We start from the raw sequence: 57,671 nt of genomic DNA on the forward strand, positions 1-57,671 counted from the left end.
ATGTCTATGAGCACTATGGCTGTGGCATTTCTTCCAACAAGTGAACAAATTGGCCTATTTGCTCCTTTACTATTGGTTATGATTAGATTGTTACAAGGACTTTCAGCTGGAGGGCAGTTTGGTAATTTGCTAACTATTACTGCTGAAGATAAGGCTCTAAAGTATAGGGGATTAGGTCTGGGAATAGCCTATTCTACTTCTGTGGTTGGCTATCTTATAGCTGCTGGCGTTAGTTATGGATTGTTTAGTCTATTAGCAAAAGAGGATCAAACCTGGGCTTGGAGAATTCCTTTTGCGTTAAGCTTTATTTTACTGATAATTCACTTATTTTTACGAGAGAATGATAAAGGAGAAGTAAATAATGCTCCAAGAGAGAGAACGCCAGTACAGATCTTATTAAAACATTATAGTAAGAGATTAATTCTTATAGTCGTTTTATCTACTTGTACAGGAGGATTATATTTCTTAGTTGTCACCTATATGGTTTCTTATATGGAAACTGAACTTGGATTATCTATAAGTACTGCTTTAGGAGTTAGTACATTGGGTTTAATCGGTATTTGTATCTCAACCCCTTTGTTTGGTTTCTTGTCAGACATTATAGGGAGAAAAAAATTTCATATAGTTGCTTATCTAACTGTAAGCTTAATTATGATTCCTTTAGTTCTAGCTATGCATATACAAAATATTTATATAATAGCAATAAGTGTATTTTTGCTTGCTGTTACAACAGCATTAACGCAAGGAGCTTCAAACCCATATTTTACAGAAGTCTTTCCTCCTCAAGTAAGAGCAATAGGATGTTCTATCGGATTAGGCTTTGGGAATGCTATTTCTGGGTTTATGCCAATGATAGCTACATATGTGATGGGAATAACATCATCAACTAAAGGTTTAAGTATCTTATTATTATTGATTAGTGCTATTGGTTTATTTATAGCCTTAATTATTCCTAATCAGCAGGCGGAAGTTAGAAGGTTAAATAGTATACACAATGATTAGATTAGGAATAATTTTTTAAAGAGGCTAAGTTATAAGAGTTTTCTCTTTGTTCATCATTTTCTCCTCATTTCTTATTAAATTTCTCAAATCTCGAAGGCAATATTATTTGCTTTATCATCTTATGTCAAGGGGTTTTTGACAATTCTGACACATTTTTTTGCCAACATTGTCAATATTTTAAAATTGACATAAAAGTTGACAAAATATTTTGTAATAAATATTATTAAATTACCAGCCTAAATTTTTAGCCGGAGATATTATGCCTTTGATAAAAGGAAGAAATAGAGAAGAAAAGATTCCATTAAGAATAAGATTAAGTGAAAGCGTTCTTAATGAGATGATTGAATATATGAAGTGGGCTGAAATAAAGTATAAAGACCATTTTATAGAAGAAGCGTGTAGGCACGTTTTGAAATCAGATAAAAAATGGCTGTCTTTTAAATCAGAAGAGTTGGCTTTCGTTAACAATGATTTAAAGGATAAAAAAGAAACTAAAAAAGATTTAGTCAATAAAATGATGGCTGAAGATGAGGGAATGTCATTTGGGTCAGAAGATTTGGCTAAAAAAATAGATACTAATAATAAGAGTTAGTAATTCTTTTAAAGATTTTAAGTTTATTTTTTAATCTTTCTCTTTGCCATTCTGGATAGCCAATAAGATTGTGATAATCATTTTTTATTTTTATAAATTCGCTTTCTGGTAATTCATTAAATTTCTTTTTTATTTTTGCTCTAAGGTAATTCCATTTATTCTTTATGATATTTTTTCTCATGTGGTTATTGTTTTTTTATGCATAAGCAGTACTTTATAATCTTTCTTTAGTTAAGTCAAATTATTTTGCCATTTTATAATAAAATATTGTGTCAAAAATTGACAAATAAATATACAGGAATTAACATATAATAAAGATTAGAATATTAGAAGGAGAAAAAGATGCCTCTGATAACTGGTAAAAATAAAGAGGAAAAGATTCCTCTAAGAATAAGATTAAGAGAAAGTGTTTTTGATGAAGTGACTGCATATATGAAGTGGGCGAAGATTAAATATAAAGATCACTTCATAGAAGAAGCTTGCAGATATGTTTTAAGTTTAGATAAAAACTGGCAGAAGTATAAGAAAGAAAATTATGAAGAAAATCTTTCTAACAAAGTAGAAACTGTAACTGATTTGGAGCATAAAATGATAGCTGATGATGAGGGTATGATAAATCTTTCAAAAGATGAGAATATCGGTAATAAACTCCAAAAAAAATAAAGATTAAGAATTGTTTTTATTTGAGTCCTTTTCTAAATGCTTCTGTATTTTCGTGGAGCTTGCTGGGGTGTTTCTTAAATTTTTATCTTTTGATTCAATATGATTGAGCATAACTTTTGTAGCAATATTACCAGCAATTTCAGAAATATCTAAAGAAGCATATATTTCATCTTCAATATATCTTTCATCGACACTAATACCCGTTTGTTCAAAAATAGTTTCATGGATTTGGTTTAATATATTTTTTTTCATATATAATCTTCTCCAGACTAATAAACTATACTTAAATGTTTACATATAAACACCTATGGGTCAAAGTCGATTTTTAGCAAAAGTAGCTTGCTATAACAAAAATTGCTTAACCGGGTTTAAAGGAGTATCTTAGCTGGTCGTTAGTCATGGGGCATATAAAACCAAGGTAAAAGGATATAAAAGATGTGGTCAATTATTTTTGGTAATCCAATATCTAAAACAAAATTAGAACAATATACTCTTTCTAAAAAACATGGATTAGCTACTTTCTCTTCAGATGCCTTATCATCCGTTGCTTATGCTACAGGGGAAATTTTAACTACTCTGGCAATGGCTGGGACTTTCGCCTTAACAATGTCTCTTAATATTTCTTTCTTTATTGCGGCTTTAATTATTATTGTAGGGATTTCATATATCCAAACTATTAATGCTTATCCAAATGGTGGTGGAGCTTATGTAGTAGCAAAAGAAAATTTGGGTATATTTATGGGGCTGATAGCTGGAGCAGCTTTACTTGTAGACTATATATTAACTGTTTCTGTAAGTACCTCTGCTGGAGTACTTGCTATTACTTCAGCCTTTCCCTCGCTCTATAATCATTCTGTACAGATAGCAGTTTTTTCAATAGTTATTATAGCCTGGCTCAATCTGCGAGGAATCAGAGACTCAGCTTCTATTCTCATTTGGCCAACTTATGGTTTTATTATCGTAATTCTATTGATGATATTAATTGGTTCATATAATTTATTTACCGGAAATCTTCATCCTATAGATTATAGAAGAACGACTCAAACATTAGAGACTGTAAATCAGGCTCTTACAGTAACTTTGTTATTAAGAGCTTTCTCCTCAGGATGTTCAGCAATGACAGGAATAGAGGCTATAGCAAATGGTGTTGCTTCTTTTAGACCTGATAAAAGAAAAAATGCGAATATTACGCTTATTTGGTTGATAGTTTTACTAATTCTGATGTTTTTAGGGATAGCTTATTTATCGTTTAAATTAGGCATCCGTCCGGTTGAGGAGCAGAGCTCACTTTCTCAGTTAGCACATGTTATATTTGGTAATGGTTTTTGGTATTACATTTTACAATTAGCGACTTGTCTAATATTACTGGTTGCCGCAAACACCTCTTTTGCAGCCTTTCCTGTTTTAGCTTCTATACTTAGTCAAGACGGCTTTTTACCAGCGCAGTTAAAGAATAAAGATGAGAGGTTGGCTTTTAGAAATGGGATTATAATATTAGCAATATTAGCAATTTGTTTAATAGTGGTATTCCATGCTGACACAAGCGCTTTAATACCTTTATATTCTATAGGGGTATTCTTAGCTTTTACTTTATGTCAAGCAGGCTTGATAGTCTTTTGGTACAAGAGAAGAAAGAAAGTCCAAAGCTGGGTATTCAGATCTCTTATAAATTTAGTTGGATGTATTGCTACTTTCGTAACTGTTTTAGTTATTACTGAATCCAAGTTCACTGAAGGTGCATGGATTGTCATAGTCGCACTTCCAGCACTAATTACTATTTTTTATATGATAAGAAAACATTACCTAAAGGTTGAGAAGAGCTTAAAATTACGAGTCGAGGATATTTATACAGAAAAAGAGATTTTCACAGAGCAGCCTAAGATTATAATACCAATATCAAAATTACATAGAGGAACTTTGAAAGCTATAGAGTTTGCTAAAACGATAGCTTCTAATATAGAAGTGGTTACTATTAATATTGATAAAGAAGAAACTCAAAAATTAGAAGCGGCATGGAAAGAGTTTAATATTAAACAAAAGCTTACCGTTATAGAGACAGATTTTCAGTCATTCCTTTATTATTTCGTTAAGTATGTACAAGAAGCTGACGCTCAGAATAAAGATGGAAGCCTATGTACAGTAATTATACCAAGGGTTGAAGATAGTAAGTTTTGGCATAATATTTTGCATAATCAGAGAGTTTTCTTATTAAAGTGGGCATTAAGAGGCGCTAGAAAAGAAACGAAAGGAAAAACAAGAGTTATTATAGAAATTCCTTATCAAATATAGATTAATTCTTCATTAATCCAATATAAGGAAGTTCACGATACTTCTCGTCAAAGTCTAGTCCATATCCAACGATAAATTTATCCTCTATCTCAAAGCAAATATAGTCTAAATCAACTTCTCTCTCTAGCCTTGCAGGTTTAAAAAGAAGAGTTGCGAACTTTAGAGATTTTGGTTCATATTTTTTTAAACCCTCCATGATTCTATGAAAGGTATGACCAGTATCTACAATGTCCTCGATGACTAATATATTCTTATTTTTAATATATTCTTCTTTTAGAGCATCAACAGTTGAGGCTACTTTACCTGAGCTTTTTGAACCAGATCCATAAGATGATGCCGTTATAAATTGTGTTCTTACATCTAGATCTAGTTTTCTTACAAGGTCTGCAAAGAACATGAAAGAACCTTTCAGAACACAAACAAGAGTGAGTTCTTGACCTTTGTAATCATTGTTTAACGTTTCAGCTAATTTAGAAACTTCTTTTTCAATAGCTTCAGCTGTAATATATACATCTGCTTTTGTAGAAGCACCCATTTTAAATTCTCCGTATTTTGTAAATTTTAGTGAAATAAATTTATTTAAAATAATCTTCTAAAAATAATATTTGCTCTCTAGAAGGACCGTATGCAACTGCTGATACAGGTATTTCTATGAAGTTTTCAATTATTCTCACAAACTTTCTAAAAGCATTAGGGGCATTTTCTTTTGTAACAGTTTCATCTAGAGTGAATGGGTCTAAATCTACATATATAGGTTCAACTTTATATAGATCTATTCCTGGATAGGCACAATATATTTCTTTGCCTTCATATTTATATCCGATACAAACTTTTAATTCATCCATGCCTGATAAAACATCTACTTTTGTTAAGGCAATAGAAGTTAAATTAGAACATTTTGCAGAATACTTAAGCAAAGGTAAGTCAAGCCAACCGCATCTACGAGTTCTTCCTGTAGTTACGCCAACTTCCCCGCCTTTTTTTTGCAGGAAGTCACCTGTATCATTAAAAAGCTCTGTTGGAAAAGGGCCTTCACCAACTCTAGTTGTATAAGCCTTAGCAATGCCTATAACATGCTTTATCTCTTTACCAGCTGTCGTAGCACCAGAGTAAACACCAGCAACTGATGTATTAGATGATGTTACAAAAGGATATGTACCGTAATCGACATCTAATAGTACACCTTGAGCACCTTCATAAACAATGCTTTTACCTTTTTGAGTCGCTAAGTCTATTAGAGAAAATGTATCAGCAGCAAAATCTTTTAACTCTTGTCCTAACTCATAAAGTCTTTCTACTTCTTCATCTAAAGAAGGGTAGTTTACTTTATAGAGGTCTTTGAATAATATTTCTTTTTCTTGAAGACTATTTGCTAGACGCGTTCTTAATAATTCTTTATCAAACAGGTGTTTGAATTTCAGTCCTTTTCTTGCAACTTTATCTTCGTATGCAGGACCTATTCCTTTACCTGTCGTACCTATCTTTTCTTTTCCATTACTTTCTCTTAAAGCATCTAAAATTTTATGATAAGAAGTTATTATTGAGCATGATTCAGAAACGAATAGATTTTCTTTAGTTATTTTAATACCACTATTTCTAATTCTGTTAATTTCTTCTTTAAGAGCTAGAGGATCAACCACTACACCATGTCCGATAACGCATTTGGTGTGTGGATGTAAAACTCCTGAAGGAATTAAGTGAAGAAAGGTTTTCTTTCCATTAACTACTAGAGTGTGTCCAGCATTATTACCACCTTGGTAACGTACAATGAAATCAGCTTTTTCTGCTAAAGTATCGGCTATTTTGCCTTTACCTTCATCACCCCATTGGGCGCCAACAATTACTATATTTGTCATATTTTAGCTTTTAGAGAAATATATGATTTAATGATATCTATATTAATATATTGATTAAGAAATCAAAAGTAATAAATCTTAGGTTATAGGTTTTTTGAGATTAAAATTGTTATAATTTAGCAGTAAATAATTTTTCTAATTAATTGTGTGATAGGAGTTTTCTAAAAAATGTCTAAAATTCAAAGAGTTTTGATATCTGTTTCAGATAAAACTGGTATTGTTGAGTTTGCTAAAGGTTTAACTATGTATGGAGTAGAAATTCTATCTACTGGAGGTACTTCAAAATCTTTAAAAGATGCGGGTATAAATGTTAAAGATGTTTCTGAACATACTAACTTTCCTGAAATAATGAATGGAAGAGTTAAAACCTTACACCCTCTGGTTCATGGTGGAATTTTAGCTGATAGAGATAATCCAGAGCATATCAAAGCTATGAGAGAAAATGGCATTAATGGAATAGATATGGTCGTAGTTAATTTATATCCATTTGTTAATACTGTTAAGTCAGGTGCAAGTTTTGCAGACTGTGTAGAAAATATTGATATTGGTGGACCATCAATGGTTCGTTCTTGTGCAAAAAATCATAAGCACACAACAATTGTTACAAACCCTAGACAATATGAAGAAGTGCTAAGGGAAATGGCAACGAATGAAGGTGCAACAACTCAGTATTTGCGTAAAAAGTTCGCATTAGAGGCATTTGCGCATACTGCAGAATATGACGCACATATTGCAGAATGGTTTAGTACACAAGTATGTGAAGAATATCCAGAGAAGCTTTTCTCAGTTGGAACTTTAAAACATATCCTAAGATATGGAGAAAACCCTCATCAAAAAGCTGCTATATATACTATTAACACATCAGAAGTTTGTGTGACTAATGCTAAGCAATTACAAGGTAAAGAGCTATCTTACAATAATATTAATGATGCAGATGGTGCATTTGAGATGGTTTGTGAATTCACAGAGCCATCTTGTGCGATTATCAAGCATGCGAATCCTTGTGGTATAGCCTCTGGTGAAAATGCTTTGGATGCTTGGGAAAAAGCTTTATCTAGTGATCCTGTATCAGCATTTGGTGGTATTGTGGCATTTAACTGTGAAGTAGATGAAGCATTTGCAGAATCATTAGGGAAAATGTTTTTAGAAGTGATAGTTGCTCCATCTTATACACAAAAAGCATTAGAAGTTTTAGCATCTAAGAAAAATTTAAGAGTGCTTGAAACAGGAGCTGTGTTTGATACAAAATCTAGTCGTATGATTAGTAAGAATGTTAATGGTGGCATATTATCTCAATCCTACGATAATGGCTCAGTGAAGAAAGAAGAGTGTAAAGTAGTTACAGATAGACAGCCAACAGCTGAGGAATGGGCTGATTTAATGTTTGCATGGAAAGCAGTTAAATACGTTAAATCTAATGCTATCGTATATGCTAGAGATACTCAGACAGTTGGAATTGGCGCTGGGCAAATGAGTCGAGTTGATTCTGCTAGAATTGGTGCAGAAAAAGCAAATGCTTTTGAAGGAGCAAAAGGTTCTGTAGTTGCATCAGATGCATTCTTTCCTTTTGCAGATGGTTTAGAAGAGTGTATAAAAGTTGGGGCTACTGCAGTTATCCAGCCAGGCGGATCTAAAAATGATCAGGAAGTTATCGATGCAGCAAATAAGGCTGGTATAACTATGGTCTTTACTGGAATGAGACATTTTAGACATTAATTTTTTATCTTATTTAATTTTATGATTTTTTTATAAAAAAAAGTTTCAATTCTAATCAATTTTCCAGAAGAATTCTTTATAATTAATGCCATTGATATATATAAAGATACTATCTCTAGGTGTATTATATTTATGACTATGAGATTAATTATTATTTGAAAAATAATAGAGAGTGAGAAATGATAATAACAAAAGAAATTGAATACCGTGGAGACGGAATAGCTTTAAGAGGATTTTACGCTTACCCAGAAAAACGAACTAATTTGCCAGCTATTTTGATAGCGCCATCGTGGGCAGGGAGAGATAAATTTGCTTGTGAGAAAGCTATATATATGGCTAAAAAAGGTTATGTAGGATTTGCTTTAGATTTCTATGGAGATGCAAAAGTTGGTGCTTCTAAAGAAGAGAATGCATCTTTATTGAATAGCTTATTAGCAGAGAAATATGCGCTAATGACAAGACTTAAAACTGCCTATACAACTGTTAGTAGAATGCATATGGTTGATAAGTCAAGTATAGCAGCCATTGGTTTTTGTTTTGGCGGTAGATGTGTATTAGATATGGCAAGATCTAATATGTTCCTAAAGGCTGTTGTAAGTTTTCATGGGAAACTAGAATCTAATATCTATAAAACTGAAGATATTGATACTAAAATACTAGTATTGCATGGCTATAATGACCCTATGGTAACACCAGAAGAGGTTAATAAATTCCAAGAAGAAATGAATCGTCGTAATGCTGATTGGCAACTTCATAGTTTTGGTAATACTATGCATGCATTTACTAATCCTGAGGCGAATGATCCTGAGTTTGGTACTGTTTATAACCAGTTGACAAATAAAAGAGCTTGGAAACTAGCAGAAGATTTTCTTAGAGAGTCCTTTATTCCTAGTTATTTTTAATAAGATATATAAAATCTCTGTATGCTATAAAGCATTTTTAGTATGTCTTATAGTGAGTATTTAGATAACGTTTTTAGATAAGATTAAAGAGCTATGGATATTAAAAGAAAAGCTATAATAGCTTTATTTATAGTTGCAATTTTTTGGGGTGTGACTTTTCCATTAGTTAAAATATCGCTTGAATATATTTCTCCAGGACTTTTTGTTACTTTAAGACTTTCTTTATCTTTTTTATTGCTATTGCCTATAGTTATTAAAACCAACTTTCAGCATAAATCATATTTATTAAAAGTTGGATTTATTTTTGGCTCTCTTGAGGGGATAAGTTTTTATTTTCAAACGAGAGGCTTATATACGGTTTCTTCAAGTGAGTCAGCTTTTTTAACTGCATTGAGTGTAGTAATGATACCTTTTATTGCGAGTTTCTTTAAAATAGATCGTTTAACAGTATATGGAGCTATAGCATCCATAATATCTTTAATTGGGATATATGCTTTATCAGGAGCTAATTTTGAAAACTTTACTATAGGATATTTATGGTCTGTGTTATGTGCCTTAGCTTATGCGGTATCTGTAGTTTATCTTAGCTATGAAACAAGAAGATCTGATAAAAGTGAAGTATTTAAAGATATGAAACTTTTAATAATATTCCAAGTAATGTTTGGTATTCCTTTACCTTTCATTTCAGATATTTCTTCTATGTATCTTGATTTGAACTATATATTAATATTAGCAATTCTATTTTGTTCAGTTAGTACTATTGTGTGTTATTACTTACAAAATACTTATCAAAAGTATTTAAGTATGTCTCAAGTTGCAGTTATTTTTTCTTTCGAGCCAATATTTGCAACAATTTTTGGTAGGATTATAAATCATGAGGCTATATATTTATCCACAATTATTGGTGGAGTGCTAATATTGTCCAGTTATTTTATTATAGATATTGGAAATAAAAGAAGAATTAAGGCTTAGATCTTAAATATACTTTTACTATTAGTGAAATAATAGTATTGATACTATAAACTAATTATTGCTAATAATAATTTAGACTTTATATGACTGATTCAAATAAATTAACAATAAAGCAAAAAGTCTTCGCGATCTTCCAGCAAAGTAAAATGTTTATAATGTTTGTGTTGGGATATTCATCAGGATTGCCTTTGATGTTAACAGCATCATCATTGTTCTTATGGTATAAAGATAACGGCATAGAAATAAAAGATATTGGCTTTCTAAGTCTTATAGCTATACCTTATGGCTTTAAGTATTTATGGGCGCCTATTCTAGATAAAGTTACTATCAAGGGATTTACTAGAAGAAAAGGCTGGATACTTTTAACACAGGTATTAATCATATTATCAATCATACTTATGAGCCAGTTTTCACCTGATAAGTCTCCTTTATTAATTGCATTTATAGGTTTTGCGATTTGTTTTTTTTCGGCAACACAAGATATAGCTATAAACGCATACCAAACAGAAGTTTTAAATGAGAAAGAAAGAGCTCTAGGGGCCGCTGTAGCAGTTCTGGGATATAGAATAGGGATGCTTGTTACTGGAGCGCTAGTTTTGATAATAGTGCAGAAGCTAGATAATAATTGGAATCTTGGTTTGCTAACTATAGTCCCATTTTTTATGATAGCTCCTGTAGTTACGCTATTTATTAAAGAAAGTGAAATTGAAGTAAGGCCAAAAACTTTTAATGAAGCTTTTACATTACCCTTTATCGAATTTTTTCAAAGAAAAGGTGCTTTAACTGCAGTAGTGATCTTAGGTATATTAATAGTTTATAAGCTTGCAGATGCTATGGCATTCTCTTTAAATACCGTGTTCTTTGCTGATCTAGGATTTGATAAGATTACTATAGCAGTATCATATAAAACAGTATCTTTAGTTTTTACAATATTGGGTTTACTTTTTGGAGGTCTCGTAGCTAAAAAAATAGGAGTGTTTAGAAGCTTCTTATCTTTTAGTTTTATAATGGCATTTGCTAATTTAAGTTATGTATTGTTGGCATTTGCTGGTAAAAACTATACTTTGATGGTTGTTTCAGTTGCAGTAGAGTATTTTTGTGGTGCAATGGGTACAGCTATATTGGTGGCTATGATTATGAGCTTAGTAAATGTTAGCTTTTCAGCAACTCAGTTTGCTATATTAAGTTCTATAGACTCTTTAGGAAGAGTATTTGTTGGACCAGTAGCTGGAGATGTACAGCAATCCTATGGTTGGGCTAATTTGTTTTTATTTAGCTTTATGGTAGGAATAGTTACATCAATAGTAATCTATCTCTTTAGAAGAAGAATAAAAGAAATGGCAAATCTTGACTAGTTTTTATCTTTTTTAAATAAAGATAAAGACATAAAAAATAAGAAGCTAAGCCAAGGAATTAGTAGTATTCCCATTATTATATTTTTAACAATAGGAGTTAAATGTATGTTTGGGAATATATTTGCAATTAACAATATTACAAATATGAAAAGGACACCTGAAATAAAAGACCAAAGTGTACCTTTTTTAATCTTATCTACGGACACTATTAACTAGCAAGTTGATTTGAAACGAAATCCCAGTTAACAATTCCCCATAAGCTTTCTACATACTTAGGTCTAGCATTACGATAATCTATGTAGTAAGCATGTTCCCAAACATCAAAAGTAAGTAAAGGAGTTTTGTTATCAGTTATTGGGCAGCCAGCATTACTAGTTGTCACAATTTCTAATTTACCTTCAGAGTTTTTAACTAACCAAGCCCATCCAGAACCAAAAGTTGCAACAGCAGCAGCAGCAAACTCTTCTTTAAACTTATCTACAGATCCCCAAACTTCTATTAAAGCAGCTTTTAACTGACTTGATAGTTCAGTTTTCTTTGGAGTTAAACAATTCCAGTAGAAAGTATGATTATAAACTTGTGCAGCATTGTTAAAAAGCCCACCTGAAGAAGATCTGATGATATCTTCTAGTCTTTGACCTTCAAATTCTGAGCCAGCTACTAGTTTGTTCAAGTTTGTAACATATGTTTGATGATGCTTTCCGTAGTGATATTCAATAGTTTCTTTTGATATAACCGGAGCTAATGCATCTTCTGCATAAGGTAGTTTAGGTAATTCAAATGACATATGATTTCTCCTTTTTAATTTTAAACTTTTAGTATGCTTTACTTTAATAATTATACCACTCTAGTATAATATGCTATCATCTTGTCGTAGTAAACCGTTAAATTTGTAAAAAAAGCTGATAAAAGGAAGGAGTTATGTACACACCTGAAGAACAAGCTGTTGTAGATAGAATAGAAAAACAAATAAAAGAAAATAGCATAATTTTATATATGAAGGGTACGCCTAATATGCCTCAGTGCGGGTTTTCGGCACATGCGGCGGCTGCTGTTAGAGCTTGCGGAAAGCCTTTTGCATTTGTAAATATCTTAGAGAACCCTGATATTAGAGCTATCTTACCAAAGTATGCTAATTGGCCAACATTTCCTCAGTTATGGGTTAAAGGCGAGTTAGTAGGTGGTTGTGATATTATCATGGAAATGAAAGAGTCAGGAGAACTGCAAGAATTAATTGATAAAGTTTAATTTTATTTTCTAAAAGCTATCTCAAATACTTTCTTTTGATTTATAAAAGCATTATTTTCAATAATATAATCTCTTTATATGAAAATGTATGTTTAAAGATTTAAAATCAAAGCAAAGTTTTACTATTGCCGCTATAACTTTTTGGAGCCAATTCGCTAGTTATAGTTTTAGTGCAATACTTATCTTATATTTGACAAAATCAACTTTAGATTATGGGCTTGGTTTTTCTGAAGATCAAGCATACTCATTTCAAGGAGTGAGTAAGGCTATGGTTTACGCCATAATTATGATCGGTGGATTTATGGCTGATAAATATTTGGGTCTTAGAAGATCAATTTTAATCGGGAGTATTCTATTAGCTTTTAGTTTTCTTGTTGTATTTATAAGTGGTTTTTTTGTTCAGTATGGCAATAAAGTATTTATATATGCTTATGCAAGTATTCCAGCATGCTCATCTTTACTTATGGGTACCTCTTCCGCAATGGTTTCTAAAATATATAGAGAAGATAGGGTGTTGGCAAAAGGAGCGATGACTCTTTATTATATGTCGATTAATCTGGGGAGTTTATTGGCATTTGTTGTAGCTCCATTATTAATAGATTATAAGTATGGACCACTAGCTGTTTTAGGAATAGTTTTTATTGGAAAGTTATTAGCTTCTCTTAATTTTGCTTGGAGATATAAAATCTATGATAATGTGGTTGATAATATAGATAAGCAATCAATTTCTCAGAAATCTAAGTTGATAGTATTTAGTTATTTGCTTTTTATTTATTTGTTTACAATAGTTTGTTACCAATATCCAGACCAAGCAAATGTAATATTGGGGATGGTAAGTGTATTATGTTTAGTTTTATTTTTATTTAGATCATTATTCTTCTTGGAAGGAGCTGCTCAAATCAAACAAATAATAGGACTTTGCTTGATAGTTGTCGCTGTAGTTTTCTTTGTTATATATAATCAAATGGAATCTACATTAATTATGACAGCTCAAAATAACTCAGATCTGAAGCTCTTAGGATTGAGTGTTAATCCAGCTAATTATCAATTAATAAATCCAGTAATTATAATATTTGGAGGTATGCTGTTAATTAGAATTTATCCGATGCTACCAAGGTTCTATATTCCTTATCAGTTTGCGACAGGTACTGCATTAGCAGCACTAGGTTTATTTATGGTGTATTTTGGATTTTTAAATGCTCACAACGGTATTATTAGTGGAAATTACATAGCATTAACGTATCTATTTATATCTATTTCAGAGCTTTTTGTAAGCGCTATTGGTTTAAGTATGATTGGTATTTATTGTGATCCTAAAATGATGGGTTTTGCGATGGGTGCTTGGTATATTTCAGCATCTCTTTCAAACTCTATTACGGGTTTAGTTAATCAGCTAGTAGCATTACCAGAAAAAGGAGTTTCTATATTAGAAAGCGCTTATATTTATAAGGAATATTTTTATACTGCTGGTTTAGTTACATTAGTTATAAGCATGTTTGTATTTGTTTTAGCCATAGTAATTATTAAATTTATGAAAATAAAAAACATAGAGTTTGTGTAATCTCAAGCTATTGATAAAAATATAGTTATTGTTTAAGATTGATAATCCTGATTTTATGTTCTACTTATAAAGGAGTTTAAATCTTGTGTAGTATTTACGAGTTTATGCATTCGTCAAACTATATAACGATGTCTGCGGGACTTATCTTGCTATTCGCTATAGTGTCACAATATTTATCATGGAGATTAAAGCTTCCTTCAATTTTATTCCTTATTCTAAGTGGTATTTTATTAGGCCCAATATCAGAGGTTATACTATCTGATGGATTTAGATTAGTTGATGGTAATATAATTTTTGGAAAAGCGCTGCCACCTTTTGTTTCTATATGTGTAGCTATCATACTTTTTGAGGGAAGTTTATCTCTGAACTTCCAAAAAATAAAGCATGTTAGTAGAGTTGTATTTCTTTTGATTACTCTAGGGATAGGTTTGACTGTGGTTTTGACAGCACTGTTCTGTTATAAGCTATTAGGGTTATCTATGGAAATGTCTTTATTAGTAGCTAGTATAACGTGTGTTAGTGGACCAACAGTTGTTCCACCGCTTATGAGAACTATTCGCCCAAGAAAGCATGTTGCAAGTATCCTACACTGGGAGTCAATTATAGTAGATCCAATAGGTGCTTTAATAGTTGTATTTATAATGTCATGGCTTTTTGCATCAGCAAATATTATTGGTGATTTCATTGGGTATATTGTTTGGGCTTGTACATTAGGTTTGTTCTCTGGATTAGCATTTGGGTACTTTATTGGAGTGAGCTTTAGAAAGCATTATATTCCAGAATACTTGAAAAGCTTTTTTGTGTTAGCAGTTACTATAGTAAGTTTTATTATAACAGATGCTGTTATACATGGAGCAGGTCTTCTAACTGTTACAGTTGCTGGTTTAGTAATGGCGAATATGAAAGATCTCAAAATGTCGGATATAGTATCTTTCAAAGAAAACTTAAGTGTCGTGCTCATATCAGTTCTGTTTATAGTTTTAGGTGCTGACATTAACTTTAGTATGATAAAAGACTACTGGGCTGATGTATTACTACTGTTTTTATTCTTGCAGTTTATTTTAAGACCAATCGTAGTCTTTATATGTACAATTCGTTCAAATACTACATGGAAAGAAAGAATAGTTTTAGGGATGGTATATCCTAGAGGTATCGTTGCTGCCTCGGTTGCTGCTTTAGTTGCTATGAAAATAATAAAAGTAGCGCCTGAAGAAGTTGATGCGGCAAATACTTTAGTATTTTTCGTTTTCATGATTATTGTTTTAACGGTTGTTTTTGAAAGCTTATTCGTACCATTTCTTTCTCGTGCTTTAAAAGTTTCTGAACCTGAAGGAAAAGGTTTCTTAATAATAGGTGGGAATAAGTTTGCTAGAGAGCTTGCGGAAATATTTTCTAAACTTGATATTGAACTAACTATTACTGATTCATCTTGGGCGAATGTACAGAAATGTCGCCAGTTAGGATTAAATACTTATTATGGAAGTCCAGTGTCTTTACATGCTGACTGGAATATTAATTTGGTTGGTATAGGCTCGATGTTGGGGCTTTCAACAAGTGAATATGTTAATGCAGTTTCGGCTGTGAAATATGTTCATGAATTTGGTGCTAGTAATATTTTCGTATTAAGGACACCTCAAAAAGAAAGCTATAAAGGAATAGGAGCTATTGAGACTAATATAGCAAATTTACTTTTTGAAGAAGGTATTGATTATAACTATCTTCTTGAAAGACTAAATAATGGTGCAAGGATTAAGAGTACAAACATTACTGAGAATTATACGCTTGATAATTTCCTTTCAGATAATCGAAATTCAGTACCGTTATTTATAGTTGATGAAAATGGATATGTCCAACCTTTTGTGAAAAACAGAAAAATAAAACCTGTGAGTTTTAGTTTAATTTCTTTAAGTGATAACTAAAGGAGAAAGCCTTTATGTCAAACATCAGAGAATTTTGTGGTATTGCTCCAGATATTAGTGAAACAGCTTATATTGATCAATCTGCTGTAGTTATTGGTAAAGTAGTTATTGGAGAAGATGCTTCTGTCTGGCCACAAGTGAGTGTGAGAGGAGATCTTTTAAAAATCACTATAGGTAAAGGAACTAATATACAAGATTGTAGTACATTACACACTACAGAATATCCTAGAAATTCAGGTGAAGGTTTTGCATTAAGCATTGGTGAAAATGTGACTATTGGTCACGGAGTGGTTTTGCATGGATGTGAGATAAAAGACAATTCTTTGATTGGAATGGGTGCTATAGTTCTTGATGGAGCTGTTGTTGAAAAAGAAGTTCTCGTTGGAGCAGGTAGTTTAGTACCTCCAGGAAAAGTTTTGGAGTCAGGATATATGTATTTAGGCTCTCCAGTAAAGAAAATAAGATTATTAACACAAGAAGAAAAAGAAGATATATTAGCTAATGCAAAGAATTATGTTTCTACAAAAAATAAATATAAAGCTTAATTTTTTTATAGTTCTAGTAACTTTATTGTTAACCGCATGCGCGACAGTTAAAAGTGATTCAATACCTGTTGAAGAAACATCTCAATCATTTAATAAGGTGACATTAAAAGATCAGCTAGATAATTTGTCAAAATGGCAGGCTAGTGGAGTTATAGGTATTCGATATGATAATAAAGCAGATTCTGCTAATTTCATATGGAATCAAGATGGAAATGATTATCATCTAAAAATATATGGACCTCTTGGTATGGGTGCAATAAGTGTTATAGGAGATGGTAAATCTGTATCATTAGTTGATAGTAAGGGAGATGTAACAAAATCTAAAGATATTAGCTCTCTTTTAGCAGAAAAATTTGGTTGGTATATTCCTATGGAGGGTCTTAAATATTGGATAAAAGGAACATATGTTTCAAGAGAAACTAAAGAGGTAGGTTACTCTAAGTTGGGATTGGTTGACAATTTAAAACAGTCAGGTTGGGAGATAACTTATAAAAACTATATGTTAATTAATAAAAAAGTTCCCCTACCAACAAAAATAGTTTTATCTAGAGATGATTTGACTTTAAAAATAGTGATTAAGTCGTGGCAAGTATGAGAGGTAGGGAATATTTATCATTTGCCAAAATAAATCTCTTTTTACATGTTTTAGATAAAAGAGATGATGGATATCATAATCTTCAAACATGGTTTCAATTTATTGATTTAAAAGATAGGTTGTATTTTGAATTTAATAACTCAAATTTAATAACTATAAAAAGCAATAAGACAATAAGTTCTGAGAAAGATAATTTAGTTTATAAAGCAATAAGGCTATTTCAAGAGACGTATGCTATATCGGCTATAGGTTTAGATGTGTTTATTGAAAAGAATATTCCAATGGGAGCTGGATTGGGTGGCGGTAGCTCAAATGCTGCTGTAACACTTATGGCAATGAGAGATAAATATAGACCAGATATTTCAAATGCGGATATGCTTGATTTAGGTAAAAAGTTAGGTGCAGATGTTCCTATTTTTTTATTTGGGAAGTCAGCATGGGCTGAGGGTATTGGTGAGAAGCTATTTTCAAAAAACTATAAAGAACAATATGCCCTATTAATAAAGCCAGATATTCATATAAGTACAAAAGAGTTTTTTAATAGCCAGTATTTGGTAAAACATGAGAGCCTAATATCTAGGGAGTTAGACTTGGATAGAAGAGTTATGAAAAATGATTTTGAGGTAGTCTTTTTAAAAATGTTTCCAGAATTTAAAAATAGGCTTTCAGTAGCAGAAGCACAATTTTATATGACTGGTACAGGTTCTTGTTTTTATGTGTTATCTGATAATAAATATCAGCTTGAAAAAGTTGCTACAAAAATAGATAAAGACCTTGACAAATGGCTTGTTAAGACATTAAACTATGTCTACTGACTTTTTCACAAGTCATGTTCATTGTTGGGCTATCGCCAAGCGGTAAGGCAACGGGTTTTGATCCCGTCATCCCCAGGTTCGAATCCTGGTAGCCCAGCCATAAAAAATAATCAAAAAATCACTTTTAACTAAAAGTTTTGAATGCTTTTATATATACTGAATTAAAAATAGATTTAAAGATTTTTGCTTTGGTTTCCATAAATAAACAAATTGGCTGCATATTCCTTATATTAGGAACTTCTTTAGGTGGTGGAATTTTAGCCATCCCTATGCTGCTTTCTTATTTTGGGACAATACCAGGTATTATAATAATGTTTCTTGTATGGCTTTTAATGACATACTCAACCTTGGCTATAGCAGAAGCATGTATGCATTTTGAAAGGGGGATCAGTTTTTTAGGATTGGCTCATAAGACTTTTGGGAAGTTTGGAATTGTTTTAGTATATATATGTTCTTTTGGAATATTATATGGGATGTTAACTGCATATATAGCAGCTATAGGACAAACATATTCTAATATTTTTAACTTTAGTGTTTTATTTTCTCAAATACTTTTCATAATACTTTTTGGCTTTTTCATCCTTAAGGGTACAACTCATGCTGAGTGGCTTAATAGAATATTTCTTTCTATAAAGCTAATTATTATCATTTTTGTACTCGCATTACTTATTTCTCAAGCTAAGTTAGATAATTTAGGTGATTATGAATTATCTAATATTAAAGAGCTTTTTATAGTGATTCCAGTGCTTGCTACTACATTTTCCGCACATGTAATAATTCCAACCATTAGAAATTATGTAGGAGACTATCCTAAAGAATTAAGAAGAATAATTTTAATAGCTTCATTTATCATATTGGCGATATATAGTCTTTGGGTTGTTGCCATATTTGGTAATATTTCGATAAATGAAGGTGATAAAAGCTTTAAGTTCTTTTTAGAAAAAGATTCTATGATGAGTGTTTCAGAGTTTCTAAATATATTAAAAGTGAATCTGGGAAATGGTCTAGTGACTAAGGCATTGTTTGCATTTATAGCAATATCAGTGACTACAGCTTTTATTACACTATCTCTTTCATTAAGAGATCTTATCTTAGATAAATCTAATATTGAGAAATTAAAACCAGTTGTGAAGAATATTTTATTAATTGGGTTACTATTTGGTATACCTATAGTGATAGATTACTGTTTTAATAAAATATTTATAATGGCGTTATCCATAGTTGGTTTATTGGCTTTAATAATGCTTGTTGCTTGCCCATTAAATATGGTGAGAATTCTTAGAAAAAGTGGGCTGAAACTAAAATATAAAATAATGGAAAATAAGTTTATAAACGGTCTCGCACTTGCTGTTTCCTTAATAATTATTTTTCTTCAGCTTTTAGATTATTTATTATAACTATTTTGTAGCTTAAGATATTAACCTAATGGCAAAAGCCTGTTAGAATTATCACCTATACGTGAGAATTTAAGATATAAACATGACAAACGGTTTAATAAATGTAGCTATATTCTTAATTAGTACGATTTTTAGTTTATATGCTTTTATTGTACTATTGAGATTCTTTTTACAGTGGGTAAAAGCAGATTTTTATAATCCTGTTTCTCAAATGATTATGAAAGCCACGAATGTTGTTGTTATGCCCTTAAGAAGAGTGGTGCCAGGATTTTTTCACTTAGACTGGTCGTGTATAGTAGTCGTTTATTTTATCTTTTTAATAGAAAACCTATTAGTAGGTTTGTTAAAGGGATATGGTTTAGACCTTTTATTTATTTTTGTTAAACCTCTTTTAGATATGCCATTCGCTATAATAAATATGTTTGTTTATCTAATAGTTATAAGAGCTATAGCTAGTTGGTTCATTCATGGTGGATACAATCCTATCTTTGTGGCAATTTTTCAAATTACAGAGCCACTTTTATCTAGAGTTAGAAGATTTATAAAACCTACTGCAGCAGGATTTGATTTTTCACCGATAGTAGTTTTAATCGTATTATTCTGTGTACAAATATTCTTACAGAGTGTAATTGCAGAGATATTTTAGTGAGCTTCCTTTTGTCAGTTTATATACAGTCAAATTCTTCTAAGAGCGAGATATGTGGCGAGCATGATGGAGCTTTAAAAATTAAAATTGCATCTCCAGCTGTAGATGGTAAGGCAAATAAAGAGTTAATTAACTTTTTAGCAAAGTATTTGAAGCTTAAAAAAAATTTGATAAATATAAAAAGAGGTGAAACTTCTAGGCATAAAATTTTAGAAATATTTTCAGATAAAGAAGATATTGATTCTAAAATAAAACAATATTTAATCTCTTTCTAAGATCATTTTATAAGCACTATCTCCATTTTCATAATAATTGGATATAGTTTTAGAAATAACAAAATTATTCTTTTGATATAGTCTAATAGCTCCAAGGTTATTTGTATTAACTTCTAGGTAAATATTTTTAGTAGTTAGTTTAAACAAATGATTTAACAATGATTGAGCTATTCCTTTGCCTTGATGTGAAGTACTCACAGCAAGCGAGTAAATTCTTATTTGTTTTTTATACTCAAAACAAAGTATATATCCAGCTACACTATCGTTACTGACAGCAGTGAAAAAGAGTTTCTGCTTTTTTATATTATAAGTCATTTGCCTTCTAGATATTTTATCGCTATTAAATAGAGAGTTTTCTATTTCAATTAGATCATCTAGATGGTTCAAATTAGCATTAGATATTAATATATTATTAGCTTGCATAAGGTAGTTTCTTAAAATTCATTCTATTTAAGAATTCAAGCATGATAGTACTATATAAAGCATCACCTATATATGCATCTTCATATCCAGCATCTAAAGAAGGGTTATCATTTATTTCTATAATCATAGGTTTGCCATTTACAACTTTTATATCAACTCCATATAAACCTGTACCTACAAGCTTGGTTGCTTTTAAAGCTGCTTTCATAATAGATTTATCCACTTGATGAGTTGCATAAGCATCAGCACCACCAGCCGTGACAGTATTTTTCTTATAGTTTACAATCTGCCAATGGTTTTTAGCCATGTAGTATTTACATGCATATAGCGGTTTACCATTTAAAATACCTATACGCCAATCAAATTCAGTGAAGTAATATTTTTGAGCTATTATTATTGCAGAATCAGCTAACATCTCTTTTAAGATAACTTCTAATTCTTTAAAAGACTTTGCTTTTTTAACGCCTTTTGAGAAAGAGCCATCTGGGATTTTTAGAACTATTGGAAAACCTAATTCATTAACTATCTCTTCGAGCTCAGCTTTTTTAATATCTTTAAATATAAGCTTAGATTCAGGGGCTAGTATTTTATGTTTAGTCATTAAGTTGTGTAAGTAAACTTTATTTGTGCATCTAGTAATAGACTTCGTGTCATCGATTACTACTAAATTATTATCTTCCGCTTTTTTTGCAAAAGCATAACTATAATGATTAATCGCAGTGGTTGTTCTAATGAACAGAGCATCATATTCAGGAACTTTCATATAATCATCTTTAGTGATTAGGTCAACATGAATGCCTAGATCATTAGCTGCTTTTACAAATTTAGAAATTGCTTTTTTATTACTAGGAGGTATTTTTTCAGAAGGGTCATGTAAGATCGCTAAATCATATAAGAAACTCTTCTTAACTTTTTTCTTTCTCCAAACTTTACTACTGAAAGCGTTTAGTGATTCTGCAAATACAGTTTGTTCTTCATCAGATAATGTACTAATTTTACCCAGTGTGATATTGCTGATTTGCCAGATATCAGCACTTTTAGTAATAGTTAGAACTAAGATAGGTGCACTATAGTATTCAAAAACTTTTTTTGCTAACTTTTCAAAACCGTTTATAGATGGAACACCAAAAAATACTTTTATATTTATGATATTTTCATCTTTATACATCTTATTTAATTGTTGTTGATTTAGCCTTATGCCTGAAGACAATAAGGCAACATGATCAAAATACTTTAAGCTATTAAGTGTAGTAATATCAGGCAGAACACTATCTTTATTTGCTTCACCTAACAAAGATGCATAATAACCTTCTTCTAGATACTCCATCTTCTCAGATAGGTTTATTATGTAATTTTCATTTTTTGAAGTTTGTTGAAGATAATTTGAAATAGTTATTACATTATCGCTTGGATAATAAGGTGACCAGATATCTTTATGATCGATTAAAATTTTAAGTGTTTTCACATAATTCCTTAGGTTAAAGTGTCGTAAAAACGAAAGTATTATCCTCCGTTTTTATTTTTTTTCAATAGGTATTTTTAAAAGAATATTTCTATTCTATTTATATCTGAATTTTAGAATAAATTTTGCTCTAAGAATAGAAATATTATAGATAAATTTTATGAATGAGACCGTACATAATTAACTAATATTTGTATTATCGTTTGCTTCTTTCTTAATAATCACGCTACACTTTTCTTATAACTTTATATAAGCTTATAAAATAGCATCGTTTCTTAAGTTACAGTTTTTTGCTTTTAGAAAATACTATAAGTAAATATATAGTAAAAAAACTTTATATTTGTTTTATTATCCTAATTTCATTCCTTTTGTCTAGCTGTTCTCCAGAACAAAAGATAGAAGCCTTCAAATATCAAGGAACTATTCTTTTGGGTGGAGTAGTTAGCTCATTACCAAAGATAAAAGATCAAAATATAGAGTTTGTTTTCCATACAGATAAGTATGGAGATTTCTTATTAAAAGCAGATAAAAGCTTAAGTCATTATTTGATTCCTGCAAATGAATTAAAAGTGGAAGTTAAGCTCTATAAAAATTATGAGAGTGAAAATGTAGAAGCATTTAGTTATTCAGAATATTTAAAAAATAAAAATATTGTAGCAGAAGGAAAGGTGGTTGCGGATACGGAAATTAAGTTTAAGGGTATTTCATTTAGATATTTACCTGAGCGAATAAGATATGAAATAAAGAGTCGAATAGATAATGATTTGCAAAACTATGATGTTAAATCTTTAGCAATAGCTTTACTAATAGGAGATAAGGGTTTTTCAGATTTTTATAAAAATCTTTTTCAGCAGACTGGAACATCTCACTTAATGGTGATTTCAGGGTTACATGTAGGGCTTTTAGCTTTGATAGGTTTTATATTAGCTAGAGTTTTATGGTCGTTATCTCCTAGTTTATGTAGAAAAGTTCCGGCTCAATATATAGGGGTTGTATTTTCTCTTATAGTAGCCTTGTTTTACAGTCTATTGGCTGGATTTAGTGTACCTACACAGCGAGCAATGTTAATGCTCCTAATATTTGGATTGTTTTGGCTTTTTGCTAAGAGAGTTACTTTAGTGAGAATATTAATTATTTCATTTTTTATAATTCTGTTATTAGATTACAAATCTATATACAGTGTAAGTATGTGGTTAAGCTTTTGTGCTGTAGCTTTTTTAATATTTATATCAATAGTCTTACAACAGTATGAGGGTAAATATAAGCTTTCGATATTAGCACAAGTTTATTTATCGATATTTTTAATACCAATAACGGTTTATTATTTTGCAGGCTTTTCAATTGTTTCGATCATCGCTAATATCATTGCTATTCCATTAGTCAGTTTTGTGATAGTTCCACTACTTTTGTTTAGTCTACTATTATCGTTTATAGGCATAAAGGTATGGTTTTTAGCTGTAATGTTTTTACAGCTTTTAGTTTCTTTTCTAGAATTGTTGGTTGGAAAATTTAGTTTTATTAGTTATTGGGGATATTTTTCATTTACCTCTTTGATAGTTGTTATCTTTGGATTGGTTTTAGTTGTTTTACCTTTATCAAATTCATTTAGGCTATTAGGATTAGCGATGTGTTTAGTGTTTTTTCAGAACACTGAGAATGTTTCACAGCAATATAGTGATTTTAGACTACATATCTTTGATACTCAAAACCAACTTATTTTAGTCCAAGATAAAGGGGTTGATGTGTTATATACAAATGAAGCAAATCTTGAAGATGCTTATACTTTGAATAACGTATTAAAACCATATTTAAGATTAAATGGTATAGATAAATTAGATTATGTGGTTGTTGATGATGTTACTAAAAATATAGATATTAAAGAATTAGACAATATTAGTTTAGTAAGAAATATAATTGCTAATACCATAAATGATAGTTTCAAAGATAGATTTATAAAGTGTGATTATGATAATAGTTTACATATAGATAAAGACACTTTTTATTTGTTAGAAAGCGAAGGGTATTGTTATTTGAATATTCATAGTCAGCATAAAGATTTTCTTTTGGTTCCTAGTAGTAAGCTGAAAAATCAAAGAAAGACTTTTAGTCTATATAATCATTTTATTAAGGCAGATTTGATAGTTTCGCCAGTAGATTTGTATTATAAGTTCTTTGATAAGTTAAAACCAAAATACTTTATTTATAGTTCTTCAAACCTTTTTGATAAAGATAAACTAAAGTCACTTAGTGACAAAAATATTGGGGTTATAGATATTAATAGTAATGGCGCAATAAATATTATTATAGATAATAAAGGGTATGTACAAATAAAAAGCTTGTTAAAAAACTATTAGAGAAGTGATAAGATAAATTCACTAGTACTAAGTATTATTTTAAATGATGTTAGAAAAAATTAAAATTTTTTACTACGGAATGGTTTCTATAGTTCTGCTTTTGATTAATACAGCTATTGTTGCTGTTCCTATAGTTTCATTATCTTTGTTGAAATTATTGATTCCTATAAAAAGCTTACAGTTTTTCTTAGGAACGATGTTGGAGTTTTTTGCACGGATATGGGTGAGTCTTAATATTTTTGCTGTAAAGCTAATTTCTTCGACAGAGATAATATTTGAGCAGGATGAAAAATTAAAAAAAGATGGATCTTATCTTGTGATATGTAACCATAAAAGTTGGTTAGATACTTTACTTTTACAATTAGTTTTTCATAAAAAGATAGCATTTCCGAAGTTTTTCATGAAATACCAAATGATTTATGTACCATTTATTGGATTAGCTTGTTGGGCTTTGGATTTTCCTGTTATGAGAAGGTATTCAAAAGAATACCTTGAGAAGAATCCTGAAAAGAAAGGGCAGGATATTCGTCGCACTAAAGAGTATTGTGAGAAGATGCCAAAAAGACCAACAACAATAATAAATTTTGTTGAGGGTACTAGATATACTCTTCAGAAAGCTAAGAAAAGCAATTATAAGAATTTATTAAATCCTAAAGCTGGAGGTATAGCTGTTATTTTAGAGGCTTTGTCAGGTAGGCTAGATGGTATTCTAAATACAATTATTATTTATGAATCTTCTAAAGAAACCTTATGGAGATTTATGACTAGGCAAACAAAGAGAATAAGAATAAAAATGGAATTTATTCCTTTACCAAAAATTCCTTTAAAAGATTATTTTGGTAATCAACAAGATAAAGAAGAATTCCAGCAGTGGCTAAATAAGCTTTGGCAAAAAAATGATGATTATATTACTGTGGCAACAGAAAAAATAAATTATGATAGATAAAGATAGATTTAATAAATTCGATTTTGGATGGCTTATAGTCAGTTTTGGTATGGCTATTGGGGCTGGTATTGTTTTAACTCCTGTAAGCATTGGTGTAGTCGGATTTACAGTATTTGCGTTATCTATTTTGATTGCTTATCCAGGAATTTATCTCTTCCAAAAATTATATATTCAAACGCTTTTTGCATCGAGTGAACCTAGAGTTTATAAAGAGGTTATAAATGAACTTCTGGGGCCTAAATGGGGAGTTTTCTTAGGAATATTATATTTCTTAATGATGCTAACATGGACAGTAATATATGCTGAAGTAGTGGCTAAATCATTAGCTTCTTACTTATATGAGTTTGGACTTATATCAACTCTTCATATTGACCAAAATATAATCTTTAGTGCTATATTAATGATAGCTCTGATTTTTATAGGTATAAAAAGTCAGAGATTGCTTGTTAGGGTTTCAACATTCTTGGTTTTTATCTTAGTTATTTCTATTGTTTTAGTATCAATATCACTAGTACCTTTATGGAAAATTAGTAATTTAACATCCTTGCCTGATACAGGTGGAGATTTTATTGCAAAAACTATAATTATGTTGCCATTTTCATTAACATCTATTTTATTTATACAATCGCTAAGCCCAATGGTTATAGGCTATAGACTTCATCATCATAATGAAACTAAAGAAATAGTTATGGCAAAGGCTCTTAGAACAATGAAGATAGCTTTTATGTTGCTTGTAATAATTATAGGAGCATATATATTTTCATTTTCTTTAGTTATTCCACATGATATTGCAGTTAAAGCTTCACAAAGTAATCAGTCAGCATTTCTGTTGTTGGAGAAACAGGGGCATTCAAATATGGTTCTTCATATATGTGGAGTCATAATAAGTATTTGTGCAATTTTAACTTCATTTTTAAGTATTTTAGGCGGAATGGCTGAATCATTGAAAGGTATTTTAAAAATAGGTTTTAATAAGGTTGGTCTGGAAAGTCAAACTAACTCTAAGTTTATGGACGTTACAGTACTTGTAGCAATATTTTTAATCACTTGGTTATCTATAGTTTTTCAAGCACCTGTGTATAAATTAGTGCCTTTATCGGGCCCTATTTTTGGTATTTTAGGGTGCTTAATTCCAGCATATATAGTTTTTAAAACACCAAGTCTTAAAGAGTATAGAACAAAGAGTATCTATTTTATAATCTTTGTTGGTATCGTTTTAACTATATCTCCTTTATTAACCTCAGCACTATCTTAGAAAAAATATATCTTGAAAAAAAATCCTTTGCCCTTAGTTATATAGATATAAGTCTTAAGGACTTTATTTTATAAGGGGAAGATAAGTAATGGATATAAATAAGTTTACAACTAAGTTTCAGGAAGCTTTAGCAGAAGGGCAGTCTTACGCATTTCAGCAGAAAGCAACAGAGTTTGGGTCTATACATGTACTAAAAGCTTTGCTGGATCAAAATGATAGTGTTGCAAAAGCTATATTAAGTGTTTGTGGCGTAAGTCTTTCTAAATTTGAGCAAGCAGTAAATGAAGCTGTTGAAAATGTTGCTGTATTGGGGAGTGAGAGTTCTCAGCAAATTCAACCATCAAGAGACTTGGTCTTAGATTTACAGAAAATGATGAGTCTTGCAAAAGAAAATGGAGATGATTTTGTATCAAGTGAATTATTTTTGCAGGTTTCAGTTGAGGATAAAAGTCTAACTAACTTATATAATAAATTTAGTCTTACAAAAGAAAAAGTTACAAAAGCGGTAAGCGATTATCGTGGGGGAGAGAAAGTGAGTAGTCAAAATCAAGAAGATGTCAAAGGTGCTTTAGATAAATATACAGTTGATTTAACAGAGCTAGCAAGGAAAGGAAAAATAGATCCTATTATTGGTAGAGATAGTGAAATCCGTAGAACTATACAGGTATTACAGAGAAGAACAAAGAATAACCCTGTACTAATAGGTGAGCCAGGTGTTGGTAAAACTGCAATAGTTGAGGGATTAGCACAAAGAATAGTTAATAATGAGGTTCCTGAAGGAGTTAAAGGTAAAAAAGTATTATCTTTAGATATGGGTGCATTATTAGCAGGTGCTAAATTTAGAGGGGACTTTGAAGAGCGATTAAAAGCTGTATTAAAAGAATTATCTAAGCAGGAAGGTAATGTAATTCTATTTATAGATGAGTTACATACTATGGTTGGGGCTGGTAAAGCAGAAGGCTCTATGGATGCTGGGAATATGCTTAAACCAGCACTAGCTAGAGGTGAGTTAAAGTGTGTTGGTGCAACAACTCTAGATGAGTATCGTGAATATGTAGAAAAAGATCCAGCATTAGAAAGAAGATTTCAGAAGGTTTTAGTAGATGAGCCAACTGTGGAAGATACTATAGCTATATTAAGAGGTCTTAAGGAAAGATATGAGTTACATCATGGTGTAAATATTACTGATTCAGCAATAGTTGCTGCAGCTACGCTATCTCACAGATATGTAACAGATAGACAGCTACCAGATAAAGCTATCGATTTAGTTGATGAAGCGGCTAGCCAAATCCGTATGGAAATAGATTCAAAACCAGAAAAGATGGAGCAGCTGTATAGAAGAATTATTCAGCTTAAAATGCAAAGAGAACAACTTAAAAAAGAAAAAGATGAAGCTACCCAAAAAAGGCTAGAGATTTTAGAGGAAGAAATAAAAGGCCTGGAGTCTGAATATAAGGGATTTGAGGAGCTTTGGAAAGCTGAAAAGCTTAAGATGCAAGGTACGAGTGAGCTAAAAGAAAAACTTGAAAAAGCTAAGTTTGAACTTGAGAAATATCAAAGAGCTGGTGATTTAAGTAAAATGGCTGAATTGCAGTATGGGAAGATACCTGAGTTAGAAGCCCAAATTAAACAAATAGAAGCTACTGAAGCAGAACCTTCTGAAAATAAATTAGTCAGAACATCTGTTACAGAAAGTGAAATTGCTGATGTTGTATCTAAAGCTACGGGAATCCCTGTATCAAAAATGATGGAAGGAGAGAAAGAAAAACTTCTACACATGGAAGAATTTTTACATAAAAGAGTGATAGGACAAAATCAAGCGATTAAAGCTGTATCAAATGCTGTTAGAAGATCAAGATCTGGCTTATCAGACCCTAATAGACCTATCGGTTCATTTATGTTTTTAGGGCCAACAGGTGTTGGTAAAACTGAGTTAACTAAAGCTTTGGCAGAATTCTTGTTTGATGATGAGAATGCAATGCTTAGGGTAGATATGTCAGAGTTTATGGAGAAGCATTCTGTAGCTAGGCTTATAGGAGCTCCTCCGGGGTACGTTGGTTATGAGCAAGGCGGTTATTTGACGGAACATGTTAGAAGAAAACCATATTCAGTAATACTACTTGATGAGGTAGAAAAGGCTCATGCTGATGTGTTTAATATCTTGCTCCAAGTGTTAGATGATGGTCGTTTGACAGATGGTCAAGGTAGAACAGTAGACTTTAAAAATACTGTGATAGTTATGACATCAAATCTTGGTTCTCATAGAATACAAGAAATGCAAGGTGAGGATTACGACAAAGTTAAATCAGCTGTTATGGAAATGGTATTAACACACTTTAGACCAGAGTTTGTGAATAGAATTGATGATGCTATTGTGTTTGAACCATTAAATAAAGAAATGATAGCTCAGATAGCTAAGATTCAGATTAAGCGTTTAGAGAAACGTTTAAAAGACTTAGAAATAGGGCTAGAAGTTACTCCAGAAGCTATGGATAAATTAGCAGAAGCTGGTTTTGATCCTGTATTTGGGGCAAGACCACTGAAAAGAGCTATACAGACTAACTTAGAAAACCCATTAGCTTTAAAACTTTTAGATGGAGAGTTTAAAGCTGGGGAGAGGATCATAGTTAGTGTTGATGAAAATAAAAATATAACTTTTTCTAAATAATTTATAATCTTTAAAATTTCTTAATCTTTATTTTTTTATAAAATCAATAAGCCTTTATAGTATATAATCATAACTAAATAAATGTCTTTTTATTACTAATAGGAGTAGGTTGTGAAAAAAATATTATTTACTATTATAGTTATTACTTTACCAATGGTTAGTTTTTCAGGACCAGTATCTGTAACAGATCAAATTACCAATAATGGCGTTGTACAGAGCAATATTGATAAGAATACCGTAAATAATGCTTATTCTATTTATAAAAAATGGAGAAGTAGTCAAGAGCAGAGTGAAGATCCTGATGCTCCTCAATTCGATGATGAAGATGAACAAAGATCTTAATAAATTTATTTTTTTATATTCAAATTTGCAGCTTTTATAAATTGAGTCCAGTCATATGGAAGTAGGTTATGACCTCCAGATCTGATGTGATAACTTACTATGCCTATTTTAGGATCATCAACTTTTGGTTGCTCAGCTGGTAAAGTAACCTTTTCTCCAAATAAAGCATAAACTGGAGTAGTTGCTTTAGCAGATAGGAACTCTCCTTTTGGATCTGCCCATTGGTCATCATTTGCACTAGCGACATATAGAGGTCTAGGAGCTATTAAAGATAATAACATATGCTGATCAAGTGGTAGGGCTTGAGGGTTGCTGTTATACTTTTTAAAATTATCTGAGAACCAATGAGGGAACTCAGTATTTATAGAATATGTGGTTTCTCCGTATTCTCTTTTTGTTAAGCTAGCTCCACCCATTCCAGAATCAACAGATATAACCATAGCAAAGTTTTGATCTAAAGCTCCTGCCCATAAAGCAGCTTTCCCTAGTCTAGAAAAGCCATATACAAGTATCTCTTTCTGATTAACAAGTGGCTCATCTTTTAAAGCTTTTGAAATTTCTATAAGTCCCCATGACCATAGGCTGATAGCAGAATATTGTTTTGGATCTTTAATGCTAGAGGATACATTGTCATAAACTTTATCGGGGCTGTCAGGTGCGACATCTCCATAATATGCTGTTACAAAACCATAACCGTTATCTATAATATCTCCTAAGCTATATCTATAAGCCCTTGTACCTCTAGATTTTTCTGTGAATTTATCATCAACAACTGCTCCAGCAAGATCATCAGGCTTTTGACAAATGCTAGAGTTAGCCCAGTTAGGATTTATTAGTACTTTAGAATCTTTTGTGATGCTTTGGTTTCCACAAAAGTTATACCCTAAAAATACAGGATAGTTTTCTTTACCTTCTTTAGGAAAGTACATTAATAAATATATTTTTGTTTTTCCTATTGTGACTTCAGCTTGTTGTTCAATAGCTTTTCCATTTAAAGCATTATCATCTTTTTGAGTAACCTTATAACTTATTGAAACATTATCGTTTGGTAGATTGCCATAAACGTTATCTTTAAAAAGTTGGATTATTTCTAAACGCCGTTGTTGCCATTTTTTAATATCAGTAACTTTCTCTCCATTCTCCATAGTTAGAGGATCTATTAGTTTATATTCAGGAACTTTACTTTCATCATAATTTATATCTCCAATCGCATATAAATTATTAAAGCAGAATAAACTAGTTAAGATTAGGAAATATGTTTTTGTACGATTAAGCATAGCTATTTGAATATAGTAAGTACTGACTTAAAGTATATTTAGGTTAGTGAAGGTCTTCAAGCAAAAGGCTATCTTTTTCTTAGTAGGTTAACCCCGTCCCCAATTGGAATAATACAAGCATCAACACGACTATCGTTGTGAATTATAGAGTTTAGTTTTCTAATAGTTTCTGTTTGTGAGTCTATATGATTTTTATCAGCTACTTTGCCAGACCAAAGAACATTATCAATAGCTATAACACCACCTTGATTCAATAGTTTTAAAGACTCTTCATAATAATTGATATAGTTTTCTTTATCAGCATCAATATAGATGAAATCAAGCTTTATGCCATCTTTTTGTAGCTTTTCTAATGTTTCTAAGGCAGGTGCTATGTATAGCTGGACCTTATCTTTTACATTCGCTTTTTCCCAGTATTTTATATATGGTTTGATAAAACTATCATTTATGTCACAAGCATATATTTTGCCATCATCTGATAAAGCTTCAGCCATTGCTAAAGTTCCAAAACCTCTAAAAACTCCAACTTCTAATATTTGCTTAGCATTAAGCATTTTTATTATAAGGCTTATCATTTGAATCTGATTTGGAGAACTAAGCATATGAGAGTATTCATCACTCTTAGCATGTTCAAAAAGCTCCATAGTTATAGGACTTAAGTTAACAGAGCTCTCATCAATATAGGTTTGTAAGTTTTGATTATTTAGTAAAGTGTTTATAGACATACTTACTATAAATTTATATGAATCATATTAGAAGAATATTGAAGATTTAGAGTGTATACAAAGAAATATATGGCGTATTATTTTTCTTTATTCAGAGAAAAAGTCCAAAACCAGAAGATTAAAGAGTAAACTCCCCACCATTCGACAATGCTTTGATTCTTATATGTTTGAGCCATAAAAAGTGAAACAATAGCCACAATTAAAGTAATTCCTATAGCTATTCTTCTTAGTGTTACAGGTAGTTTATTAACTTTACTTGTGTATTTACTTTCTATTATGGTGTACCAAACTTGGCAGATTGTCATTGATACAAAAAATATTCCTACAGCTTTTAAATGAAGCGGCATAATGGTTTTATCACCGTCTATTACTGCTGTACCTATTACTAAACCTATGCAGCCAATAGTTGATATCCATAGCATTATGTTTGCTTGTTTGGTAACTTTAGGGTTGTTGCTGCTTATATGAATTAACCATTCTTTTATGAAAAAGAAAATTACAGCCATTAATGTGGCTGTAGGTATTAAAATTGCTTTTAACATATATGATTCATATGGAAAGAAACCAGCATGTGTAATATCAGAACAACCTGATATAAAGGGAACACATAATTGATTATGACCATTTATGACAGAAACTATATATGTAATGAAAAATAAAACAGCTACTGATATGGTAGTAAATGAAATTAATTTCTTAGGATTAAATCTAGCAGTCATCTTTAAATGAGATTTAACTTTTTAGTTCTTTAATCCTAGCACATTACAACTAAATTACTAGTTAAATGAAACAACTTAGATATTTACTATTGACCTAGAATATGACATTCTCAAAATATTTTTAGCGTATAATATAAGCGTTAAGAAAATTTAAACTACTTATACGTATCTTTTTATGAGATATTATAAGATTGTATTTTAAAAAAGGAAAAATTTATGAAAAATTTAAAATTTTTAGCATGTACCTTAATTTTTGCATTGGGCTTTAATAATAGTTTTTCTATGGAAACAACTGAACAACAAATTATCACAAATGACCAACAAATAAGTAGTGAAGGACAATTAGAACTTGCTGATGATGTTAGCAGTAAGGCTAAAGAAACTGCAAAAAATTTAGATTCTGCTGATCCAACTCCGCAGCAAAGTGTTAAGAATAATAACTTTATGCATAAAATAAGCTAGAGAAAAGAACAGTTTTTATAAATTATATGTAAACTTTATGATAGTAATAATATTGTCTTCTTAAGAAAGCATTATGAAGCTATTAGGTTTTGTGTTGTTTATTGGCTCTATTTTGTTTGTGAATATAACTTTTTCATTAGAGAATACAGTATCAAAAGATATTACAATTATTTCTAATGGTAAGTTAGATAGTGATGGTTACATGAAAGTTATGACTAGTAATTATCATGAAGATAATAAAGTACTTTCAAAGTTAAATTAATATTATTTGCTTCACAGTATAAAAAGCCTTAGTATTTATCTTTTTTTTATCTATGTTATAATTTTCAAATATTTTTATGTCTGAAATACTATTTAGAAGGTTTTATTTATGCCGTTTGTTGTTACGGAAAGTTGTATAAAATGTAAATATGGTGATTGTGTTGAGGTTTGTCCTGTAGACTGTTTCTATGAAGGTCCTAATATGCTTGTTATTAATCCTGATGAGTGTATTGATTGTGCCTTGTGTGAGCCAGAGTGTCCTGTAAATGCTATTAAATCGAGCGATGATTTAACTGAGGCTGAAGAGCAGATGTTAGATTTAAATAGAGAGCTTGCTGGGGTTTGGCCAAATATTGTTGAAAAATGTGAGCCTTTTGAAGATGCAGATAATTGGGCATCAGTTCCAGATAAGTTAAAGTATTTAGAAAGATAATGTCAGAAGCATCAGGACTTTTAAATAGACCATCTTTTGTGATTCTAGATAGGGATGGTGTTATAAACGTTGATTCTGATCATTATATTAAGTCTGTAGATGAATGGGTTCCTGAGAAGGGAAGCATTGAAGCGATAATAAAATTGTCAAAATTAAATATTCCAGTGGCTGTAGCAACTAATCAATCAGGGATTGGCAGAGGTTATTTTAGCTATGCTGAGGTTTTGAAAATGCATGCAAAATTTTTAGAGCTACTTGGTGAAGATGCTAATATCATTAAATATATTTCTCTTTGTCCTCATTTACCAGAAGTTGATTGTGATTGTAGAAAACCTAAAACTGGTTTATTAACTGAGATAGCTGCTAAATTAAATATAGCATTTGATAAAAATGTGTTCTTTGTCGGAGATTCTTTTAAAGATATAGAAGTGGCTAGGAAAGTTGGGTGTACGCCTGTTTTAGTGAAGACAGGAAAAGGAAAAAAAGTGTATAATGAGCATAAAGCAGAGTTAGATGACTGCCAAATTTATGAGAATTTAGATGCTTTTGTGGAGACAATTAAATGAAGTTTTTTATAAAAAAAATATGGAATTTGTTGATGTTAGCTAGGATGGCGGCTTTTCATCTGTACTCTTATGCGGTAATAGGCGGTAGCTGTATTCTTATTAATATTTTTACATTTTTTAAGCTTCCAATTTCTTGGCGCATGGCTGTTTGTTATGTGTGGACATATCTATATTGGATAGGCATGTTAGTTTTTTTACAAGTTTATATTAGAGTTTCAGGTAAAGAGAATATTGATAAAGATTATCCTTGTATATATGTTTCTAAGCATCAGTCAATGTTAGAGACTTTCTTGTTTTATGGATTTATAGGGAAGTGTCATTTTATTATGAAAAAAGAACTTTTTGAGGCTCCGATATTTGGTACAGCTATGGAAAACCTTGGCAGTATAGCAATAGATAGGGAAAAACCTAGAGAGTCTTTGAAGAAAGTCGTTACTGATGGGAAGGAAAGTATCAAAAACGGTATAAATGTGGTAATTTTTCCAGAAGGTACTAGAGTTGCAATAGGTGAATACCCAGAGTTTCAGCGTTCAGCAATGAAGCTTGCTACAGATGCAAATGTACCTATTATTCCAGTTGCACATAATTTTGGCAGATTTTTTCCTAAAGGCTTCAATGTTATTAAGCCAGGAATTGCTAGAATGCATTTTGGCAAAAGAATAGATCCAAATGATTATGATTCTAAAGAACTTACCGCATATTGTCATAAAGTCATCACAGAAAAAACAAAAGAATTTAAAGGTTAGTTAAGGCAGTGAAATGAGAAAAATATGGCGAGCTATACTTTTATTTAGAATGCAGATTTTTAAATTTTATGCTTATATAACTTTGCTCTTTTGTTGTGTTTTAATGAATATAGTAGGTGCATTAAAAGCCCCTTTACAAGTTAGGCTTTTTGTTTGTTGGCTGTGGTCATTTTTATATCGCCTTGGAGTTTTATTTATTCTTCAGATTTATGTAAAAGTTGAAGGTAAAGAAAACATCTTAAAAGAACCATGTATATATGTTTCAAAGCATCAATCAATGTTAGAAACTTTTATGTTTTATGGTTTGGTTTATAGATGTTGTTTCGCGATGAAAAAGGAATTACTGGAAAAGCCGATCTTTGGAAAAGCACAATTTCATGCTGAGGCAATACCTGTCGATAGAGAGCATAGTATCTCTGCTTTAAGAAATGTTTTGGCTGAGGGCAAGGATAGAGTTTCAAATAAAAAATTAAGCATTATCGTATTTCCCGAAGGTACTAGAGTTGCTGTTGGAGAGTATCCAAAATTTCATCGTTCAGCAATGAAACTTGCTACAGTCACTGATGCAATGATTGTTCCAGTATCACATAATTTTGGAGCATATTTTGGTCGCAGAAAGGGCGACTTTATGAAACCAGGAATAGCAAGGATGACATTTGGATCACCAATAAACCCAAATGATTATAATGTTAAAGATCTTACTGAAAAGTGTTATGACATTATAAACTCTAGAACAAAAGAGCTTGGTGGTTAACCTTTGCTAAAATAAGTAATAATAGGATTATGGTCTGAGATTTTATTACAATCTAAAGCTAAAGCTTTTTCTAACTTTAAATCTCTATACAATACGAAATCTAAAGGATTATCTTGGAAAGACTTAATAAGCTCTTTGCCATCTAAAAAAGCTACTTTAAAATTAAACTCTCTACAAAAATCTTTTATAAGTTTAATCCTTGTTCTATTCCAAGTATTAAAATCACCAGCAATAATGATTGGATTTTTGCTATTTTTAAGGTTTAAGAATTCTTTTATTCTTTCAAACTCATATTCATATACTTTATTGCTTTTGAAATTAATAGCATGAATATTTACTATTATTAAAGTTTGATTGCCAAATGAAAAATGACTTATTAAAGATGCTTTATGTGTATTTATAACAGATTCTTTATGTGTCGTTAAAACTCTTATGTTTTTCTTGGTAGGAATGTGGCTAGCGGTTGTTACACCATAGTCATGGTTTTTAAGAGCTATATTTGAAGCAAAATTAATATGAAACTTGTTTATTGGAAAAGTTGTAGCATCAGAATATTTTGATTCTTGAAGACAAAATATGTCTACACCATGTTCATCGTGAGTAGTTTGAATATATTTATTAAAAAGCTCAGTTTTTTTATGATCGATTTTAAAAATATTCCAACTCATTAAACAGAAGTTTTCTGGTATATTGTCAAAAATTTCTTCGTCAAACATAGCTTCTCGTATAAACACTTGTAGTAAATATTATACTTAAAAAAATATAAATAATTTAGTTAGATTTGTTAGAAGCTATTCTAAGGATGATGTATCCAATAGTTCCAGATAAGATAGAACCTACTAAAACCCCTAATTTAACTAGATTTAAAGTATAGTTATCATCGAATGCTAAGGTTCCTATAAATAGGCTCATAGTGAATCCAACTCCACAAATAAGACCTATACCATATAGTTGTAAGAGAGAAAGTTCTTTTGCCATATCAAAAATAGAAATTTTTCTTAATATAAGAAGAGAAAAGAAAATACCTATTTGTTTTCCAATAAATAATCCAAGAATTATTCCAATAGTAACTGGCTCTAATAGCATTGATATATGAAAACTTGAGAAGTTAATTCCAGCATTAGCAAAAGCAAAAAGAGGTAGTATAAAATATATGATCCAAGGAGTTAAAGCATCTTCGAGGAGCTTTACAGGAGATTTTTCTTCTGTATTGCTGTGAAAAGGGATACATAATGCTGTTGCTACACCTGCTAGAGTTCCATGGACTCCAGATTTTATAGTACATGCCCAGGCAAAAAATCCTAAAACCAAATAAATAGATGTTCTTTTAACATTAAAAAAGATATTACAAATAATCATTAGTAAGATAAAAAACAAGCTTAAAGATAAGGATAAGATAGATAAATCAGCTGTATAGAAAACAGCAATAATAATAATTGCTGCAATATCATCAAAGATTGCTATCGTGACTACTAAAAGTTTAAGCTTAGGAGATATCTTTGATCCTAATAATGCAAGAATTCCTAAAGAAAAGGCTATGTCTGTAGCAGAGGGTATAGCCCATCCAGATAATAAATTTGTGTGGTTTATGTTTATTAAAAAATAAGTCAATGAAGGTATAGCCAATCCAATCATTGCTACAATAGCAGGATTTATTAGGTTTGAAGGTTTAGATAATATGCCACTACTAATCTCTCTTTTAATTTCTAAGCCAATATATAAGAAGTAAATAGCCATTAGACCATCATTTATCCAGTGGAGTAAGTTTTTATTGATTCTAAAGTCGCCTATGCCAATAGATGCATGCATTGATTCAAGAATACTATAGTAACTTGAGAAACTACTATTGTTAATAATAATTGCTGAGATAGCGGCTACAAAAAGTAATAAGCCACCTAAAATTTCTTGCTTAGTACTATTTGAATTACTCATTTGATATATAAAAATTTCTTTTGAAAGTTATTATGAACTAATTTGATAAATAACTCTACCACCAGCCTAGATGACAGAATAATTGCCACCATTGACATTGTTTTTGAGGAGTTGGAGTTGGACTGCTATTTACTGAAGTGTTATCAGGTTCAGAAGTTTCTACATTAGAAGAAGTATTATTTGCCTCAGTTAAAGTATTTACAGCAGTGTCATCTGAGAAATCCCCTATATATTGACAGCCAGGTATAACACTATCTTGCCTATCGGTTACACAGCTTTGTAATGCAAAGGAAGAATTACTTAAGATTGTTAATATAATAAAAGTTAATATAGTTTTTTTCATATTTTTTTCTCCATATTTAACTAGCTGGTGCGAAAATTAAAGTCTCTCCACCATTAATAGTGGTGTGAATTTTTATAAAACCGTTTTCTAATATATTCACTGAGTCTATATAACTACTAGTGAAAGGTTCTGTTACGCCAATATCATCATTGCTATTAGGTAGTTTGCCATGTAAGGAATAATACTCAGACACATGGTTATTACATACTCTTAAAGCTTCATGAACCTCAGTTGCTTTTGCTCTATTCATATATGAGATATAAAGAGGAATAGCTATCGCAGCAACGATAGCCAAAATACCTATTATTATCATAGTCTCTATTAAAGAGAAGCCTTTTTGACCTTTAAGCACTGAGGAAAACAGGTTTTTAGATTTTTAGTTGAGACATTTTATATTAAATTAATTTATATGAAAATTAAGTTACAGCAGAAAGGAGATTTATAATGAAAATAGTTAATTAACTGATATTCTTTTATATTTTATTTTTGTAATTTGGTCGTAGTTATCTCCAAGACGGCGTTTTTTATCTTCGATGTATGCATCATAGTTCCCTTCAAACCAAACCACCTCACTATTACCTTCAAACGCTAATATATGAGTAGCTACACGATTTAGGAACCATCTATCATGTGAGATGACCATGATACATCCAGGAAATGCTAATATGGCTTCCTCTAAGGCTCTTAGAGTTTCAACATCTAAGTCGTTAGTAGGTTCATCAAGAAGGATAACATTTCCACCACTTCTAAGAAGCTTTGCTAAATGAACTCTATTTCTTTCACCACCAGATAGTTGAGATATATATTTCTGTTGATCAGCTCCTTTGAAATTAAATCTACCAACATACTGGCGTGATGGAATAGTGAATTTGCCAACTGTGATAACATCTAAGCCATCAGAGATTTCTTCCCAAATGGTTTTATTGTCATCAAGAGTGTCGCGAGATTGATCAACATAAGCAAGGTCTACAGTTTCTCCGATTTCGATATTACCATTATCTGGAGTTTCCACACCTGTTATCATTTTGAAGAAAGTTGATTTACCAGCACCGTTTGCACCTATTATTCCAACAATAGAGCCTGGAGGTACATCCATATTTAATTGGTCAATAAGAAGTTTATCATCAAAAGATTTAACAATATCTTTTACTTTGATAACATTATTTCCAAGTCTTTCCCCTGGTGGAATATATAACTCCTGTGTTTCATTTCTTTTTTGGAATTCTTGTGAGCTTAATTCATCAAATTTAGAAAGTCTTGCTTTTGACTTAGCCTGACGGCCTTTAGCATTTTGTCTAACCCATTCTAATTCTTCTTTCATAGCCTTGCGATGAGCAGTTTCACGTTTCTCTTCTATCTCTAAACGTTTTTCTTTTTGGATTAGCCAGTCAGTATAGTTTCCTTTAAATGGAATTCCTTCACCTCTATCAAGCTCTAGGATCCATTCAGCTACATTGTCAAGGAAGTATCTATCATGTGTAATAGCTACTACAGTACCTTTATATTCAGATAGAAACTTTTCTAACCAAGCAACTGATTCAGCATCAAGATGGTTTGTAGGTTCATCAAGAAGTAATATATCTGGCGCAGATAGCAAAAGCTTACATAATGCTACACGTCTAGCTTCACCTCCAGAAATTTTAGTAACATCAGCGTCCCAAGGCGGAAGTCTTAATGCTTCAGCGGCTACTTCTAGTTTTCGGTCAATTTCCCAAGCGCCAGCTGTATCTATCGCATTTTGTAGTTCACCTTGCTCTTCTAAAAGTTTATTCATTTCATCATCAGACATTGGTTCGCAAAATTTCATACTTATTTCATCAAATCTTGTGATCATATCTTTTAAATGAGAAAGAGCTTCTTCAACATTCCCTCTAACGTCTTTGCTTGGATCTAGCTTAGGCTCTTGAGGGAGATATCCAATTTTTACACCTTTACGGGGAGCAGCCTCACCAATAATCTCAGTATCTATACCAGCCATGATTCTAAGAAGAGTTGATTTACCAGAACCGTTAAGACCAAGAACACCAATTTTTGCACCATCAAAGAAAGATAAAGAAATATCTTTTAGTATATATTTGTTAGGAGGAACAACCTTTCCAACCCTATGCATGGAATAAATATATTTTTCAGACATTTAGTAATCCTAAATTTATTTTTTAACGGCTAATTATAACATTATATAATTATTTTAGTCTCAGATTTTAGCTATTAAAAAATCAATATTAAATAAAATTATTTTCCCAAAATTACTAAAAACTTTTTAAAAATATAATAATTGTATGATAATTTTAAATTATAAAAACTTCTATTTTAGATTTTATGAAGAAAACTATCTATATTCTTTTTACAGCTTTTATAGTTTCTAGCATGCTGAGTGGATGTAAAGGGGTTATGGGCCCTGATCCAGATCATTTAAAAATGGGTGACATTGCAATTAGAGAGTATATTATAGGCGCCTCTTTAGAGGAGTTGCCGGAGGGATTAAGGTTTGCTGATCAAAAACGACCAACACCAGTTAATTATAAAGTTACTGGTAGTGTTGTTGGCAAGTGCGAGATGGAAAAAATAAGTGTTAAAAACCAAAACTATTTAAAAGCTGAGCCTGAAGGTGTTACATATATTTATGATAAATATGATCAAGATTTTTTAATCATATTGTGTGGCAATGCTCCAGATGGTGACTATGTGGCTAATGTCCATCTTGATTTTGAAGTAAATGGACAAAAATATAGTGGTGACCAAACTTATAATATAAAGAAAACAAGCGAGAAGAAATTTTCAAATGCTCCTGCTTAATATACAATTTATTCATAAAAAATAATCTTTTTTCATTAAATGAATACTAGATCAACAGATTTATATCATGTAATAGGCTATCCAGTTAAGCATAGTCTTTCTCCAAAAATTCAAATGCAATTAGCTAGAGAATATAATCAGGATATACTTTTTACTGCGGTTGAAGTCACACCTGAAGATTTAGAGCAAAAAATTGAAGAGTTTAAAAATAATCCTAACATAAAAGGTTTAAGCGTTACTGTTCCACATAAAGAAAAAGTATTTGCAATATGTGATGATGCTGATGGTTTAGCTAAAGATGTTCAAGCTGCAAGTAATGTGATTTTTACTGATGATAGAAAAATGATTGCTTTAAACTATGATGGATTGGGAATTGTTAATGACATAAAGAACAATCATAAAGTAGCTTTCACAAATAAAAAAATTTTAATAATCGGTGCTGGAGGTGCAGCAAAGGCAGTGATTGCGGCAATTATTAATGAGAAACCTAAAAGTATTGCAATTAGTAATAGGACAAAATCTAAAGCAGAAGAGATTAAAAAACTATTTTCATATAAGTTTGATATATCAGTAGAGGATTTTGATAATATTCATGGATGTTATGATATTGTTATAAATTCGACTTCTGCGAGTATTAATGGAGAGATGTTGCCGATATCTAGTAAAAACTTTTCAGATAATGCTTTTGCATATGATCTTATGTATGCAGAAGGAGGTACTGTTTTCACTAATTGGTGTTTAAAAGAAAAAATAAAATCTGCAGATGGTAAAGGAATGCTTTTAGAGCTAAGCAAAGCAGTTTTCTCAAGATGGAGAGGAGTTAACATAAGATGAATAATAAATTACCTTATTATTTATCTCGAGGTAGATTTTCCAATCCACCAAGAGGCCCTAAACGAACAATGGGAGGGTTGGGTTTTATAAAGTTTCTAATTTCATTATTTTTATTAAATCGTAAACCATCGATACCAGAAAATCATATATTACCTACGCAAGAAATTTTAGATCAATTAAGAGAATTTTCAACACCATCGGTGATGTGGCTTGGTCATGCAGCATTTCTAATTCGTATGGCAGATAAAATTATACTGACTGATCCTTTTCTAAGCAAAAATGCTGGTCCTTGGTTTCTTGGACCTAAAAGATTTGTTAGGCCAGCTTTGGATTTATCACAACTACCTAAAATTGATATTATGGTAGTTAGTCATAATCATTATGATCATTTAGATTCTAAGGTATTAGATGAATATCCATATAAAGCATATACGCAAGTGGTTGTACCTTTAGGACTTAAACCATTCTTTATTAAAAAAGGATTTTTAAATATTGTTGAATTAAGTTGGTGGCAGCAATTTAAGATAAAAAATATTTCTATTAAAGCCTTACCTGCGGTACATTTTTCGGGCCGAGGATTATTTGATAGAAATAAAACTTTATGGGCGAGTTTTTCTTTTTTTGATGGTAATAAAAAGGTATGGTTTTCTGGAGATACTGCAAAAGGAGATATTTTTAATGAAATTGGAAGTAGTGAGGGGCCTTTTGACTTAGCCTTAGTAGGCATAGGAGCATATGAACCACGAAGTTTTATGCAATCAGTACATGCTTCACCGGAAGATGCTATAGAAATAGTTAAAGCAATTAATGCAAAAAAAGCAGTTGGTATGCATTGGGGATCTATCATGTTGACTACAGAGCCTCCTTTTGAACCTCCAGTACGATTTAAAAAAGCAGCAATAGCTCAAAACTATGGTGAGGATAATGCTTTAATATTAAAAATAGGTGAAACAATATCTATTTAATTATTTATAGCTTAATTTATAAAAATATATAAAAGTGCTACACTAACTCAAAGATATATAATATTTCTGCATAGTTAGAAGGTCTTGTTTGAAAAAGCGAATCTTATTTTTAGGTGTTGGTGGTATAGGTGTTTCGGCCTTAGCTATTGCTGCAAAAAAACTTGGTGCAGAAGTAAGCGGTTATGACACTAAGCCATCAAAAATAACTGCAAAACTTGTACAGAAAGGTATTAACTTATATTTAAGTCTTGATGAAGTTGCAGTTGAAAACTATGACATGCTCGTCTTTTCTTCAGCTGTTTCACAGAAAACCCCCCTTATATTAAAAGCAAAAGAGTTAAATATCCCAACTTTACAAAGAGCTATGTTTTTAGCAGTTCTGATGAAAGACTTTAAGCAGAGCATTGCAGTGACTGGAACACATGGTAAAACAACAGTTTCAAGCGTGTTAGCAACATTACTGCATCATCTTGATAGTAAAAGTAGCTTTGTGGTTGGTGGTATAGTAAAAGCAACAGGTTCAAATATAGAGATAAATGGCTCAGGATTTTTAGTTCTAGAAGCAGATGAAAGTGATGCCTCTTTTTTACATCTCAAGCCTCAGGCAGCTATAGTTACAAATATAGATTTAGACCATATGGCAACTTATAATAATTCTTACGATAATCTTTTAGAAAATTTCTATGAGTTTTTAAATAAGAGTAGTATAGAGACGATATTTTTATGTATAGATGATAAAGGGTGTCAAGATTTACTTTCAAAATATAGTCAGCTATATTCTAAAAAAGTTATAACTTATGGGTTTTCTAAGAAAGCTGATATAAATATATTATCTTATGAAATAAAAGATGATTTTAACTGCTTTAAGGTTAAGTTTCCTAGTGGGGAAGAGCTTGATTTTAAGACAATCTTGCCAGGAAAATATAATGCTTTGAATTGTTCAGTAGCAATAGCCTGTTGTAAAGAACAAGGTTTTGACTTAAAGAGTTTACAAACGCTTCTGCCTGAAGTTCAAGGAGTTGGCAGAAGATTTGATATTTATAAAATAAATATTAATGAAATAAATATAGATGCGATAGATGACTATGGACATCATCCTGTAGAGGTATCAAGCTGTTTACAAGCAGTTAAAGATAAATATCCAAATAAAAAAATAATCCATATTTTTCAACCACATAGATACTCAAGAAATAAAGATCTGTTTGACTCTTGGAAGGCTGTTTTGTCTACAGCTGATAAGCTTTTTTTATTACCAACTTACGCGGCTGGAGAAGAAGAAATTTTAGGAGCGACTAGTAAAGATTTGGCTGTAGGGCTATCAAATTGTTTATTAGTTAATGATTTTGAACATGTAAAAGAAGAGTTAAAGAATGTAGTTGATAAAAATTCAGTTATCTTGATTCAAGGTGCTGGAGATGTGACGAATTTAATAGATTTATTATCCAATGAAAAATAATATAAAAACCGGTGTTTTATACGTTGTAGCAACGCCTATTGGTAATTTGCAAGATATTACTTTAAGAGCATTAGATGTGTTAAAAAATGCTCAGATCATATTTGCGGAGGATACTAGAGTAACTTCTAAATTACTTGATCAGTTAGGTATTAAAGATTCTCAAAAAATAATATCCTGTCATGATTTTAATGAAGAAAGTCGAATAGAGAGTGTTAAGAAGTTCCTAGATGAACAGCAAATTGTTGCTCTGGTTAGTGATGCGGGAACTCCATTAATCTCAGATCCTGGTTATAAAATAGTAAATGAATTAAGAAAAAGTGGTTTCGAAATTGTTCCAATACCTGGGGTGAGCGCTGTAGTTTCTGCTCTTTCAGTTGCGGGATTACCTTCAGATAGTTTTCTTTTTAAAGGATTTTTGTCTGCAAAGAAAATGAAAAGACAGCAACAGATTCAAGAATTTCAAAAATTAAATACGACTATTATTATCTATGAATCGGTACATAGGATAGAGTATTTATTAGAAGACTTAGCAGCCATTGTTCCCAATAATAATGTTGTTGTTGCAAAGGAAATAACCAAGCAGTTTGAAAGATTTGTATCTGGAACTTCTAAAGAGGTAAGAGAATATTTTTTAGAAAATAAAGATATTGTTCGTGGAGAGTTTGTTGTCCTTATAGATTGTAATGAAGCAGATGTGGAAGATTCTTCACAAATAGATTTGTCATTAGATAAATTATTAGTGAAGCTTTTAAAAGAGCTTCCTTTAAAGAAGGCTGTTGCTTTAGCTGTTGATTTAACTGGGCATAAAAAAAATGAAATATATCAAAAGGCTTTGGAATTAAAAAGTGGAGAATGTTAATGTTTAAAAGGTCTTTGTATACTTTAGGAAAAATGTTTAAGCATAAAAAACAAATATCTGCAGTAAAAGAGAATAGTTGTTTAGATTGTGTAATCAATCTTAATCAAGATTATTTAGAGTCTAGGGGAGTAAAATATTTAGCCTTAGATTTTGATGGGGTTCTAACCTCTCATGGGAAAAATGAACTATATCCGGAAGTGGTTGAATGGCTTGATAATTTTTCTAAAAATTTTGGTGAGGAAAATATCTTTATTCTTTCAAATAAACCTGAAAAAAAAAGATTAGATTACTTTAAAGAAAAATATCCTAAAATAAGGTTTATAGATAACGTTGCTAAAAAACCATATCCAGATGGGATGCTAAAAATCCAAAGTTTAGTTAATTGTGGTTCTCAAGAATTAGCTTTAGTTGATGATAGGCTTTTAACAGGGTGTCTTGCTTGTATATTGGCCGGATCTCAACCAATACTTATTATTAAGCCATATGTAGACCGAGAAAGTTATGATAGAAAAGAAAGATTTTTTAATTTCCTAAGGTATTGGGAGCAGAGAATATTTTTTTAATCCAAAGCTGGCTTTTTTCCTTTATATTAAATAAGATGTTTAGCAATTAAATAAATAAGATAGAAAATGAAAAGAATACTTTTAACTTTTTTTTTAGTGCTTGTCGGTTATGAAATTTATGCAAATTATACTTCTGCTCAAGAATTTTTTGATGAGTATAACTATTCAACGGAAGGTAAGTTTTCGAATAAAAATGATGATTATAGAAATGACAATAGAGATGACAACTTTAATGATGTTAGTATTAGAGGTGCGAAAGTAACTTCTGGTGCTGACTATAGCTGTCAACTTTTAACAGATGGAAAAGTTAGATGTTGGGGCTATAATAACCAAGGAGCTCTTGGTGATGGGACGAATGATAGCTCACTTCAGCCAAAATATGTTAAAGCAGATGTTAGATTTAAACAGCTTCATTCTGGAGATGATTTTAATTGTGCTCTTGATGATGGAGATGATGTCTATTGCTGGGGTAGTAATGAAAGGGGACAGCTTGGGGCAGGGACTAAACAAAAAAGTTCTAGCACTCCTGTTAAACTCGATGCAAGTGTTAAATTTAGGCAGGTTTATACAGAGGCGCATTATGCTTGTGCTTTAGATGAAAATAATTATGCATATTGTTGGGGGGATGGTTCATCAGGAGAGGTTGGAAATGGCGAAAAAGGTTATTTTGATGCGCCTCAAAAAGTTAAAACAGATATTAAGTTTTCCAGGTTAACAATGAGTACAACATTCGTTTGTGGTATCTCATATGATAAGCAAGATGTTTATTGTTGGGGTCAAGGAATGAGAGGCGGAAATAGTAAAGGTCTTGATTCATCAGTGCCAGTTAAAATCTAAGTTTTAAATGTCTCAAAAATTTGAAAAAACATTTTTATCTAATTATAAGAATAAAATTCTTACAAATATTATTAAACATTTAGAAGACTGTGATGAATTTGTTATAAGTGTAGCTTTTATAACACTATCTGGGGTTGCATGTATTTTAGAGTCTTTAAGAAAGCTTGAGAAAAAGGGAGTTAAAGGTAAGATCCTAACTGGATGTTATCTTAATTTCACAGAGCCACAAGCTTTGAAAAAGCTAAGCCAATTTAAAAATATAGAGCTAAAAATAATTACAGAACAAAACTTCCATGCTAAAGGCTTCTTTTTTAGAAAAGATAATATATGGAACGTTATTGTTGGCAGTACAAATCTCACACAATCAGCACTTACTGTTAATACGGAATGGAATATTTTTCTACCTATAGAGCGAGAGGATGATTTTAAAAATAAGTTGTTCCTAGAATTTGAAGATATTTTTGATAAAGCAGCCCCATTAGAAGAAATTTTAGAAAAGTATGAACCTTTATATGAATTAGCAAAACACCAAATGCAAAGCTTTAAACTTTCTAGTGTGAATATATCTCCTAATCAGGTTCAAAAAGAAGCTCTAATAAGTCTCGAGAATTTAAGAAAAGAGGGAGAAAGTAAGGCGCTAATAATAAGTGCGACGGGTACTGGTAAGACATTTTTAAGTGCTTTTGATGTTCAAAGAGTGAAACCAAAGAGATGCTTGTTTGTGGTTCATAGAACCAATATAGCTATCAAAGCAAAAGAAACTTTTGAATCCATTATAAAAAACGAAAGAATGGGTTTACTGTCTGGTGGAAAGCATGACCAAGAAGCAGATTACTTATTTGCAACTGTGCAAACACTTAAAAATCCAAATATTTTGTCTAATTTTAAGCAAACAGAATTTGATTATATTATTATTGATGAAGTTCATCATGCAGAAGCAAAGAGTTACAAAAAGATCTTAGATTACTTTAGTCCCCAGTTCTTGTTAGGAATGACAGCAACTCCAGAAAGAACAGATAATGCTGATATTTTTAAACTTTTTGATCACAATATTGCTTATGAAATTCGATTACAACAAGCGTTAGAACAAAAATTTCTTTGCCCATTTCATTATTTTGCGATAGAGGATCTTTATGTGGATTCAGAAAAGAATCTTTTACAAAATTTTAATAAATTAGTAAGTGATGAAAGAGTCGATCATATTGTTAATAAAATTAATTTTTATGGTTATAGTGGTAATAAAAGATCAGCACTAATGTTTGTTAGTAATATGGAGGAGGCTTTTAAACTAGCGAATAAGTTAACGGATAAGGGTGTCAAATCAATAGCGCTTACAAGCAAGAGCTCAGAGAAAGAGAGATTTCGAGCTATAGAAGAGCTAGAAAATGGTGATTTAGAGATTATTGTTACGGTTGATATCTTTAATGAGGGTATTGATATCCCTTGTGTTAATCAAGTTATATTACTAAGGCCAACTCAGAGCTCTATAGTTTATATTCAACAATTGGGTAGAGGTTTAAGGAAGTTTGAGAGTAAAGAATTTGTTGTTGTCTTGGATTTTATAGCTAATTATGAGAATAATTTTTTAATTCCAGTAGCACTTAGTCAAAATAATAGTTATGACAAAGATCAATTAAAGCAGTTTTTGATTTCAGCAACTGAGCTTATTCCTGGTGAGAGCACTATTACTTTTACTGAATTAGCCAAAGAAATTATTTATAAAAATATCCAGCAAGCTAATTTTACGCAATTAAAAAATATTAAGAGAGATTATAACCAACTTAAAAAAGAGCTAGGTAGAAATCCTAGTTTATTAGACTTTGAAAAATATAACTTTATCTCTCCAGAAATTCTTTTATCTTATAAAGATACTTATTATGACTTATTAGTTTCTCTTAAAGAAAATGAAATTCCTAAGCTAAGCTCTGAAGAATATAATATTTTGAGGTTTATATCTAAAGAGTTTTCGCCAGCTAAAAGATTATACGAGACATTAATTCTTAAAAAGTTACTGATAGAAAAAGAGATTCTTATTAATGAGATAAAAGATTTTTTAAGAGGCCAAATTATAGATTTTAATGAGGAGAGTTTTGAGAATTCTATAAAGCATTTATCATTGGAGATATTTACTATAAATGCAGGTAGAGAAAGCTATGGTCCATTAATAACTATTAAGAATAATAAGATTAGGCTGCTTCCTTTTGTTTTGATTAAAAATAACTCTTTCCTTAAAAAACAAATAAAAGACTTACTAGAATATAATGATATTTTTTATTCTAAAAAATATCGACATGATAAGTCTCATGGACTAGCTTTGTATTCAAAATATTCTAAAAAAGATATAGCGTTCTTATTAAATCAAGATTATACAAATGGTGGAGTTAATCTCGCAGGTTATAGGTTTTTTGACGATAAAGCTTTATTGTTTATGACTTTTGATGAAAATAAGAAATTTAGCAGATATGATAATAAATTTTTATCAAAAAATACTTTTATATTTTATTCAAAGTTAAATAAGAAAATAGACGATTCGTTAAATAATAATGAAACTGGTTTGGCTCAAAATAAGTTCGTAAGCTATGTTTTTGTGAGAGTAAATAAAACTGATGAATACTATTTTGTTGGTATTGTGGAGAAATGCTTAGAAGCTAAAAACGTTACAAAAGATAATTCAATGATGATAGAGTATGCTTTCCAGCTTGAGAGAGATATTCCTCAGGTGATTTGGCAATACTTTGAATCAATACAGGATAAGAAAAAAGATTAATCTAATTTAGTATCACGCTTTCTTAATGTTGATTTGTAAACATATCTAGATTGAAAAATCGAGCCTTTAAGAATATTCATTTGAGCAAAGTGTTTTTTACCGCTGTGCTGTAGTATAATAAAAGTGAAAATTAGTGTTAAATTGTTAGGACTTGTCCTGAGGAGGTTTTATGTCATATAACAAGATTTTATTAGCTGTCGATGTGTATGAAAAGGCGGATGTTGTTATTAATTCTGCTATAGCATTTGCTAAAAAAAATGGTGTTAAGAAAATTTCAGTAGTTACAGTTGTTGATTGTGTAGCGCCATTTGCCCCATCAGTTGTCGATTTTCAATATACTCTTGAAAAAGAAGCTAAAAAAGCTCTTTCTCATATTAAAGATAGATTGGTGGGTTTTGAAGTTAAAGCAGATGTTTTAGTTGGTAATCCATCAGTTGAGATAGTTACATATGCTGAAGAGTCTGCTTGTGACCTAATAGTTATTGGTTCTCATGCAAAGCATGGATTTAACTTAATCTTAGGTTCGGTAGCAAATGCTGTATTACATAAGGCAAAATGCGACGTTTTAACTGTTAGAGTCCAAGAAGAAGATAGAGCGGCGACTGATTATAAGAATATTCTTATTCCAACAGATCTTGAGAATGATTCATGTATAGTAGCTAAAAAAGCAAATGATATAGCTAAGTTATATGGAGCTTCTGTGGATACAGTTTTCGTTATTCCAAATGATACAGTTTCTCTAATGAGTTATGAAATGGAGAAAGTTGAGAAGGCATTAGAAAATTTCGTTTCTAATAATAAGCTTGGTGGTAAAAAAGCTGTATTAATAGGTGGAGTCGCTAACGGTGTTCTAGAGCAAGCTAAAGAAAATAAAGCGGATCTAATTGTTGTGGGAAGCCATAGAAGAGGAGCTATTGGTAGATTCTTCCTTGGGTCTACAGCGAATGGTATTCTTCATGGTGCTGATTCAGATGTTTTAGTAGTTAAACTTAAATAACTTCTTTCTTTATTTTCTATTATTTATCTTATTCCAAAATATTAATATTAAGCAGATTATTGATAGGGTCACACATACTATTGTGAACTTCCAAATATAAGCAAATGGTATGTAACCCATTATTGTTACACATACTACTGCTGTTGCCATATTTATAAAATTCATTGTCCCAGACGCATTAGCTTTATCTTCTAATGAGTTAGAAGCTATGTAAGCAGCTGTTGGATAGATGAAGCTATTAATAAAATAACAACATGTCATTAAGAAGAAGAAAATTGAAGATGTGAATGCTTTATTAATTGTTAATAAACTAAGAAGTAGGAAAACTATTAGTATAAGAGTTATAGAACTAACAATGATATGGATGTGACTATATTTATTGATTATTTTTGTTGCTAAGAATGAGCCTGCAATTATTCCTGTAATAGTTATAAAATTCCAATATCCGTATTCTGCACTTGTAAAGCCAAGTATATCTTTAGTGATGAATGGCCCAGATGCTGTATAGCAATAGCTAAAAGCAGAAACCATGCCTAGCGTTAAAGAAAATATTATTAGTTGTTTTGATTTAAAAGCATTTCTGTAGCTATTAAGAATATTTAGAACATTAATTTCTATCTGTAGAATTTTCTCTTCTTTAAATAAAAAGCTTAACCCAAGCATTATTAACCCATGAATTAGTAAGACATAAAAGCAGTTAATCCAACTAGAGTAATATGTTATTAAACCGCCTATAAGTATTGCAACTCCAACAGATAATGCAAATGATATCGAAGCGTATGACAAGGCTATTTTAGTTTTTTCTTTAGATACTGAATTATTTAATATAATGAATGTACAGACAAGTCCAGCAGCAGCTCCTAAAGATGTTATTAGTCTTCCAATTAATAGTATGATTATTGATGAACTATAACCTCCAATTAGGCATATTAATATTCCTAATAGATTTATTATTAATCCAGCTCTTAATGCCTTTACCTCTCCATATTTGTTTGCTATCGGCCCATAAATGATTTGACCAATAACATAGCCTATCAAAAATATACTAATCAGCCATTCAACATTACCATCAGACAAGGCAAATTCTTTAGCTATATATGGTAAAGCAGGGTTGATGATAACAGTTGAAGCACTCGCAATACTTATATAGCTAAGCAGTATTACTATTTTCCAGGTTTTCATTTTTAGTAAATATATTAAATATTTTTTGTATATTAAATAAATTATCTTATATATACAATGTTTAAAGTGATTAACAATTGTTAAGTAAATTTTTACAATGTTGAAAAATAAAAAGATAAGTCTATCTCAGTTTGAAGTATTTCTGGTTGTTGCCAATAGTTTGAGTTTCACTTTAGCTGCAAATATTTTGGGAGTTTCTAGAGCTTCTATTAGTCAGTCGATTAAAGCTTTGGAGAAAGAGTTGGAGGTTCCTTTATTTTTGAGAACAACGAGATCTATTTCTCTTACTAGTGAAGGAGAATCTCTTTTTGAGCAATGTTCTAGGCTTAGATATGAGTTGGATAATGCTAGAGCACTAATAAAATCATTTCATAAAAAGCCTAAAGGAAAATTGAAAATTAGTTGTAATCCATTTTTGGCAGAAAAGGTTTTGTTGCCAATTTTGATGCAATATAAAGAGCAGTTTCCGGATGTTGAGCTAATAATTGTTGTTGAGGAGAGAATCCCTGATTTTGACAAAGAGCAAACAGATATTGCTTTTGGTGTTAATTGGAAAGCTCCTGACGATTTAATTGCCAGGAAAATTGGAGAAACAAGGTATGTACTATGTGCTAGCCCACGTTATTTAAAAAAATATGGAGTTCCAAAAAATCTAGAAGATTTAAAAAAGCATAATTTTATTCCTCATATTTCTAGACACACATCCTTAGTTGGTTTAAAAGACGCTAATTCATATATTAATATTTCATCAGATATATCATCTAATAATGTTTCTTTCATAAAGAAGTGTGTTCTTGATGGTTTGGGGATTGCCCAATTTCATGAATATGCGGCTATAGAGGAGATTAAAAGAGGAGATCTAATAGAAGTTCTTCCAGCAGTTTTTAATGAAAAAGAATCTTTGTTTATCTATTACCAAAAGAATAGGTTTGTGCAACCAAAGATTAAAGAATTAGTCAAAATTATTTTAGAGAGGGTTCAGATATAAATTATTTAGATCTTTCTCCAAATAGTGAAGAGCCTATTCTAACCATGGTTGAGCCATTTTTTATAGCTTCTTTATAATCTCCACTCATTCCCATAGAGAGTTTTGTTAATTTTATATTTAGTCTATTGTTTATTGTATCGAAAAGATCTTTCATTCTATGAAAGCTTTGTCCACTGTTGTCCACTTTTGCAGGCAAGCACATTAGACCTGTTAAGTTCAAATTTTTCATATTATTACTTCTTTCTATGCAATCTATTATTTCATTAATATCGCTTGGCTTAAATCCAGACTTATTAGGATCATTATCAATATTTATTTGTAGAAATACTTCAATAATCTTATTTAACTTGCTTGCTTGAGAATTTATTTTTATAAGTTGCTCAAGTTTTTCTATGCTTTGAATTGTGTTTGCGTATTTAACGATGTTCTTTATCTTTCTTGACTGTATTGAGCCAATAAAGTGCCAGTTTAGATTTGGCAATGCAGTAGCTTTTTGTTCTAGTTCCTGTAAATAATTTTCACCAAAATCTTTTTGTCCTAGTGTATGTAGGTATTCTATTTTTTCTAAAGTTTGATATTTGCTAACTGCAAGTAAAGAAACTCCTTTAGGAATGTTGTTTTTTATCTCTGTATAAGCATTTTTGATAAATTCGCTATCAAACATTTTTCACCTATTTTGTTAATATAACTAAGTTTCTTGTAGCTTTTAGAAAAGGTACTTTTATTTTATGGATCTGGATTTCCAATGGGATATTGGGTAGGCTTTGCTCTTCTATATCGGGACCTTTCATTGCTAGCATTTGATTTGAATCAGTTATTAGATTTTTGCAGAGATCATAAAAAGTATCTATGGAGCTAAAGGCTCTCGAAATAATATTATCAAAACTCTGGTTTTCTAGTGATTCAACCCTACAGTTTAAAGGGATTACATTTTCTAAGTTTAAGGATTTCTTTACATTTTTAAGAAACATAATTTTTTTTCCAATGCTATCAACTAGAGTAAACTTATGTTGAGGGTATAGTATTGCTAGTGGTATACCTGGGAGACCGCCACCAGTTCCAACATCAACTGTTGAATTACCCTTTATATATTTTGCGATGGATAAGCTATCGAAAAGATGCTTCTCAAGCATATCATCAAAATCTTTTATAGCAGTCATATTATAGACTTTGTTCCATTTCTCTAGTAGCTTCAGGTATTCAATCCACTGATTAATCTGTATTTGAGTGGCTTGTATATTTAATTCCTCTAAAGCCTTATCTATTTTTTGAAGATGGTTCATTATTTATGGAAATAGCTTTTTTATATATTATATAATGAATATATTACAAATTTTTTAACAATGTTTTAGCTTTTTATAAAGCATAGTTGAAGATAATTAAGTTTTTGATGATTTTATCTAGAAAGTTTGGTGCGGCTATGATTATTTCTGGTACTTGTATTGGTGCTGGAATGCTTGCTATCCCAGCGACAGTTGCAAGTTGTGGTTTTTTTATAGGTTCTATTTTAATAATTAGTATTTGGCTGTTAATGACTTTTACAGCTTTAGTTTTGGCAGAAGTTAATTTAAAAATGAAAGATGGGTCAAATTTTGTTGAAATGACTAGGGATACTCTTGGTTCTACTGGAGTTGTGGTTGTTTGGATAACTTATGTTCTCCTGCTTTACTCTTTAGTAGCTGCATATACTGTGGGTGGAGGATCTTTAATCTCAACTATTTTGGCTCAGGTAGGTATTAATCTTTCATCAAACTTAACGGGTATAATCTTTGTATTTGTTTTTGGAGCATTCGTCTACATAAGTACTAGAGCTGTAGATCATATGAATAAATTGATGCTGTTTCTTAAGTTGACAGCATTTTTTCTGTTGGTTTTAGTCTTGGCTTCCCATATAAAACTGGATTACCTTAAATATACTATTAAAAATGGTAATTATATTTGGGCGACATTCCCTGTTTTGCTAACTTCTTTTGGTTTTCATCATATAGTTCCAACTTTAAGAACTTATGTGAATTCTGATAAAAAAGCACTTAGGCAAGCAATAATTTTAGGAAGTACTATTCCATTAATTGTATATTTACTTTGGATTTTTGTTACTTTAGGATCATTGCCAGTAGAGACGCCAACAGGTATCTTGGGTAGAAAATCTGGAGAAATAACATCTGTGATAATTAATCATTATGGTGGAGGTTCTGGATTAATCTCAATATTATCTTTTGCATTTGGCTTTTTTGCCTTAGCAACATCTTTCCTTGGGGTAGCATTGGGCTTATTTGATTTTAATAGAAACACCTATGGTTTAGAGAGTAAACAGCATAAGCATAAATTAATAGCAATATTTATAACATTTTTACCAGCATATATATATGCTGTTTTGTACCCTGATGGATTTATAGCAGCTTTAGGCTATGCAAGTATATTTGTAGCTATTCTCCAGGTTGCGCTACCAGTTATTATGTTTTGGGTTCTAAAGTATAGGCAAGAAGCTATTGGCTTTGTCATGAGCCTAATGACAGTAATGGTAGTTTTTATCGCCATTTTTATTATTGTATTGCAAATATTAGTTTCTATAGATCTTTTGCCAATACTTAAACCTTAGTTTTTTGTAATTGACTAAATATACCTTTTTCTATAAAATGTCCGAGATTGTTTCTATGTATTTATTTAAAAAAAGAATAATTTATAATTTAAAGAGGAAAAGAAAATGAAAAGAACATTTCAACCTACGAACTTAAAAAGAAAAAGAACTCATGGTTTTCGCGCTCGCATGAAAACTTTAAGTGGTAGAAAAGTAATTAGAAATAGAAGAGCAAAAGGTAGACATAAGCTTGCAGCATAATTGTTGCTTGCAAAAAAATAATATACTTGGTTCTGATGAGGTAAAAGAAGCTTTTGCTAATGTGCAGGATAAAATAAGTACGGAGCACTTTACTTTTTTAATAGCATTAAGACAAGAAGAAACAGCTGGTGTCTGTGTAATAATAGCTAAAAAAAACGTAAAAAAAGCATTTAAACGAAATTTATGTAGAAGATTAATAAAAGAATCTTTTAGATTGAATAAGGGTGGTTTTAGCCAAAAAAGTTTGCTGGTAATTGCAAAAAGATCAGCTGCTAATGCTACTAAGGAAAGCTTGTGGGCATCTATAGAAAAATTTTATCAAACTTTAGAAAAGTTAAGCTGATTCCTTTTGTGTTTTTAATCAAATTTTACCAATATATTATAAGTCCAGTACTTCCTGCAAGATGTAGATATTATCCAACTTGTTCAGAATATGCGCTGGAAGCTTTTAAAACTCACGGGGTTGTTAGAGGAGGTTGGCTTTCTGCTGTTAGATTAGCTAAATGCCATCCTTTGTGTAAGAGAGATTATTATGATCCTGTTCCAGTTCCTAAAAATCAAAAAGGTCAGAAATAGATGAAACCTAATCATATAAGAATTTTATTTTTAATTGCTATAGGGATAATGTTTATATCTCTTGTAGGTAGGTGGGAGCAAACTTTTCCATCAAATGATGATGCTCAGAAAAATACTTCTCAACAAGAAAATAGTCATTATGAAACATCTACATCTCAAAAGAATGATGTTGCTACTGCAGTAACCAATCCTGGCTCTAAAGACAGTGATGTTATTTCTAACTACACTAAAGCTGGTGTGGTGACTATTAATACTAAAGTCTTTAAGGATCTGCAAGTTAGTTTATTAAATGGTGCTATTATTTCTGCTTCTTTAAAAGATTATGATGTTAGTCTTGAAGATAAAAGTCCTATGAGTTTGCTTACAGATAGGGCTGGTTCGCAATATATAGCAAAAAGCTCAATTGTTCTTAATAAGAAACCTGTTTCGATAACATTTGAAAATAAAGGTATTAAAAAACAGTCAGATGGGGTTGTACTTACTCTTCAAGGATCTGTTGATGGTTTAGATGTTACTAGAACATATACTTTTGATGATAATAAATATGCAATAAAAATTGATCAAAAAATAACAAATACGTCTAGTGATTCTATAGGGGTGATAGTCGATAACTCATTGGTAAGAGATTTTGATCATGATAGTGATAGCTTTAGCTTATTAAATGCCCATAGCTATACATTTACAGGAGTTGCTTATTCAACTATAAATGATAAATTTAAGAAAGAATCATTTAAAGATATAGCAAAAACTAATAAACAATCTAAACCTTTCATTGTAAATAATGTTGGGCAAGGATGGGTTGCTTTTCTTCAGCATTATTTTATGAGTGCATGGATTCCTCAATCTACAGATTCGACTATTTATTATAAGAAGCTCAGTGATGATATGTTTGAAGCTGGTGAGTATACATATAATAATATAGCTCCTCAAACTTCTGTCGATATTAATTCAGTATTTTATACTGGACCAATTATTAAAACTAATTTAGAAAGTTTGGCACCAAATCTTGAAAAATCACTAGACTATGGAATGCTTTCATTTTTCTCGGAAATTATTTTCTGGGTAATGAATGAGATACATTCTTTGGTTGGAAACTGGGGTCTTGCAATTATATTGGTAACAGTATTAATTAAGGCTATCTTCTATCCTCTTTCAGCAAAAAGTTATCGTTCTATGGCTAAGATGAGAATGCTTCAGCCAAGAATTAAAAGAATGCAAGAAACATATAAAGATGACAGGCAGCTGCTTGGCAGAAAAATGATGGAACTGTATAAAGAGGAAAAGGTAAATCCATTAAGTGGGTGTTTGCCTATGGTTATACAGATTCCTATATTTATTTCTTTATATTGGGTGTTGTTAGAATCAGTGCAATTGAGACAGGCACCTTTCATTTTTTGGATTCATGATCTATCAATGAAAGATCCGTACTTTGTTTTACCAATACTTATGGGTCTTTCTATGTTCGTACAACAGAAGTTATCTCCGGCACCTGCAGATCCTATGCAAGCAAAGATAATGATGTTTTTACCTATAATATTTACTTTCTTGTTTGCATCATTCCCATCAGGCTTAGTATTGTATTGGTTAACTAATAATGTTATAAGTATCTTACAGCAGTGGATTATTACAAGAAGTTATAAAGCTGCACATACACATAAAAAATAAAATAGTTTAGATTGTTTGAGGTTTTAAGTGAGTGGAAAATATTTAAAGCCAAAGTATTGGTCGGTTTGGCTTCTTATTGGGTTTGGAAAGCTATATACACGTTTACCTTATAAATTTCAGATGAGAACAGCTGTAGTTATAGGTAAAGCTTTAAAGCCTTTTTTAAAAAGGCGAAGAGATATAACAATAACTAACTTAAAAATAGCATTTCCCGAGAAAAGTGAGAGAGAGTTAGAAGAACTTACCTCTAAATCTTTTGATTCAGCATATATGGCAGCAGTAGAGAGTTTGATTGCTTGGTTTATGCCAGAAAAGAGATTTAAGAAAATAA

General features: G+C 31.0%; 62 protein-coding genes and 1 tRNA gene (2 of these 63 cut by a window edge). 45 read left to right on the forward strand and 18 right to left on the reverse strand.

The features are described 5' to 3' along the window. Together DNK87_RS04255 and DNK87_RS04260 are read left to right on the forward strand one after the other, a co-directional pair. Positions 1 to 1,002: the 3' portion of an MFS transporter gene (locus tag DNK87_RS04255; protein WP_119329675.1), read on the forward strand. Its footprint begins 261 nt before the window's first position; only the last 1,002 of its 1,263 coding nucleotides appear in the window; the start codon falls outside the window, past its left edge; the stop codon is at positions 1,000 to 1,002. 259 nt (positions 1,003 to 1,261) lie between these two features. Then, positions 1,262 to 1,594: a hypothetical protein gene (locus DNK87_RS04260; protein WP_119329676.1), complete on the forward strand. Its 333-nt coding sequence runs from the start codon at positions 1,262 to 1,264 to the stop codon at positions 1,592 to 1,594. Here the strand turns inward: DNK87_RS04260 and DNK87_RS04265 are convergent. Beyond that, positions 1,578 to 1,775, reverse strand: a complete 198-nt coding sequence (locus DNK87_RS04265; RefSeq protein WP_119329677.1) for a hypothetical protein — start codon at positions 1,773 to 1,775, stop codon at positions 1,578 to 1,580. The two genes, DNK87_RS04260 and DNK87_RS04265, sit on opposite strands and share 17 nt — an antisense overlap. A 161-nt stretch (positions 1,776 to 1,936) precedes the next feature. On the opposite strand from DNK87_RS04265, the gene DNK87_RS04270 reads away from it, so the two are divergent. Beyond that, positions 1,937 to 2,257: a hypothetical protein gene (locus DNK87_RS04270; protein WP_119329678.1), complete on the forward strand. Its 321-nt coding sequence runs from the start codon at positions 1,937 to 1,939 to the stop codon at positions 2,255 to 2,257. A 3-nt stretch (positions 2,258 to 2,260) separates the two neighbouring features. Here DNK87_RS04270 and DNK87_RS04275 read toward each other — a convergent pair whose 3' ends face one another. Continuing rightward, the gene (locus DNK87_RS04275; RefSeq protein WP_119329679.1) at positions 2,261 to 2,509 is read right to left on the reverse strand and encodes a hypothetical protein; all 249 of its coding nucleotides are present in this window, start codon (positions 2,507 to 2,509) and stop codon (positions 2,261 to 2,263) included. A gap of 183 nt (positions 2,510 to 2,692) precedes the next feature. Here DNK87_RS04275 and DNK87_RS04280 point away from each other — a divergent pair, with 183 nt between their 5' ends. Continuing rightward, positions 2,693 to 4,546 (forward strand): APC family permease, encoded by a 1,854-nt coding sequence (locus DNK87_RS04280; protein WP_119329680.1) that lies wholly within the window; start codon positions 2,693 to 2,695, stop codon positions 4,544 to 4,546. A gap of 1 nt (position 4,547) precedes the next feature. Here DNK87_RS04280 and hpt read toward each other — a convergent pair whose 3' ends face one another. Continuing rightward, a complete protein-coding gene (gene hpt / locus DNK87_RS04285; protein ID WP_119329681.1) occupies positions 4,548 to 5,081 on the reverse strand; it encodes a hypoxanthine phosphoribosyltransferase in 534 nt (177 codons plus the stop codon). Positions 5,082 to 5,121: 40 nt separating this feature from the next. Then, positions 5,122 to 6,402 (reverse strand): adenylosuccinate synthase, encoded by a 1,281-nt coding sequence (locus tag DNK87_RS04290; protein ID WP_119329682.1) that lies wholly within the window; start codon positions 6,400 to 6,402, stop codon positions 5,122 to 5,124. Positions 6,403 to 6,570: 168 nt separating this feature from the next. Here DNK87_RS04290 and purH point away from each other — a divergent pair, with 168 nt between their 5' ends. The 4 genes from purH to DNK87_RS04310 all read left to right on the forward strand — a co-directional run bounded on the left by purH (position 6,571) and on the right by DNK87_RS04310 (position 11,347). Beyond that, positions 6,571 to 8,118 (forward strand): bifunctional phosphoribosylaminoimidazolecarboxamide formyltransferase/IMP cyclohydrolase, encoded by a 1,548-nt coding sequence (purH, locus tag DNK87_RS04295; protein WP_119329683.1) that lies wholly within the window; start codon positions 6,571 to 6,573, stop codon positions 8,116 to 8,118. Between the two features lie 179 nt (positions 8,119 to 8,297). Continuing rightward, the gene (locus tag DNK87_RS04300) at positions 8,298 to 9,020 is read left to right on the forward strand and encodes a dienelactone hydrolase family protein (protein ID WP_119329684.1); all 723 of its coding nucleotides are present in this window, start codon (positions 8,298 to 8,300) and stop codon (positions 9,018 to 9,020) included. 93 nt (positions 9,021 to 9,113) lie between these two features. Beyond that, the gene (locus DNK87_RS04305; protein WP_119329685.1) at positions 9,114 to 9,992 is read left to right on the forward strand and encodes a DMT family transporter; all 879 of its coding nucleotides are present in this window, start codon (positions 9,114 to 9,116) and stop codon (positions 9,990 to 9,992) included. Positions 9,993 to 10,075: 83 nt separating this feature from the next. Further along, a complete protein-coding gene (locus DNK87_RS04310; RefSeq protein WP_244614613.1) occupies positions 10,076 to 11,347 on the forward strand; it encodes an AmpG family muropeptide MFS transporter in 1,272 nt (423 codons plus the stop codon). 208 nt (positions 11,348 to 11,555) lie between these two features. On the opposite strand, the gene DNK87_RS04315 is transcribed toward DNK87_RS04310, so the two are convergent. Beyond that, positions 11,556 to 12,134, reverse strand: coding sequence for a superoxide dismutase (locus DNK87_RS04315; RefSeq protein WP_119329686.1), 579 nt, complete (start codon positions 12,132 to 12,134; stop codon positions 11,556 to 11,558). Positions 12,135 to 12,268: 134 nt separating this feature from the next. Here DNK87_RS04315 and grxD point away from each other — a divergent pair, with 134 nt between their 5' ends. The 10 genes from grxD to DNK87_RS04365 all read left to right on the forward strand — a co-directional run bounded on the left by grxD (position 12,269) and on the right by DNK87_RS04365 (position 20,348). After that, the gene (gene grxD, locus DNK87_RS04320) at positions 12,269 to 12,595 is read left to right on the forward strand and encodes a Grx4 family monothiol glutaredoxin (protein ID WP_119329687.1); all 327 of its coding nucleotides are present in this window, start codon (positions 12,269 to 12,271) and stop codon (positions 12,593 to 12,595) included. Between the two features lie 88 nt (positions 12,596 to 12,683). Next, positions 12,684 to 14,156: a peptide MFS transporter gene (locus tag DNK87_RS04325; protein ID WP_119329688.1), complete on the forward strand. Its 1,473-nt coding sequence runs from the start codon at positions 12,684 to 12,686 to the stop codon at positions 14,154 to 14,156. A gap of 104 nt (positions 14,157 to 14,260) precedes the next feature. Continuing rightward, entirely contained in the window at positions 14,261 to 16,075 is a 1,815-nt protein-coding gene (locus DNK87_RS04330; RefSeq protein ID WP_119329689.1) for a cation:proton antiporter, read from the forward strand. Between the two features lie 14 nt (positions 16,076 to 16,089). Next, a complete protein-coding gene (locus tag DNK87_RS04335; protein ID WP_071663303.1) occupies positions 16,090 to 16,620 on the forward strand; it encodes a gamma carbonic anhydrase family protein in 531 nt (176 codons plus the stop codon). Beyond that, entirely contained in the window at positions 16,577 to 17,215 is a 639-nt protein-coding gene (lolB, locus tag DNK87_RS04340) for a lipoprotein insertase outer membrane protein LolB (protein ID WP_119329690.1), read from the forward strand. Before DNK87_RS04335 ends, lolB begins: the two co-directional genes overlap by 44 nt. Next, the gene (gene ispE, locus DNK87_RS04345) at positions 17,203 to 18,030 is read left to right on the forward strand and encodes a 4-(cytidine 5'-diphospho)-2-C-methyl-D-erythritol kinase (protein WP_119329691.1); all 828 of its coding nucleotides are present in this window, start codon (positions 17,203 to 17,205) and stop codon (positions 18,028 to 18,030) included. Before lolB ends, ispE begins: the two co-directional genes overlap by 13 nt. Positions 18,031 to 18,055: 25 nt before the next feature. Next, positions 18,056 to 18,130, forward strand: a tRNA-Gln gene (locus DNK87_RS04350). An 88-nt stretch (positions 18,131 to 18,218) separates the two neighbouring features. Further along, positions 18,219 to 19,427, forward strand: a complete 1,209-nt coding sequence (locus DNK87_RS04355) for an amino acid permease (RefSeq protein ID WP_119330128.1) — start codon at positions 18,219 to 18,221, stop codon at positions 19,425 to 19,427. A gap of 82 nt (positions 19,428 to 19,509) precedes the next feature. Further along, a complete protein-coding gene (locus DNK87_RS04360; RefSeq protein ID WP_071663298.1) occupies positions 19,510 to 20,073 on the forward strand; it encodes a YggT family protein in 564 nt (187 codons plus the stop codon). Positions 20,074 to 20,084: 11 nt separating this feature from the next. Continuing rightward, positions 20,085 to 20,348, forward strand: a complete 264-nt coding sequence (locus DNK87_RS04365) for a DUF167 domain-containing protein (protein ID WP_211360947.1) — start codon at positions 20,085 to 20,087, stop codon at positions 20,346 to 20,348. On the opposite strand, the gene DNK87_RS04370 is transcribed toward DNK87_RS04365, so the two are convergent. Then, a complete protein-coding gene (locus tag DNK87_RS04370; protein WP_119329693.1) occupies positions 20,334 to 20,771 on the reverse strand; it encodes a GNAT family N-acetyltransferase in 438 nt (145 codons plus the stop codon). The genes DNK87_RS04365 and DNK87_RS04370 overlap by 15 nt on opposite strands. Beyond that, positions 20,761 to 22,236 (reverse strand): RimK family protein, encoded by a 1,476-nt coding sequence (locus tag DNK87_RS04375; RefSeq protein WP_119329694.1) that lies wholly within the window; start codon positions 22,234 to 22,236, stop codon positions 20,761 to 20,763. Before DNK87_RS04375 ends, DNK87_RS04370 begins: the two co-directional genes overlap by 11 nt. 287 nt (positions 22,237 to 22,523) lie before the next feature. On the opposite strand from DNK87_RS04375, the gene DNK87_RS04380 reads away from it, so the two are divergent. The 5 genes from DNK87_RS04380 to DNK87_RS04400 all read left to right on the forward strand — a co-directional run bounded on the left by DNK87_RS04380 (position 22,524) and on the right by DNK87_RS04400 (position 29,798). Continuing rightward, positions 22,524 to 24,587: a ComEC/Rec2 family competence protein gene (locus tag DNK87_RS04380; RefSeq protein ID WP_280177129.1), complete on the forward strand. Its 2,064-nt coding sequence runs from the start codon at positions 22,524 to 22,526 to the stop codon at positions 24,585 to 24,587. Between the two features lie 46 nt (positions 24,588 to 24,633). Continuing rightward, positions 24,634 to 25,533 (forward strand): acyltransferase, encoded by a 900-nt coding sequence (locus tag DNK87_RS04385; RefSeq protein ID WP_119330130.1) that lies wholly within the window; start codon positions 24,634 to 24,636, stop codon positions 25,531 to 25,533. After that, positions 25,523 to 26,788, forward strand: coding sequence for an amino acid permease (locus DNK87_RS04390; protein ID WP_119329695.1), 1,266 nt, complete (start codon positions 25,523 to 25,525; stop codon positions 26,786 to 26,788). The genes DNK87_RS04385 and DNK87_RS04390 overlap by 11 nt, the downstream gene beginning before the upstream one ends. Positions 26,789 to 26,876: 88 nt before the next feature. Beyond that, on the forward strand, positions 26,877 to 29,456 hold the full coding sequence (gene clpB, locus DNK87_RS04395) for an ATP-dependent chaperone ClpB (RefSeq protein WP_119329696.1): 2,580 nt from the start codon (positions 26,877 to 26,879) through the stop codon (positions 29,454 to 29,456). Between the two features lie 111 nt (positions 29,457 to 29,567). After that, positions 29,568 to 29,798: a hypothetical protein gene (locus DNK87_RS04400; protein ID WP_119329697.1), complete on the forward strand. Its 231-nt coding sequence runs from the start codon at positions 29,568 to 29,570 to the stop codon at positions 29,796 to 29,798. A gap of 5 nt (positions 29,799 to 29,803) precedes the next feature. On the opposite strand, the gene DNK87_RS04405 is transcribed toward DNK87_RS04400, so the two are convergent. The 3 genes from DNK87_RS04405 to DNK87_RS04415 form a co-directional block, all read right to left on the reverse strand. Beyond that, on the reverse strand, positions 29,804 to 31,075 hold the full coding sequence (locus tag DNK87_RS04405) for a glucuronyl esterase domain-containing protein (protein WP_119329698.1): 1,272 nt from the start codon (positions 31,073 to 31,075) through the stop codon (positions 29,804 to 29,806). A 68-nt stretch (positions 31,076 to 31,143) separates the two neighbouring features. Further along, positions 31,144 to 31,800: an O-methyltransferase gene (locus tag DNK87_RS04410; RefSeq protein WP_119329699.1), complete on the reverse strand. Its 657-nt coding sequence runs from the start codon at positions 31,798 to 31,800 to the stop codon at positions 31,144 to 31,146. A 77-nt stretch (positions 31,801 to 31,877) separates the two neighbouring features. Beyond that, positions 31,878 to 32,519, reverse strand: a complete 642-nt coding sequence (locus tag DNK87_RS04415; protein WP_119329700.1) for a Frag1/DRAM/Sfk1 family protein — start codon at positions 32,517 to 32,519, stop codon at positions 31,878 to 31,880. Between the two features lie 216 nt (positions 32,520 to 32,735). Here DNK87_RS04415 and DNK87_RS04420 point away from each other — a divergent pair, with 216 nt between their 5' ends. The 6 genes from DNK87_RS04420 to DNK87_RS04445 all read left to right on the forward strand — a co-directional run bounded on the left by DNK87_RS04420 (position 32,736) and on the right by DNK87_RS04445 (position 35,741). After that, positions 32,736 to 32,981, forward strand: coding sequence for a hypothetical protein (locus DNK87_RS04420; protein WP_119329701.1), 246 nt, complete (start codon positions 32,736 to 32,738; stop codon positions 32,979 to 32,981). Between the two features lie 73 nt (positions 32,982 to 33,054). Next, entirely contained in the window at positions 33,055 to 33,243 is a 189-nt protein-coding gene (locus DNK87_RS04425) for a hypothetical protein (RefSeq protein WP_119329702.1), read from the forward strand. A 108-nt stretch (positions 33,244 to 33,351) separates the two neighbouring features. After that, entirely contained in the window at positions 33,352 to 33,675 is a 324-nt protein-coding gene (fdxA, locus tag DNK87_RS04430; RefSeq protein ID WP_119329703.1) for a ferredoxin FdxA, read from the forward strand. After that, positions 33,675 to 34,241 (forward strand): D-glycero-beta-D-manno-heptose 1,7-bisphosphate 7-phosphatase, encoded by a 567-nt coding sequence (gene gmhB / locus DNK87_RS04435; protein ID WP_119329704.1) that lies wholly within the window; start codon positions 33,675 to 33,677, stop codon positions 34,239 to 34,241. Before fdxA ends, gmhB begins: the two co-directional genes overlap by 1 nt. Beyond that, positions 34,238 to 34,987 (forward strand): lysophospholipid acyltransferase family protein, encoded by a 750-nt coding sequence (locus DNK87_RS04440; RefSeq protein ID WP_119329705.1) that lies wholly within the window; start codon positions 34,238 to 34,240, stop codon positions 34,985 to 34,987. The genes gmhB and DNK87_RS04440 overlap by 4 nt, the downstream gene beginning before the upstream one ends. A 13-nt stretch (positions 34,988 to 35,000) precedes the next feature. Further along, a complete protein-coding gene (locus DNK87_RS04445; protein ID WP_119329706.1) occupies positions 35,001 to 35,741 on the forward strand; it encodes a 1-acyl-sn-glycerol-3-phosphate acyltransferase in 741 nt (246 codons plus the stop codon). Here DNK87_RS04445 and DNK87_RS04450 read toward each other — a convergent pair. From DNK87_RS04450 to ettA, 5 genes are all read right to left on the reverse strand, one after another. After that, a complete protein-coding gene (locus tag DNK87_RS04450; protein ID WP_119329707.1) occupies positions 35,738 to 36,457 on the reverse strand; it encodes an endonuclease/exonuclease/phosphatase family protein in 720 nt (239 codons plus the stop codon). The two genes, DNK87_RS04445 and DNK87_RS04450, sit on opposite strands and share 4 nt — an antisense overlap. A 55-nt stretch (positions 36,458 to 36,512) precedes the next feature. Further along, the gene (gene nhaA, locus DNK87_RS04455) at positions 36,513 to 37,673 is read right to left on the reverse strand and encodes a Na+/H+ antiporter NhaA (protein ID WP_119329708.1); all 1,161 of its coding nucleotides are present in this window, start codon (positions 37,671 to 37,673) and stop codon (positions 36,513 to 36,515) included. A 55-nt stretch (positions 37,674 to 37,728) separates the two neighbouring features. Continuing rightward, positions 37,729 to 38,016 carry a hypothetical protein gene (locus DNK87_RS04460; RefSeq protein ID WP_119329709.1) on the reverse strand — a complete coding sequence of 96 codons (288 nt, stop codon included), beginning with the start codon at positions 38,014 to 38,016 and terminating at the stop codon, positions 37,729 to 37,731. 16 nt (positions 38,017 to 38,032) lie between these two features. After that, on the reverse strand, positions 38,033 to 38,368 hold the full coding sequence (locus DNK87_RS04465; RefSeq protein WP_159240216.1) for a pilin: 336 nt from the start codon (positions 38,366 to 38,368) through the stop codon (positions 38,033 to 38,035). 102 nt (positions 38,369 to 38,470) lie between these two features. After that, positions 38,471 to 40,150, reverse strand: a complete 1,680-nt coding sequence (gene ettA / locus DNK87_RS04470; protein ID WP_119329711.1) for an energy-dependent translational throttle protein EttA — start codon at positions 40,148 to 40,150, stop codon at positions 38,471 to 38,473. Between the two features lie 185 nt (positions 40,151 to 40,335). Here ettA and DNK87_RS04475 point away from each other — a divergent pair, with 185 nt between their 5' ends. From DNK87_RS04475 to DNK87_RS04515, 9 genes are all read left to right on the forward strand, one after another. Then, positions 40,336 to 40,812, forward strand: coding sequence for a hypothetical protein (locus tag DNK87_RS04475; RefSeq protein WP_119329712.1), 477 nt, complete (start codon positions 40,336 to 40,338; stop codon positions 40,810 to 40,812). A gap of 39 nt (positions 40,813 to 40,851) precedes the next feature. Continuing rightward, positions 40,852 to 41,646, forward strand: a complete 795-nt coding sequence (aroE, locus tag DNK87_RS04480; RefSeq protein WP_119329713.1) for a shikimate dehydrogenase — start codon at positions 40,852 to 40,854, stop codon at positions 41,644 to 41,646. Beyond that, on the forward strand, positions 41,643 to 42,611 hold the full coding sequence (locus DNK87_RS04485) for an MBL fold metallo-hydrolase (protein WP_211360948.1): 969 nt from the start codon (positions 41,643 to 41,645) through the stop codon (positions 42,609 to 42,611). Before aroE ends, DNK87_RS04485 begins: the two co-directional genes overlap by 4 nt. An 88-nt stretch (positions 42,612 to 42,699) precedes the next feature. Further along, positions 42,700 to 44,067, forward strand: coding sequence for a UDP-N-acetylmuramate--L-alanine ligase (gene murC / locus DNK87_RS04490; RefSeq protein WP_119329714.1), 1,368 nt, complete (start codon positions 42,700 to 42,702; stop codon positions 44,065 to 44,067). Continuing rightward, the gene (gene rsmI / locus DNK87_RS04495; RefSeq protein WP_119329715.1) at positions 44,057 to 44,926 is read left to right on the forward strand and encodes a 16S rRNA (cytidine(1402)-2'-O)-methyltransferase; all 870 of its coding nucleotides are present in this window, start codon (positions 44,057 to 44,059) and stop codon (positions 44,924 to 44,926) included. Before murC ends, rsmI begins: the two co-directional genes overlap by 11 nt. Beyond that, positions 44,926 to 45,489, forward strand: coding sequence for an HAD family hydrolase (locus DNK87_RS04500; RefSeq protein ID WP_119330132.1), 564 nt, complete (start codon positions 44,926 to 44,928; stop codon positions 45,487 to 45,489). Before rsmI ends, DNK87_RS04500 begins: the two co-directional genes overlap by 1 nt. A 66-nt stretch (positions 45,490 to 45,555) precedes the next feature. After that, on the forward strand, positions 45,556 to 46,326 hold the full coding sequence (locus tag DNK87_RS04505; protein ID WP_119329716.1) for an RCC1 domain-containing protein: 771 nt from the start codon (positions 45,556 to 45,558) through the stop codon (positions 46,324 to 46,326). 7 nt (positions 46,327 to 46,333) lie between these two features. After that, positions 46,334 to 49,093: a DEAD/DEAH box helicase gene (locus DNK87_RS04510; protein WP_119329717.1), complete on the forward strand. Its 2,760-nt coding sequence runs from the start codon at positions 46,334 to 46,336 to the stop codon at positions 49,091 to 49,093. A 169-nt stretch (positions 49,094 to 49,262) separates the two neighbouring features. Continuing rightward, the gene (locus tag DNK87_RS04515) at positions 49,263 to 50,090 is read left to right on the forward strand and encodes a universal stress protein (RefSeq protein WP_119329718.1); all 828 of its coding nucleotides are present in this window, start codon (positions 49,263 to 49,265) and stop codon (positions 50,088 to 50,090) included. A 9-nt stretch (positions 50,091 to 50,099) separates the two neighbouring features. Here DNK87_RS04515 and DNK87_RS04520 read toward each other — a convergent pair whose 3' ends face one another. Then, positions 50,100 to 51,272 (reverse strand): MFS transporter, encoded by a 1,173-nt coding sequence (locus tag DNK87_RS04520; protein WP_119329719.1) that lies wholly within the window; start codon positions 51,270 to 51,272, stop codon positions 50,100 to 50,102. Positions 51,273 to 51,369: 97 nt separating this feature from the next. On the opposite strand from DNK87_RS04520, the gene DNK87_RS04525 reads away from it, so the two are divergent. Next, positions 51,370 to 52,260, forward strand: coding sequence for a LysR family transcriptional regulator (locus tag DNK87_RS04525; protein WP_119329720.1), 891 nt, complete (start codon positions 51,370 to 51,372; stop codon positions 52,258 to 52,260). Position 52,261: 1 nt separating this feature from the next. On the opposite strand, the gene DNK87_RS04530 is transcribed toward DNK87_RS04525, so the two are convergent. Together DNK87_RS04530 and rsmG are read right to left on the reverse strand one after the other, a co-directional pair. Beyond that, entirely contained in the window at positions 52,262 to 52,924 is a 663-nt protein-coding gene (locus DNK87_RS04530) for a YggS family pyridoxal phosphate-dependent enzyme (protein ID WP_119329721.1), read from the reverse strand. A gap of 7 nt (positions 52,925 to 52,931) precedes the next feature. Beyond that, entirely contained in the window at positions 52,932 to 53,543 is a 612-nt protein-coding gene (gene rsmG, locus DNK87_RS04535; protein WP_119329722.1) for a 16S rRNA (guanine(527)-N(7))-methyltransferase RsmG, read from the reverse strand. A gap of 107 nt (positions 53,544 to 53,650) precedes the next feature. Here rsmG and DNK87_RS04540 point away from each other — a divergent pair, with 107 nt between their 5' ends. From DNK87_RS04540 to DNK87_RS04565, 6 genes are all read left to right on the forward strand, one after another. Further along, entirely contained in the window at positions 53,651 to 54,859 is a 1,209-nt protein-coding gene (locus DNK87_RS04540) for an amino acid permease (RefSeq protein ID WP_119329723.1), read from the forward strand. 105 nt (positions 54,860 to 54,964) lie between these two features. After that, positions 54,965 to 55,099, forward strand: coding sequence for a 50S ribosomal protein L34 (gene rpmH, locus DNK87_RS04545; RefSeq protein ID WP_119329724.1), 135 nt, complete (start codon positions 54,965 to 54,967; stop codon positions 55,097 to 55,099). After that, entirely contained in the window at positions 55,089 to 55,442 is a 354-nt protein-coding gene (gene rnpA, locus DNK87_RS04550; protein WP_119329725.1) for a ribonuclease P protein component, read from the forward strand. Before rpmH ends, rnpA begins: the two co-directional genes overlap by 11 nt. Continuing rightward, the gene (gene yidD / locus DNK87_RS04555; RefSeq protein WP_119329726.1) at positions 55,394 to 55,675 is read left to right on the forward strand and encodes a membrane protein insertion efficiency factor YidD; all 282 of its coding nucleotides are present in this window, start codon (positions 55,394 to 55,396) and stop codon (positions 55,673 to 55,675) included. Before rnpA ends, yidD begins: the two co-directional genes overlap by 49 nt. Then, positions 55,676 to 57,340, forward strand: a complete 1,665-nt coding sequence (gene yidC, locus DNK87_RS04560) for a membrane protein insertase YidC (protein ID WP_119329727.1) — start codon at positions 55,676 to 55,678, stop codon at positions 57,338 to 57,340. Positions 57,341 to 57,367: 27 nt separating this feature from the next. Then, a protein-coding gene (locus tag DNK87_RS04565) for a lysophospholipid acyltransferase family protein (RefSeq protein ID WP_119329728.1) crosses the window boundary here: on the forward strand, positions 57,368 to 57,671 show its 5' portion. It continues 602 nt past the right edge of the window; only the first 304 of its 906 coding nucleotides appear in the window; it begins with the start codon at positions 57,368 to 57,370; the stop codon falls past the right edge of the window.

Source organism: Pseudofrancisella aestuarii (assembly GCF_003574475.2).
Taxonomy (GTDB): domain Bacteria; phylum Pseudomonadota; class Gammaproteobacteria; order Francisellales; family Francisellaceae; genus Francisella; species Francisella aestuarii.

Coding starts and splice junctions, on each gene's coding strand:
- DNK87_RS04260 (WP_119329676.1), top strand. CDS start 1,262: ATGCCTTTGATAAAAGGAAGAAATAGAGAAGAAAAGATTCCATTAAGA.
- DNK87_RS04265 (WP_119329677.1), bottom strand. CDS start 1,775: ATGAGAAAAAATATCATAAAGAATAAATGGAATTACCTTAGAGCAAAA.
- DNK87_RS04270 (WP_119329678.1), top strand. CDS start 1,937: ATGCCTCTGATAACTGGTAAAAATAAAGAGGAAAAGATTCCTCTAAGA.
- DNK87_RS04275 (WP_119329679.1), bottom strand. CDS start 2,509: ATGAAAAAAAATATATTAAACCAAATCCATGAAACTATTTTTGAACAA.
- DNK87_RS04280 (WP_119329680.1), top strand. CDS start 2,693: ATGTGGTCAATTATTTTTGGTAATCCAATATCTAAAACAAAATTAGAA.
- hpt (WP_119329681.1), bottom strand. CDS start 5,081: ATGGGTGCTTCTACAAAAGCAGATGTATATATTACAGCTGAAGCTATT.
- DNK87_RS04290 (WP_119329682.1), bottom strand. CDS start 6,402: ATGACAAATATAGTAATTGTTGGCGCCCAATGGGGTGATGAAGGTAAA.
- purH (WP_119329683.1), top strand. CDS start 6,571: ATGTCTAAAATTCAAAGAGTTTTGATATCTGTTTCAGATAAAACTGGT.
- DNK87_RS04300 (WP_119329684.1), top strand. CDS start 8,298: ATGATAATAACAAAAGAAATTGAATACCGTGGAGACGGAATAGCTTTA.
- DNK87_RS04305 (WP_119329685.1), top strand. CDS start 9,114: ATGGATATTAAAAGAAAAGCTATAATAGCTTTATTTATAGTTGCAATT.
- DNK87_RS04310 (WP_244614613.1), top strand. CDS start 10,076: ATGACTGATTCAAATAAATTAACAATAAAGCAAAAAGTCTTCGCGATC.
- DNK87_RS04315 (WP_119329686.1), bottom strand. CDS start 12,134: ATGTCATTTGAATTACCTAAACTACCTTATGCAGAAGATGCATTAGCT.
- grxD (WP_119329687.1), top strand. CDS start 12,269: ATGTACACACCTGAAGAACAAGCTGTTGTAGATAGAATAGAAAAACAA.
- DNK87_RS04325 (WP_119329688.1), top strand. CDS start 12,684: ATGTTTAAAGATTTAAAATCAAAGCAAAGTTTTACTATTGCCGCTATA.
- DNK87_RS04330 (WP_119329689.1), top strand. CDS start 14,261: ATGCATTCGTCAAACTATATAACGATGTCTGCGGGACTTATCTTGCTA.
- DNK87_RS04335 (WP_071663303.1), top strand. CDS start 16,090: ATGTCAAACATCAGAGAATTTTGTGGTATTGCTCCAGATATTAGTGAA.
- lolB (WP_119329690.1), top strand. CDS start 16,577: ATGCAAAGAATTATGTTTCTACAAAAAATAAATATAAAGCTTAATTTT.
- DNK87_RS04360 (WP_071663298.1), top strand. CDS start 19,510: ATGACAAACGGTTTAATAAATGTAGCTATATTCTTAATTAGTACGATT.
- DNK87_RS04370 (WP_119329693.1), bottom strand. CDS start 20,771: ATGCAAGCTAATAATATATTAATATCTAATGCTAATTTGAACCATCTA.
- DNK87_RS04385 (WP_119330130.1), top strand. CDS start 24,634: ATGTTAGAAAAAATTAAAATTTTTTACTACGGAATGGTTTCTATAGTT.
- DNK87_RS04390 (WP_119329695.1), top strand. CDS start 25,523: ATGATAGATAAAGATAGATTTAATAAATTCGATTTTGGATGGCTTATA.
- clpB (WP_119329696.1), top strand. CDS start 26,877: ATGGATATAAATAAGTTTACAACTAAGTTTCAGGAAGCTTTAGCAGAA.
- DNK87_RS04405 (WP_119329698.1), bottom strand. CDS start 31,075: ATGCTTAATCGTACAAAAACATATTTCCTAATCTTAACTAGTTTATTC.
- DNK87_RS04410 (WP_119329699.1), bottom strand. CDS start 31,800: ATGTCTATAAACACTTTACTAAATAATCAAAACTTACAAACCTATATT.
- DNK87_RS04415 (WP_119329700.1), bottom strand. CDS start 32,519: ATGACTGCTAGATTTAATCCTAAGAAATTAATTTCATTTACTACCATA.
- DNK87_RS04420 (WP_119329701.1), top strand. CDS start 32,736: ATGAAAAATTTAAAATTTTTAGCATGTACCTTAATTTTTGCATTGGGC.
- DNK87_RS04425 (WP_119329702.1), top strand. CDS start 33,055: ATGAAGCTATTAGGTTTTGTGTTGTTTATTGGCTCTATTTTGTTTGTG.
- fdxA (WP_119329703.1), top strand. CDS start 33,352: ATGCCGTTTGTTGTTACGGAAAGTTGTATAAAATGTAAATATGGTGAT.
- gmhB (WP_119329704.1), top strand. CDS start 33,675: ATGTCAGAAGCATCAGGACTTTTAAATAGACCATCTTTTGTGATTCTA.
- DNK87_RS04440 (WP_119329705.1), top strand. CDS start 34,238: ATGAAGTTTTTTATAAAAAAAATATGGAATTTGTTGATGTTAGCTAGG.
- DNK87_RS04445 (WP_119329706.1), top strand. CDS start 35,001: ATGAGAAAAATATGGCGAGCTATACTTTTATTTAGAATGCAGATTTTT.
- DNK87_RS04450 (WP_119329707.1), bottom strand. CDS start 36,457: ATGTTTGACGAAGAAATTTTTGACAATATACCAGAAAACTTCTGTTTA.
- nhaA (WP_119329708.1), bottom strand. CDS start 37,673: ATGAGTAATTCAAATAGTACTAAGCAAGAAATTTTAGGTGGCTTATTA.
- DNK87_RS04460 (WP_119329709.1), bottom strand. CDS start 38,016: ATGAAAAAAACTATATTAACTTTTATTATATTAACAATCTTAAGTAAT.
- ettA (WP_119329711.1), bottom strand. CDS start 40,150: ATGTCTGAAAAATATATTTATTCCATGCATAGGGTTGGAAAGGTTGTT.
- DNK87_RS04475 (WP_119329712.1), top strand. CDS start 40,336: ATGAAGAAAACTATCTATATTCTTTTTACAGCTTTTATAGTTTCTAGC.
- aroE (WP_119329713.1), top strand. CDS start 40,852: ATGAATACTAGATCAACAGATTTATATCATGTAATAGGCTATCCAGTT.
- DNK87_RS04485 (WP_211360948.1), top strand. CDS start 41,643: ATGAATAATAAATTACCTTATTATTTATCTCGAGGTAGATTTTCCAAT.
- rsmI (WP_119329715.1), top strand. CDS start 44,057: ATGAAAAATAATATAAAAACCGGTGTTTTATACGTTGTAGCAACGCCT.
- DNK87_RS04500 (WP_119330132.1), top strand. CDS start 44,926: ATGTTTAAAAGGTCTTTGTATACTTTAGGAAAAATGTTTAAGCATAAA.
- DNK87_RS04505 (WP_119329716.1), top strand. CDS start 45,556: ATGAAAAGAATACTTTTAACTTTTTTTTTAGTGCTTGTCGGTTATGAA.
- DNK87_RS04510 (WP_119329717.1), top strand. CDS start 46,334: ATGTCTCAAAAATTTGAAAAAACATTTTTATCTAATTATAAGAATAAA.
- DNK87_RS04515 (WP_119329718.1), top strand. CDS start 49,263: ATGTCATATAACAAGATTTTATTAGCTGTCGATGTGTATGAAAAGGCG.
- DNK87_RS04520 (WP_119329719.1), bottom strand. CDS start 51,272: ATGAAAACCTGGAAAATAGTAATACTGCTTAGCTATATAAGTATTGCG.
- DNK87_RS04525 (WP_119329720.1), top strand. CDS start 51,370: ATGTTGAAAAATAAAAAGATAAGTCTATCTCAGTTTGAAGTATTTCTG.
- DNK87_RS04530 (WP_119329721.1), bottom strand. CDS start 52,924: ATGTTTGATAGCGAATTTATCAAAAATGCTTATACAGAGATAAAAAAC.
- rsmG (WP_119329722.1), bottom strand. CDS start 53,543: ATGAACCATCTTCAAAAAATAGATAAGGCTTTAGAGGAATTAAATATA.
- DNK87_RS04540 (WP_119329723.1), top strand. CDS start 53,651: ATGATTTTATCTAGAAAGTTTGGTGCGGCTATGATTATTTCTGGTACT.
- rpmH (WP_119329724.1), top strand. CDS start 54,965: ATGAAAAGAACATTTCAACCTACGAACTTAAAAAGAAAAAGAACTCAT.
- yidC (WP_119329727.1), top strand. CDS start 55,676: ATGAAACCTAATCATATAAGAATTTTATTTTTAATTGCTATAGGGATA.